General features: G+C 70.2%; 50 protein-coding genes (2 of these 50 cut by a window edge). 30 read left to right on the plus strand and 20 right to left on the minus strand.

Annotated features, from left to right (window positions below; genetic code table 11):
* The 3 genes from nagA to J5V96_RS00555 all read left to right on the plus strand — a co-directional run.
* Nucleotides 1–188, plus strand: the final stretch of a protein-coding gene (nagA, locus tag J5V96_RS00545; RefSeq protein ID WP_208499357.1) for an N-acetylglucosamine-6-phosphate deacetylase. It extends 991 nt beyond the left edge of the window; only the last 188 of its 1,179 coding nucleotides appear in the window; its start codon lies off the left edge, out of view; its stop codon occupies nt 186–188.
* Nucleotides 185–1,075: an alpha/beta hydrolase gene (locus J5V96_RS00550; protein ID WP_208499359.1), complete on the plus strand. Its 891-nt coding sequence runs from the start codon at nt 185–187 to the stop codon at nt 1,073–1,075. Before nagA ends, J5V96_RS00550 begins: the two co-directional genes overlap by 4 nt.
* A gap of 312 nt (nt 1,076–1,387) precedes the next feature.
* Nucleotides 1,388–1,594: a cold-shock protein gene (locus J5V96_RS00555; RefSeq protein ID WP_208499361.1), complete on the plus strand. Its 207-nt coding sequence runs from the start codon at nt 1,388–1,390 to the stop codon at nt 1,592–1,594.
* A 109-nt stretch (nt 1,595–1,703) separates the two neighbouring features.
* Here J5V96_RS00555 and J5V96_RS00560 read toward each other — a convergent pair whose 3' ends face one another.
* The 5 genes from J5V96_RS00560 to J5V96_RS00580 form a co-directional block, all read right to left on the minus strand.
* Entirely contained in the window at nt 1,704–2,963 is a 1,260-nt protein-coding gene (locus J5V96_RS00560) for a coiled-coil domain-containing protein (protein ID WP_208499363.1), read from the minus strand.
* Nucleotides 2,964–2,968: 5 nt separating this feature from the next.
* Nucleotides 2,969–3,643, minus strand: a complete 675-nt coding sequence (locus J5V96_RS00565; protein WP_208499365.1) for an HAD hydrolase-like protein — start codon at nt 3,641–3,643, stop codon at nt 2,969–2,971.
* A gap of 80 nt (nt 3,644–3,723) precedes the next feature.
* Nucleotides 3,724–4,419 (minus strand): endonuclease NucS, encoded by a 696-nt coding sequence (gene nucS / locus J5V96_RS00570; protein ID WP_208499367.1) that lies wholly within the window; start codon nt 4,417–4,419, stop codon nt 3,724–3,726.
* A gap of 167 nt (nt 4,420–4,586) precedes the next feature.
* Nucleotides 4,587–5,813, minus strand: coding sequence for an MFS transporter (locus J5V96_RS00575; protein ID WP_208499369.1), 1,227 nt, complete (start codon nt 5,811–5,813; stop codon nt 4,587–4,589).
* Complete coding sequence (locus J5V96_RS00580) at nt 5,810–6,607, minus strand: HAD-IIA family hydrolase (RefSeq protein ID WP_208499371.1); 798 nt, start codon at nt 6,605–6,607, stop codon at nt 5,810–5,812. The genes J5V96_RS00575 and J5V96_RS00580 overlap by 4 nt, the downstream gene beginning before the upstream one ends.
* A gap of 94 nt (nt 6,608–6,701) precedes the next feature.
* Here J5V96_RS00580 and J5V96_RS00585 point away from each other — a divergent pair, with 94 nt between their 5' ends.
* Nucleotides 6,702–7,685: an SDR family NAD(P)-dependent oxidoreductase gene (locus tag J5V96_RS00585; protein WP_307793069.1), complete on the plus strand. Its 984-nt coding sequence runs from the start codon at nt 6,702–6,704 to the stop codon at nt 7,683–7,685.
* Nucleotides 7,686–7,796: 111 nt separating this feature from the next.
* Here the strand turns inward: J5V96_RS00585 and J5V96_RS00590 are convergent, their stop codons facing one another.
* A complete protein-coding gene (locus J5V96_RS00590) occupies nt 7,797–8,951 on the minus strand; it encodes an ROK family transcriptional regulator (RefSeq protein ID WP_208499373.1) in 1,155 nt (384 codons plus the stop codon).
* Between the two features lie 172 nt (nt 8,952–9,123).
* Between J5V96_RS00590 and J5V96_RS00595 the strand changes: the two genes are divergently transcribed.
* The 7 genes from J5V96_RS00595 to J5V96_RS00625 all read left to right on the plus strand — a co-directional run bounded on the left by J5V96_RS00595 (nt 9,124) and on the right by J5V96_RS00625 (nt 16,509).
* Nucleotides 9,124–9,885, plus strand: coding sequence for a sugar phosphate isomerase/epimerase family protein (locus J5V96_RS00595; RefSeq protein ID WP_236014347.1), 762 nt, complete (start codon nt 9,124–9,126; stop codon nt 9,883–9,885).
* Nucleotides 9,882–10,982: a Gfo/Idh/MocA family protein gene (locus J5V96_RS00600; RefSeq protein ID WP_208499375.1), complete on the plus strand. Its 1,101-nt coding sequence runs from the start codon at nt 9,882–9,884 to the stop codon at nt 10,980–10,982. Before J5V96_RS00595 ends, J5V96_RS00600 begins: the two co-directional genes overlap by 4 nt.
* Before the next feature lie 117 nt (nt 10,983–11,099).
* Nucleotides 11,100–12,464 carry an extracellular solute-binding protein gene (locus J5V96_RS00605; RefSeq protein ID WP_208499380.1) on the plus strand — a complete coding sequence of 455 codons (1,365 nt, stop codon included), beginning with the start codon at nt 11,100–11,102 and terminating at the stop codon, nt 12,462–12,464.
* 110 nt (nt 12,465–12,574) lie between these two features.
* Nucleotides 12,575–13,558 carry a carbohydrate ABC transporter permease gene (locus J5V96_RS00610; protein WP_208499382.1) on the plus strand — a complete coding sequence of 328 codons (984 nt, stop codon included), beginning with the start codon at nt 12,575–12,577 and terminating at the stop codon, nt 13,556–13,558.
* On the plus strand, nt 13,551–14,390 hold the full coding sequence (locus tag J5V96_RS00615; protein WP_208499383.1) for a carbohydrate ABC transporter permease: 840 nt from the start codon (nt 13,551–13,553) through the stop codon (nt 14,388–14,390). Before J5V96_RS00610 ends, J5V96_RS00615 begins: the two co-directional genes overlap by 8 nt.
* On the plus strand, nt 14,387–15,505 hold the full coding sequence (locus J5V96_RS00620) for a Gfo/Idh/MocA family protein (RefSeq protein WP_307793070.1): 1,119 nt from the start codon (nt 14,387–14,389) through the stop codon (nt 15,503–15,505). The genes J5V96_RS00615 and J5V96_RS00620 overlap by 4 nt, the downstream gene beginning before the upstream one ends.
* Entirely contained in the window at nt 15,502–16,509 is a 1,008-nt protein-coding gene (locus tag J5V96_RS00625) for a sugar phosphate isomerase/epimerase family protein (RefSeq protein WP_208499385.1), read from the plus strand. The genes J5V96_RS00620 and J5V96_RS00625 overlap by 4 nt, the downstream gene beginning before the upstream one ends.
* Nucleotides 16,510–16,663: 154 nt before the next feature.
* Here the strand turns inward: J5V96_RS00625 and J5V96_RS00630 are convergent, their stop codons facing one another.
* Nucleotides 16,664–17,269 carry a metal-dependent transcriptional regulator gene (locus J5V96_RS00630; protein WP_208499387.1) on the minus strand — a complete coding sequence of 202 codons (606 nt, stop codon included), beginning with the start codon at nt 17,267–17,269 and terminating at the stop codon, nt 16,664–16,666.
* 68 nt (nt 17,270–17,337) lie between these two features.
* Nucleotides 17,338–18,615, minus strand: a complete 1,278-nt coding sequence (locus J5V96_RS00635) for an Nramp family divalent metal transporter (RefSeq protein WP_208500464.1) — start codon at nt 18,613–18,615, stop codon at nt 17,338–17,340.
* A gap of 98 nt (nt 18,616–18,713) precedes the next feature.
* Here J5V96_RS00635 and J5V96_RS00640 point away from each other — a divergent pair, with 98 nt between their 5' ends.
* Nucleotides 18,714–19,322 (plus strand): TrmH family RNA methyltransferase, encoded by a 609-nt coding sequence (locus J5V96_RS00640; RefSeq protein ID WP_208499391.1) that lies wholly within the window; start codon nt 18,714–18,716, stop codon nt 19,320–19,322.
* Nucleotides 19,323–19,643: 321 nt separating this feature from the next.
* The gene (locus tag J5V96_RS00645) at nt 19,644–19,826 is read left to right on the plus strand and encodes a hypothetical protein (RefSeq protein WP_208499393.1); all 183 of its coding nucleotides are present in this window, start codon (nt 19,644–19,646) and stop codon (nt 19,824–19,826) included.
* A gap of 51 nt (nt 19,827–19,877) precedes the next feature.
* Here J5V96_RS00645 and J5V96_RS00650 read toward each other — a convergent pair whose 3' ends face one another.
* The gene (locus J5V96_RS00650) at nt 19,878–21,200 is read right to left on the minus strand and encodes a murein hydrolase activator EnvC family protein (protein ID WP_208499395.1); all 1,323 of its coding nucleotides are present in this window, start codon (nt 21,198–21,200) and stop codon (nt 19,878–19,880) included.
* A gap of 174 nt (nt 21,201–21,374) precedes the next feature.
* On the opposite strand from J5V96_RS00650, the gene J5V96_RS00655 reads away from it, so the two are divergent.
* Nucleotides 21,375–21,845, plus strand: coding sequence for a VOC family protein (locus J5V96_RS00655; RefSeq protein WP_236014349.1), 471 nt, complete (start codon nt 21,375–21,377; stop codon nt 21,843–21,845).
* Nucleotides 21,846–21,884: 39 nt separating this feature from the next.
* Here the strand turns inward: J5V96_RS00655 and J5V96_RS00660 are convergent, their stop codons facing one another.
* The 4 genes from J5V96_RS00660 to J5V96_RS00675 form a co-directional block, all read right to left on the minus strand.
* Complete coding sequence (locus J5V96_RS00660) at nt 21,885–22,901, minus strand: aldo/keto reductase (RefSeq protein WP_307793071.1); 1,017 nt, start codon at nt 22,899–22,901, stop codon at nt 21,885–21,887.
* A 65-nt stretch (nt 22,902–22,966) separates the two neighbouring features.
* On the minus strand, nt 22,967–24,289 hold the full coding sequence (locus J5V96_RS00665) for an MATE family efflux transporter (protein ID WP_208499397.1): 1,323 nt from the start codon (nt 24,287–24,289) through the stop codon (nt 22,967–22,969).
* A 535-nt stretch (nt 24,290–24,824) separates the two neighbouring features.
* Nucleotides 24,825–25,784 (minus strand): hypothetical protein, encoded by a 960-nt coding sequence (locus tag J5V96_RS00670; protein ID WP_208499399.1) that lies wholly within the window; start codon nt 25,782–25,784, stop codon nt 24,825–24,827.
* 387 nt (nt 25,785–26,171) lie between these two features.
* On the minus strand, nt 26,172–26,834 hold the full coding sequence (locus J5V96_RS00675) for a nucleoside/nucleotide kinase family protein (RefSeq protein ID WP_208499402.1): 663 nt from the start codon (nt 26,832–26,834) through the stop codon (nt 26,172–26,174).
* Between the two features lie 81 nt (nt 26,835–26,915).
* On the opposite strand from J5V96_RS00675, the gene J5V96_RS00680 reads away from it, so the two are divergent.
* A complete protein-coding gene (locus tag J5V96_RS00680) occupies nt 26,916–28,883 on the plus strand; it encodes a M13 family metallopeptidase (RefSeq protein WP_208499404.1) in 1,968 nt (655 codons plus the stop codon).
* A 229-nt stretch (nt 28,884–29,112) separates the two neighbouring features.
* On the opposite strand, the gene J5V96_RS00685 is transcribed toward J5V96_RS00680, so the two are convergent.
* On the minus strand, nt 29,113–29,706 hold the full coding sequence (locus tag J5V96_RS00685; protein WP_208499406.1) for a uridine kinase: 594 nt from the start codon (nt 29,704–29,706) through the stop codon (nt 29,113–29,115).
* 159 nt (nt 29,707–29,865) lie between these two features.
* Between J5V96_RS00685 and J5V96_RS00690 the strand changes: the two genes are divergently transcribed.
* The 6 genes from J5V96_RS00690 to J5V96_RS00715 all read left to right on the plus strand — a co-directional run bounded on the left by J5V96_RS00690 (nt 29,866) and on the right by J5V96_RS00715 (nt 39,973).
* Nucleotides 29,866–32,160, plus strand: a complete 2,295-nt coding sequence (locus tag J5V96_RS00690; RefSeq protein WP_208499409.1) for a glycosyl hydrolase family 95 catalytic domain-containing protein — start codon at nt 29,866–29,868, stop codon at nt 32,158–32,160.
* A 205-nt stretch (nt 32,161–32,365) separates the two neighbouring features.
* Nucleotides 32,366–33,370 (plus strand): ABC transporter permease, encoded by a 1,005-nt coding sequence (locus tag J5V96_RS00695; RefSeq protein ID WP_307793072.1) that lies wholly within the window; start codon nt 32,366–32,368, stop codon nt 33,368–33,370.
* A gap of 10 nt (nt 33,371–33,380) precedes the next feature.
* Nucleotides 33,381–34,337, plus strand: coding sequence for a carbohydrate ABC transporter permease (locus J5V96_RS00700; protein ID WP_208499411.1), 957 nt, complete (start codon nt 33,381–33,383; stop codon nt 34,335–34,337).
* Between the two features lie 51 nt (nt 34,338–34,388).
* A complete protein-coding gene (locus tag J5V96_RS00705; RefSeq protein ID WP_208499413.1) occupies nt 34,389–36,158 on the plus strand; it encodes a type 2 periplasmic-binding domain-containing protein in 1,770 nt (589 codons plus the stop codon).
* Between the two features lie 266 nt (nt 36,159–36,424).
* Nucleotides 36,425–37,720 carry a nucleotide sugar dehydrogenase gene (locus J5V96_RS00710; RefSeq protein WP_208499416.1) on the plus strand — a complete coding sequence of 432 codons (1,296 nt, stop codon included), beginning with the start codon at nt 36,425–36,427 and terminating at the stop codon, nt 37,718–37,720.
* Between the two features lie 174 nt (nt 37,721–37,894).
* Nucleotides 37,895–39,973 carry a cell wall-binding repeat-containing protein gene (locus J5V96_RS00715; RefSeq protein WP_208499418.1) on the plus strand — a complete coding sequence of 693 codons (2,079 nt, stop codon included), beginning with the start codon at nt 37,895–37,897 and terminating at the stop codon, nt 39,971–39,973.
* 15 nt (nt 39,974–39,988) lie between these two features.
* On the opposite strand, the gene J5V96_RS00720 is transcribed toward J5V96_RS00715, so the two are convergent.
* Entirely contained in the window at nt 39,989–41,290 is a 1,302-nt protein-coding gene (locus tag J5V96_RS00720) for a UDP-glucose dehydrogenase family protein (RefSeq protein ID WP_208499420.1), read from the minus strand.
* 85 nt (nt 41,291–41,375) lie between these two features.
* On the opposite strand from J5V96_RS00720, the gene glf reads away from it, so the two are divergent.
* A complete protein-coding gene (gene glf / locus J5V96_RS00725) occupies nt 41,376–42,518 on the plus strand; it encodes a UDP-galactopyranose mutase (RefSeq protein WP_208499422.1) in 1,143 nt (380 codons plus the stop codon).
* Nucleotides 42,519–42,580: 62 nt separating this feature from the next.
* Here glf and J5V96_RS00730 read toward each other — a convergent pair whose 3' ends face one another.
* A complete protein-coding gene (locus J5V96_RS00730; RefSeq protein WP_208499424.1) occupies nt 42,581–43,327 on the minus strand; it encodes an ABC transporter ATP-binding protein in 747 nt (248 codons plus the stop codon).
* Nucleotides 43,311–44,177, minus strand: coding sequence for an ABC transporter permease (locus tag J5V96_RS00735; protein WP_208499426.1), 867 nt, complete (start codon nt 44,175–44,177; stop codon nt 43,311–43,313). The genes J5V96_RS00730 and J5V96_RS00735 overlap by 17 nt, the downstream gene beginning before the upstream one ends.
* A 147-nt stretch (nt 44,178–44,324) precedes the next feature.
* On the opposite strand from J5V96_RS00735, the gene J5V96_RS17325 reads away from it, so the two are divergent.
* From J5V96_RS17325 to J5V96_RS00755, 4 genes are read left to right on the plus strand one after another with little or no spacing between them, the layout of a single operon-like run.
* The gene (locus J5V96_RS17325; protein ID WP_208499428.1) at nt 44,325–46,013 is read left to right on the plus strand and encodes a glycosyltransferase; all 1,689 of its coding nucleotides are present in this window, start codon (nt 44,325–44,327) and stop codon (nt 46,011–46,013) included.
* Nucleotides 46,010–46,909, plus strand: coding sequence for a glycosyltransferase family 2 protein (locus J5V96_RS00745; RefSeq protein WP_307793073.1), 900 nt, complete (start codon nt 46,010–46,012; stop codon nt 46,907–46,909). Before J5V96_RS17325 ends, J5V96_RS00745 begins: the two co-directional genes overlap by 4 nt.
* Nucleotides 46,910–46,967: 58 nt before the next feature.
* Nucleotides 46,968–47,753 (plus strand): ABC transporter permease, encoded by a 786-nt coding sequence (locus tag J5V96_RS00750; protein WP_208499432.1) that lies wholly within the window; start codon nt 46,968–46,970, stop codon nt 47,751–47,753.
* A 2-nt stretch (nt 47,754–47,755) separates the two neighbouring features.
* Nucleotides 47,756–48,505, plus strand: a complete 750-nt coding sequence (locus J5V96_RS00755; protein ID WP_208499434.1) for an ABC transporter ATP-binding protein — start codon at nt 47,756–47,758, stop codon at nt 48,503–48,505.
* 24 nt (nt 48,506–48,529) lie between these two features.
* Here the strand turns inward: J5V96_RS00755 and J5V96_RS00760 are convergent, their stop codons facing one another.
* The 3 genes from J5V96_RS00760 to J5V96_RS00770 are packed head-to-tail and all read right to left on the minus strand — an operon-like array spanning nt 48,530 to nt 52,269.
* Nucleotides 48,530–49,534: a glycosyltransferase gene (locus J5V96_RS00760; RefSeq protein WP_307793075.1), complete on the minus strand. Its 1,005-nt coding sequence runs from the start codon at nt 49,532–49,534 to the stop codon at nt 48,530–48,532.
* Between the two features lie 9 nt (nt 49,535–49,543).
* Nucleotides 49,544–50,878: an O-antigen ligase family protein gene (locus tag J5V96_RS00765; protein WP_208499436.1), complete on the minus strand. Its 1,335-nt coding sequence runs from the start codon at nt 50,876–50,878 to the stop codon at nt 49,544–49,546.
* Nucleotides 50,875–52,269 carry an O-antigen ligase family protein gene (locus J5V96_RS00770; RefSeq protein ID WP_208499439.1) on the minus strand — a complete coding sequence of 465 codons (1,395 nt, stop codon included), beginning with the start codon at nt 52,267–52,269 and terminating at the stop codon, nt 50,875–50,877. The genes J5V96_RS00765 and J5V96_RS00770 overlap by 4 nt, the downstream gene beginning before the upstream one ends.
* 40 nt (nt 52,270–52,309) lie before the next feature.
* Here J5V96_RS00770 and manA point away from each other — a divergent pair, with 40 nt between their 5' ends.
* The 4 genes from manA to J5V96_RS00790 all read left to right on the plus strand — a co-directional run.
* The gene (gene manA / locus J5V96_RS00775) at nt 52,310–53,467 is read left to right on the plus strand and encodes a mannose-6-phosphate isomerase, class I (protein ID WP_208499442.1); all 1,158 of its coding nucleotides are present in this window, start codon (nt 52,310–52,312) and stop codon (nt 53,465–53,467) included.
* 148 nt (nt 53,468–53,615) lie between these two features.
* A complete protein-coding gene (locus J5V96_RS00780; protein ID WP_208499445.1) occupies nt 53,616–53,939 on the plus strand; it encodes a WhiB family transcriptional regulator in 324 nt (107 codons plus the stop codon).
* Nucleotides 53,940–54,051: 112 nt separating this feature from the next.
* Complete coding sequence (locus J5V96_RS00785) at nt 54,052–56,877, plus strand: glycosyltransferase (RefSeq protein ID WP_208499448.1); 2,826 nt, start codon at nt 54,052–54,054, stop codon at nt 56,875–56,877.
* Nucleotides 56,874–57,671, plus strand: the 5' portion of a protein-coding gene (locus tag J5V96_RS00790) for a DUF5719 family protein (RefSeq protein WP_208499451.1). 786 nt of this gene lie beyond the right edge of the window; the window shows 798 of its 1,584 coding nt (coding positions 1–798); the start codon lies at nt 56,874–56,876; its stop codon lies beyond the right edge, outside the window. Before J5V96_RS00785 ends, J5V96_RS00790 begins: the two co-directional genes overlap by 4 nt.

Here is a 57,671-nt window from a genome sequence, read left to right on the forward strand (position 1 = left end):
GGATCCCGCTGCTCGATGTGATCTCGGCCGCGACCGTCGCCCCCGCGCGCGCCCTGGCGCGTGACGACCTCGGAAGGCTGGACGACGGACTCCCCGCCGATCTCGTGCTCTGGGACGGCGACCTGCGTCCGATCCGCGTCTGGCGGGAGGGCGAGATCCTCTCCACCGTCGACGGGGCGGAGCAGTGAGCGGCGGCGCGTCGGTCGCGCGCGGCCTGCGGCCCGCGCTGGAGCAGCTCACGCGCGAACTGCCGAACCGCCTCGCGGATGTCGACGACCTGCTGCGCTATCGCCGCGCCTCAGAGGAACGCGGCACCACGGCCGACGCGCTGAGCCGGGCGCACCGGCTCTCGACGCACGAGCTGATCGTCGAGGGGAACGCCGTGACGGTCTTCCGCCCGCAGACGGATCCGGTTGCCCGGGCGGTGTTCGTGCACGGCGGCGGTCTGATCGCCGGCAACCGGTTCGACGGCGTCGACATCCTGCTGCGTCACGCGAACGCCCTGGCTCTCGAGGTCTGGACGCTCGACTATCCGCTGGCCCCGGAGGGCAGGTTCGGTGAGATGGCCGCGGCGGCGCTGGCCGTGCTTCGCCGAGCGGGCGCCGACGGACGCAGGCTGCTGCTGGCGGGCCAGAGCGCGGGGGGCGCGGTCGGGGCGACGGCGGGCCTGCTCGCGCGCGACGCGGGTGTGCCCTGTGACGGACTGCTGCTCGTGTGCCCCATGCTCGCGCCCGGCGGCGCGGAGCGATCCGACGCGGATCCGTCCTGGGATGCGGTCACCGATTCGACCGCGTGGGCGGCGGCGCTCGGCGAGGGCGATGTGCCTCCGGGACGGCGCACCGACCTCGCGGGCCTGCCCCCGACCTACCTCGACGCGGGCTCGGTCGAGCTGTTCCGAAGTGCCATCGCCGATTTCGCCGAGGGCCTTCATCGCGCAGGAGTGGCGACGGAGCTGCACATCTGGTCCGGGGCGTTCCATGCGTCGGACTGCGTCGCCGAAGCGGCCCCCGCATCGGCCGAGTCGCATCGGGTGCGTGCGGGATGGCTGCGACGCTGGCTCCTCGACGAGCTCTGAGGCAGGGCGGGCGCGGCGGAGCGTAATGGGAGCCGTGTAGCCTGCGAGGTTGCTCCGAGTACCCCGGAACGACGTGCGTCAGCCAAACCGTGAGCTCGCTGAATCCTGTCCCCCGAAAGGGGGACAGGAGCCGGAATACTACGCTATTCTGTGGGAGACGTCCCCTGATGGCCGTCCGACCCTCACTGGATCCCCCCTCCGGTGAGGGTCGATTTCTTTTGTCGTTCTCTACCCCTTTGCGGGTTCCTCGGTTACCGTGAGGGAGGACGGCGCGATGTTCGCGTCGGCTTCACACAGATAGAACGGCAGTAAATGGCTACGCAGGGCACCGTCAAGTGGTTCAACTCGGAGAAGGGCTTCGGCTTCATCTCTCCCGACGAGGGCGGCTCTGACGTCTTCGCTCACTACACCGCGATCCAGTCTTCGGGCTACCGCGCTCTCGAGGAGAACCAGCGCGTCGAGTTCGAGATCGCCCAGGGCCCCAAGGGTCTGCAGGCGGAGAACATCCGCCCGCTCTGATCCCTGGCGATCACAGCACGTCGGCCGCCTCGGCGGTCTGACTGAAAGGCCCGGTGCTTCGGCACCGGGCCTTTTCCATGCCCGCGGCGATTCCCGCCGCCGGCGCGCCTCAGCCGAGGCGCGCGTAGTCGGCGAGGGCCTTCGCGTCCTCCGCGTGCCGGATGGCGCGGCGCGCGGCATCCAGAGCGGTGACAGGATCGGCCGCCTGCCGTGCGGCGGCGAGCTCATCGCGGGCGGCCTCGAGACGCACACGGCAGTCGAGGGCCCGTGCGTGCGTCGGCATGGCCGCCTCCGCGCGGCTCACCGCGCTGCGCGCGGCCGCCAGCGTGCCGGGAAGGGCTGTGCGCGCGCCATGCAGTCGCTGCTGCGCCGTGCGCGCGTCGGCCAAGGCGGCATCCAGGCGCTCGCGCACGCGGGCGATCTCGCGGTTTGCCGAGACAGGACGCCGCGCCGCGGTGGGGGAGATGCGCGCCAGCTCCTCGCTCGCCCAGGCGATCTCGGCGCCGAGCCGCTCGGCGTCGTCGGGTTCGAGTGCCGCTCGGATGCCCGTCGCCGAGCGCACGGCCTCGTGCGCGGCGTCGAGCTCGCCCGCCACGGCACGGCCGGCCTGCACAACGTGGGTGTGCGACTCCTCGAGCAGACGGGCGGCCGCGTCGGCGCGGCGCAGCGCGCGCTCGCCGAGCGCGAGATCCTCGTGAGCCGAGCGGGACGGATCCGCGGCCTTCTCGCGTGCGGTGTCCAGGTGATCCCGGGCTTCGGCCAGAGCGGATCGCACCGACTGCGCCGCCTGGGACGCATCGGTCCACTCCTCGCGGTCGACGAGCTGCTCGAGCTCGCGCAGCAGCGCCGCCGGGTCGCCGACGCGGGCGGTCAGCTCCGCGAGGTGACCTTCGGCGGCGGCGACCTGATCGGCGGCGCTGACGTGGGTGGCGATCCACGCCGCGTGCTCACCGCGCGCGGACTCGATCGCACGGGACGCCGTCTCGATGCGGCGCAGCACGTCGCGGGACACGCGCACCGCTTCGGCGGGCAGCGTGTCCGGATCCGTCATCGCGCGGTAGGCGGTGAAGGCGGCGTCGCGGGTGTGCTGGGCGGTCATCCGGGTGCGGCGCAGCGAGGCGGGAGCGCCGCCGCCGTACAGCGCGCCGGAGAGGCCCACCTCGAGCTCGAGCTCCTCGATCGCGTCGTCGAGGGCGACCAGCGCGGCACCCGCCTTCTCGGTCGCCTCGGTCGCGCGCCGTCGCGCCGCCGGGCCGCGCCGGATCGCGCGGATCGCGAACGCCGCAGCCACCAGCACCACGGCGGTCGTGCCGAAGACGACGAGAGCGGGCAGCACCCAGTCCCAGGGGCCGGCCTCGGGCTGACCCATCCGCGTCAGTCCTCTTCGGCGATCAGCAGCTCGCGCAGCTGATCCGGATCGTCGACGACCGCGATGGCGCCCTGCTCCTCGCCGGGGTTGCCGAAGCCCCACCGGTTGTAGATGACAGGCACACCCAGCTCGGCGCCGCCGTCGACGTCGTGGTGGCGGTCGCCGATCAGCACCGGGCGCGACGTGTCGACGCCGGCCGCGGCGAGCTGCTCGAGCGCGCGGGCGAGCACGGTCGCCTTGGTGTCGAGCACCTCGGGGGCGGGGCTCGCTCCGACGATCGCGGTGAACGCGTGGTCGAGCTCGTAGTGCGTGAGGATCGCCTCGACCTGGTTCTGCGGCTTCGTGCTGGCGGTCGCCTGCGGGATCCCCGCCTCGTGCACGGCGCGGATCAGCTCGGGCACCCCCTCGTACAGCGCCACCGACGACGCGTAGCCCTCACGCGAGGCGAGCTCGCGGTAGGCGACGACGGCCTCGGTCGCCTCTTCCGCGGTCAGCATGCCGCGCGCCTGGAACGATTCGAGCAGCGGCGGACCGATCCAGTGGCGCAGCTCCTCCGGGGCCGGAGGCGTGCGGCCGAAGTCGCTCAGCACCCGGGTGATGCGCGGCATGATGCCCGCCGACGCATCGGCCACCGTCCCATCCACGTCCCAGAGGATGCAGGACCAGGGCGACGAAGTCATGGATTCACCCTACCGACGCCGGTGGCCGTGCCCCGCCCGGGGCGTGGCGGCCCGCGCGAACGGACACGGACGGATCCGCGTCAGAAGAGGCGGGGAGCGCCCGACTCGATGCCCTTCATCTCGTCGTAGTCGAGGATGAGCACCCGGATGCCGCGGTCCTCGGCGAGCACGCGGGCCTGGGGCTTGATCTCCTGAGCGGCGAGCACACCGCGGATGCCCGAGAGCAGCGGGTCGCGGCCGAGCAGGTCGAGGTAGCGGGAGAGCTGCTCGACGCCGTCGATCTCGGCGCGGCGCTTCACCTCGACGGCGATCGGCATGCCCGAGGCCTCACGCACGAGCAGGTCGACGGGACCGATGGCGGTGGGGTACTCGCGGCGCACGAGCTTGGCGCCCTCCGAGATCAGGTCGACCTGCTCGGAGAGAAGGCGCTGCAGATCCGACTCGACGCCGTCCTTGATGAGACCCGGATCGATGCCCAGCTCATGCTTCGAGTCGTGCACGATCTCGTAGATGTGCACCGTGAGGGCGTCGCCGGTCTTGGCGTGCGAGACCTTCCACGTCTCGGTGACGCCGGCCTCGGCGAGCTCGGCGCTCACCTCCACCACGTCGAGGCGGCACGGCGGGCTCATCCAGTTGAGCGGCTTGTAGGAGCCGCCATCGGAGTGGATGAGCAGGCTGCCGTCGGCCTTGTGCATCAGCACGCGCGTCGCGAGCGGCAGATGCGCGTTGAGGCGGCCGGTGTAATCCACGCTGCAGCGGGCGATGACGAGACGCACCGGATGAGCCTAGCCCGGGTTGGCGCCGAGGGCGGGTTGGGGCGTCTCGACTCGCTGCGCTCGCTCGACGAGCGACGGGGGGTTGGCGCCGAGGGCGGGTTGGGGCGTCTCGACTCGCTGCGCTCGCTCGACGAGCGATGGGGGTGGCGCTCGACGAGCGACGGGGGTCAGCGCCGGAGGGGGCGGGCGGCCGAGGAGGCGATGCCCGAGGCGATCGTGAGCACCACGATGATCCAGAGGGTGTTCAGCAGGCCGATGTGGTCGCTGATCACGCCCAGGATCGGCGGGCCGGCGAGGAACGCGACGTAGCCGATCGTCGCGGCAGCCGAGACGCGGGCGGCGGCCTTGGCCGGATCGTCGGCGGCGGCCGACATGCCCAGGGGGAAGCCGAGCGAGGCGCCCACGCCCCACAGCGCCGCGCCCACCAGCGCGAGCGGAAGGTTCGGCGCGAGGATGAACAGCGTCAGGCCGGCCGCGGCCGTGAGGGCCAGCGCGCGCAGCACCCACACGCGTCCGAAGCGGTCGACGAGCGGGCCGCCGAACACGCGCACGGCCGTCATCGCGACCGAGAACACCGTGAGGGCGAAGGCGCCGAGCGCCTCGTCGCCTCCGTGCCCCTCGACCACGCCGAGGGCGAGCCAGTCGTTGGCGGATCCCTCGGCGAACGCCATGCCCAGCATGATCACGCCGATCGCGTAGGTACGGGGTTCGCGCCAGGCCGACAGGGCCAGCGTGAGGCGCTCGCGCCATCCAGCTCCGTGCTCGGCGGGGTCCGGATCGGTCTGCGCGCGCGAGGGCACGTTGGCGATCGCGGCGATCGCGATCAGCACGATCAGCACCGCGATGGAGGCCGCGTGCGCGAGCACGTTGACGCCGATGCCCGCCAGCGCCGCACCGACGCCGGCGCCGATGACGGTGCCGAAGGAGAAGAAGGCGTGGAACAGCGGCAGGATCGTCTTGCCGCCGAGCTGCTCGATCGCCGTCGCCTCGACGTTCATGATGACGTCGATGCAGCCGTTGCCGAAGCCGAACAGGATGAGGCCCGCCATCACCACGGGGTACGACACGAACAGGTCGGTGCCGAGACCCACCACCGCCACGCCGGCGGCGAACACCAGCATCAGCGTGAGCATGCCGCGGCGCGCGCCGAAGCGCGCCATCACGAGGCTCGAGGTGCTGAGGCCGACGATCGACGCGATGCCGGAGGCGAGCAGCAGCGCGCCGACCTGCGCGTTCTCGATGTCGAGAGACGCCTTGATGGCCGGCACCCGCGACGCCCAGGTGGCGATGCTCAGACCGCTGGTGAGGAAGATCGCGAAGATCGCGGCCTTCCACCGCAGCACCTGCGCGGGGGAGAGGGTCTGCTCCGGTGCGCCCGACGGATCCGTCGTCACGAGGGATCCGGAACCGGTGCCGGGGTCAGCAGGTCGGCCACCGAGTCGAGCACCTCGCTCGGGCGGTAGGGGTAGCGCGCGATCTCGGCGTCGTCGCTGATGCCGGTGCGCACGAGCACGGTGTGCAGGCCCGCCTCGATGCCGGCCACGACGTCGGTGTCCATGCGGTCGCCGATCATGCCCGTGTTCTCGGAGTGCGCGCCGATGCGGTTGAGCGCGGAGCGGAACATCATGGGGTTCGGCTTGCCGACCACGTAGGGCTCGCGGCCGGTGGCCTTGGTGATGAGCGCGGCGATCGCGCCGGTCGCGGGCAGCGGGCCCTCGGCGCTCGGGCCCGTGGCGTCGGGGTTGGTCACGATGAAGCGCGCGCCCTTGCCGATGAACCGGATCGCCTTGGTGATCGCCTCGAAGGAGTAGTTGCGGGTCTCGCCCACGACCACGTAGTCGGGGTCGGTCTCGGTCATGATGAACCCGGCCTCGTGCATCGCGGTGAGGATGCCCGCCTCGCCGATCACGAACGCGGATCCGCCGGGCGCCTGCGACTTGAGGAAGTCGGCGGTGGCGAGCGCGGACGTCCAGATGCGCTCCTCCGGAACCTCGATGCCCGACGCGCGCAGGCGCGCGCTCAGGTCGCGGGGCGTGAAGATCGAGTTGTTCGTGAGCACGAGGAACGGGGTGCCCTCATCGCGCCACTTGGCCAGCAGCTCGGAGGCACCGGGGATCGCCAGGTTCTCGTGCACGAGCACGCCGTCCATGTCGGTCAGCCAGCATTCGATCTCATCGCGTCGCGCCATGAGGTAAGCGTATGGGCGAGAGCGGTTCCGGGTGTGATCGGGACATCCGTCGCCCGGTCGGTGAGTCGCTTCGCGCAGGAGATACGGTGGTGCTGTGATCACCCGAGGCAGAGCCGTCCGGGATCCGGACGCGCTCCCGGATCTGTCGGACCGCATCTACCTGGTCACGGGCGCCAACGCCGGCCTCGGCTACTTCGCGAGCGAGCGTCTGGCCACCGCCGGGGCCCACGTGATCCTGAGCGGCCGTCACCCCAACCGCCTCGCCGCCGCGCACGATGCGATCGAGGCGCGCGTGCCGGGCGCCTCCGTCGAGACGCTGCTCCTGGATGTCGCGAACCCCGGATCGATCCGCGCGGCCGCCGCCTCGCTGCGCGGCGGGCTGTTCTCGCGGTCGCGCCTGGACGGCGTGTTGATGAACGCCGGGATGGTGCACACGCCGCGCACGCGCGAGCTGACCCGCGACGGGCGGGAGCTCGTGTTCTCGACAAACGCGCTCGGCCACTTCGTGCTCGCGTCCGAGCTGCTCACGCTGCTGTCGAGATCCGCGTCGCGCCGGCAGCACGCGCGCATGGTGTGGCTCGGGTCGATGTCGACGCACCTCGGCGTCGCCGAGCCGTTCGACTTCCAGCTGGAGCGCAAGTACGAGGCGTGGCACGCCTACGTGCAGTCGAAGCTCGCCGTGCACGCGCTCGGCATCGAGGCCGACGCCCGTCTGCGCGCGCATGACGTGCCGGTCGACAGCGTGGTGGCGCATCCGGGTTATTCGATCGGCGGTCGCACGGAGCGCGTCACCGGCGTGAACGAGCCGGGGCGCATGAAGAGGTTCCGCGACGGCCTGCAGCCCTTCGCCCAGGGCAAGCGCGCGGGCGCCGAGTCGCTGGTGCACGCGCTCGTCGACCCCGACGTGCGCGGGGGCGAGTACTGGGGCCCGAAGCTCTGGACCAAGGGGCGCCCCACCCGCCAGAACCCCTCGAAGTGGGCGCTGGATCAGGATGTGCGCACGCGCGTCTGGGAGGAGTGCGAGCGCCTCACCGGCATGGAGTGGCCGTTCGCGCGCGCCGCGCGCGCGGCGCGGTAGCTCGCCGGGGCTGGCTCGGCGGCGTGCCGGGGTGGCTGAGAACACGTGTTTTCAGCGAGAAACCGTCGGATCTGAGCCGAAAAGGCACGTCCTCGTGGAGAGCACGTGTGGTCAGAGCACCAGCGCGTGCTCGATCGCGAGCATGCCCGCGCCGATGAGGCCCGCCTTGTCGCCCGTGCGGGCGGTGGCGATCTGCAGGTTGCGGGTGGCCAGCGGCATGGCGCGCTGGTAGACGACCTCGCGCACGCCCGCGAGCAGGTGCTCGCCGGCCGCGGCCATCTGGCCGCCGATCGTGATGACCGAGGGGTTGAGGAAGCTGATGCTCGCCGCGAGCACCTCGCCGAGGTCGCGGCCTGCCTGGCGCACGGCCTGGATGGCCCGGAGGTCGCCCGCGCTCACCAGCTCGACCACGTCGCGCGCGCTCGCCGCGTCGACGCCGTGCTCGCCGAGCTCGGCGGCCACCGCGGGGCCCGAGGCGAGGGCCTCGAGGCAGCCCTCGTTGCCGCAGCGGCACAGCACCCCCGTGCCGCGCGAGACTCGCACGTGGCCGATGTCGCCCGCGATGCCCTGGGCGCCGCGCTGCAGGCGTCGGCCCGAGATGATGCCGGCGCCGATGCCCGTGGCCACCTTCACGAAGAGGAAGTGCGCCACCGGATGATCGAGGCGGCTGTGCTCGCCGAGGGCCATGATGTTCACGTCGTTGTCGACCAGCACCGGGGCGTCGATGTGGTCGGCGAACCACCCGGGCACATCGAACGCGTCCCATCCGGGCATCAGCGGCGGCTTCGACGGACGCCCCGTCTCGAAGTGCACGGGGCCGGGCAGGCCGATGCCGATCGCGATGATCGCCGCGCGGTTACGTCCCAGCTCGGCCAGCAGCGGATCCACCAGCTCGAGTGCGCGACCGAGCACCGGATCCGGACCCTCCGCCACGCTGATCGGCGCGCGCTGGTGCACGAGCACGTCGCCGATGAGGTTGGTGAGGCCGACGCGCACGTGGCTCGCGCCCACGTCGATGGCGAGCGCGAGGCGCGCCTGGGGCTGCAGCGCGATGCGACGGGGCGGGCGCCCGCCCGTGGAGACGCCGGGATCGGCCGCGCCCACCAGGCCGAGATCGCGCAGGGCATCGAGACGCAGATTCACGGTGGAGCGCGCGAGGCCGGTGACGGCCGCGAGGTCGGACACCGTGCGGGGAGCACCGTCGCGCAGCAGCTGGAACAGCTCGCTCGCGTCGACCCCGCCGAGTGCGGATCCCCCGTTGGACATGGCGTCAGTTAACCAGAACTGTCGGCGCGAACGTGAAATCCGTCGACGAACTGGCACACTTTCGTTGACAGACGACAGAAGCAGGGCATAGCTTGGGGCGCGTCAGGGCGGTTCGCGGTATTTCCTATCGGATCTACGCGTACTCGCCAGAAAGACTCGATGAGGAGCTCTCTTGGCCACCAGCCTCGTGCCTGCCGACGAACTGTCGGTTCAGCTGTACACGGTTCGCGAACATCTCGCGCAGGACCTGCCCGCCACCCTCGGCCGACTGGCCGAGATCGGCTACCGCAACGTGGAGCCCTTCGGGCTCACCGACCGAGCGGATCAGCTGGCGGAGCATCTGCCCGCCTTCGGCCTCTCGGCCCCGACGACGCACGTGCATCTCGTCGGTGAGGACGTCGATCTCGAGGGCGTCTTCGCCGCCGCGAAGAAGGTCGGTGTCTCGACGATCATCGACCCGCACGTGCCGGAGGCCAACTGGACGACCCGCGAGGGCATCGAGCGCACCGCCGCGGCCCTCGCGGCGATCGCCGACCGCGCGGCCGACCACGGCCTGCGCGTCGGGTACCACAACCACGCCTTCGAGCTCGAGCACCGCATCGACGGCGTCTCGGCGCTCGAGGTGTTCGCCGCGGCCGCTCCCGAGCAGGTGGTGCTGCAGGTCGACACCTACTGGGCCGAGGTGGGCGGCGAGCCCGCTCCCGAGCTGCTGCGTCGTCTGGGCGACCGCGTCGTCGCGCTGCACGTCAAGGACGGCCCGCGCACCAAGGCCGACAAGGACCAGGTCGGCGTCGGCGACGGCATCCTGCCCATCGCCGACATCCTCGCCGCGGCACCCGGGGCGCTTCGCGTCGTCGAGCTCGACGACCACTCCGGTGACGTGTTCGAGGCCGTCGCGCGTTCGTTCGCGTTCCTGACGGGAGGCCGCGCGTGACCGGCACCGGCAAGGTCGGTGTCGGCGTCGTCGGCGCGGGCACCATCAGCGACCAGTACCTCGAGAACCTCACCGCCTTCCCCGACCTCGATGTGCGCTTCGTCGCCGACATCGACACCGCGCGCGCCGCGGCACAGGCCGAGAAGTGGGGCGTCGCCGGATCCGGCACCTACGACGAGCTGCTCGCGGATGACGCGATCGAGATCGTCGTGAACCTCACCATCCCGGCCGTGCACGTCGAGGTCGCGCTCAAGGCCGTCGAGGCCGGCAAGCACGTCTGGGGCGAGAAGCCCTACGCGCTCGACGTGCCGAGCGGGCGGGTGCTGCTCGAGGCCGCGCAGGCCGCGGGCGTGCGCGTCGCCGTCGCACCCGACACCATCCTCGGCGCGGGTCTCCAGACCGCGTTCCGGGCGGTGCGCGGCGGCGAGATCGGCGCCCCGCTCACGGGCCTGGCGCTGTTCCAGTCGCCCGGCCCCGAGTCGTGGCACCCGAGCCCGGAGTTCCTGTTCGCCAAGGGCGGCGGCCCGCTGTTCGACATCGGCCCGTACTACCTGACGACCCTCGTGCAGATCTTCGGATCCGTCTCGAAGGTCTACGCGCACGGATCCACCTCGCGCACCACGCGCGTGATCGGCAGCGGCCCGAAGGCCGGCACGGAGTTCCCGGTCGAGGTGCCCACGCACGTCTCGGCGCTGCTGGAGTTCGCGAACGGCGGCAGCGCCCAGATCGTGTTCTCGTTCGACTCGAAGCTGCGTCGTACGGGCTTCGTCGAGATCGCCGGCACCGAGGGCACCGTGGTGTTCCCCGATCCGAACAACTTCGACGGCGACACCGTGATCCACGGCGAGGACGGCGAGCGCGTGCTCCCGGCCGAGGGCTCCACCTACTCGCGCGGCACCGGCGTGGCCGAGCTCGCGCAGGCGATCCGCGAGGATCGCGCCGAGCGCGTGCCCGGCGAGCTGGCGTTCCATGTGCTCGAGGTCATGGTCGCGATCGCCGAGTCCGCCGAGACCAAGACGCCGGTCGAGCTCACCTCGACCGTCACCCCGGCCGAGTCCCTGGATCCTGCGTGGGATCCGTCGGTCGCGACCCTCTGACATCCGTCAGTCCTCTCTGACCCGACCCGTCGGCGCCTGCCGGCGGGTCGGGGAGGGAACCCATCACCACACCACGCGAAGTCCCCACCTCAACGAAGAGTTATCAGGAGTGAAGCGATGAAGAAGAACACCCGCTGGGCGGCGCTCGCCGCCACCGCGACGATCGCGGCGATGGCACTGGCCGGCTGCAGCCCCGCATCCACCAACGGCGGCGGAGGCGAGGGCGGCGAGGGCGGCGAGGCCGGCTCGCTCGAGGGCCAGAAGATCACCTACTGGGCCTCCAACCAGGGCTCCTCGATCGAGATGGACGAGGAGGTGCTCGGCGAGTCGATCGACCGCTTCACCGAGGAGACCGGCGTAGAGGTCGAGCTCGAGGTCATCCCGTGGCCCGACCTGTACAACCGCATCCTCGCGGCCGTCTCCTCCGGCGAGGGCCCCGACGTGCTCAACATCGGCAACACCTGGGCTGTGACGCTGCAGGCGACCGGCGCCTTCGAGAAGTTCGAGGGCGCGGCCCTGGACGCCGTCGGCGGCAAGGATCGCTTCGTCGAGACGTCGTGGGCGACCGGCGGTGCCGAGGGCCAGCCCGTCACGTCGGTGCCGCTGTACGGTCTCGCGTACTCGCTGTACTACAACACCGCGCTGTTCGAGGAGGCCGGCATCACCGAGGCCCCCAAGACGTGGGACGAGTTCATCGAGACGGCCCAGAAGCTCACGAAGGACACCGACGGCGACGGCAAGACCGACCAGTGGGGCTTCGCGCTCGCCGGTCAGCGCGTGTCGAACAACGTGCACCAGGCGTTCGTCCGCGGCCTCCAGCACGGCGGCGCCCTGTACACCGAAGACGGCAAGCCCGACTTCGCGAACGACGGCGTCGTCGCGGGTGTCGCCGACTGGCTGAACCTCATGGGCGAGGACGGCGTCGTCGACCCGTCCAATGCGGAGTTCACCGAGGGATCCGTGCTGCCGGGCGAGCTCATGGACGGTCGCGCCGCCATGATCTTCGACCAGGCGTCGGGCAAGACCTTCGCGAGCGAGGGCTTCACCGACTTCGGCGTCGCGCCGATCCCGATGCTCACCGAGGACGCCACCGGCCTCGAGGGCACGCAGAGCCACGTCGCGGGCATCAACGTGTCGGTGTTCGCGAACTCCGACGCCAAGGAGGCCGCGCTCGCCTTCGTCGGCCACCTCACCTCGGACGAGGAGCAGGTGCTGCTGAACGAGGCGTACACGTCGCTGCCCGTCGTCACCGCGGTCATGGACGACGAGGCCTTCTCGACGCCCGAGGCCACGGCGAAGAAGGAGACCTACGCCAACCACTCGCAGCCGATGCCGCTCTACCCCTCCGAGGGCCAGGCGGAGACGCTGATCGGCGAGGCCATCGCCGGCCTGTTCTCGAAGATCGCGCAGGGCGAGACGGTCGACGAGGCCGCCATCAAGAAGGCACTGGAGGACGCCCAGGCCCAGATGCCCGCCAGCTGAGGCTGACGCACTGAATCCGGTCGCCCTCCGTCGTTCGCTCGAGCGTCTCGACTCGCTTCGCTCGCTCGACGAACGGGGGAGGGCGGCCCCTTCTCACTCTGGAGTCAAAGATGACCACCAACGCCACCGTCACGGAGACGATCACCACGGATCGTCGCCGTCGCGGCCCTGAGCCCGCCGGCAGACGCCGCCGGTTCGACTTCTTCCCCTACGCGCTCATCGCCCCCGCGGGGGTCATGGAGCTGCTGATCCACATCGTGCCGATGATCCTCGGCGTCTGGATCGCGTTCCTCTCGCTCACCCAGCTGACCATCGCGAACTGGGTGCAGGCGCCGTTCGTCGGCCTGCAGAACTTCCTGCTCGCGCTCGACCCGAATGGCCCGATCGGCGAGCAGTTCTACGCCGCGCTGCTGCGCACCATCTTCTTCACGATCATCGTCGTGGTGCTCGCGTGGAGCCTCGGCATCTTCGCCGCGGTGCTGCTGAACTCCAAGTTCCGGGGCAACGGCGCCCTGCGCACGCTGTTCCTCGTGCCCTACGCCCTGCCGGGCTTCGTCACCACGATCGCCTGGGCGTTCATCTTCAACCAGCGCGACGGCATGCTCAATCGCCTGCTCGTCGACGATCTCGGTCTCCTGCAGGATCGGCCGTTCTGGCTGCTCGGCGGCAACTCCCTGATCGTGGTGATCGTCGTCACGGTCTGGCAGTTCTGGCCCTTCGCCTTCCTGATGCTGCTGGCCGCGCTGCAGTCGATCCCGGATGAGGTCTATGAGGCCGCATCTCTCGACGGCGCGAGCCTCTGGAAGCAGTTCACCGGCATCACGCTGCCGATGATCAAGCACGCCAACGTCGTGCTGCTGCTCATGATCAGCCTCTGGGTCTTCAACCAGTTCGACGTGCCGTACCTGCTGTTCGGACCGGCCTCGCCGGAGGAGGCGACGCTGATCTCGCCGCTCATCTACCAGCAGTCGTTCAACAACTGGAACTTCGGCGTCGGCGGCGCACTCAGCGTGCTGCTGCTGGTCGTCCTGCTGGTCGCCAGCGCGTTCTACATCCGCCTCGTGATGCCGAAGGGTCAGACGATCGATGATTGAGACACGCGGATTCAAGATCCTCCGGGCGTTCGGCCTCACCTTCCTGTCGCTGATCGTCATCGTGCCGCTGTATGTGATCCTGACCACCTCGGTGAAGCCGCTGAAGGACGTGCGCGGCCTGTTCCAGTGGTGGCCGAGCGAGTTCACGATCGCGCCGTACTTCGACATCTGGCGCACCGTACCCCTCGGGCAGTACTTCATGAACAGCCTGATCGTCACCGTCTGCGCGACGACCGCGTCGGTGATCCTGGCGATCCTGGCGGCGTACGCGCTGTCGCGGTTCCGGTTCCCGGGGGCGCGCACGTTCAGCCTGATCGTGCTGTCGACGCAGATGTTCCCGGGCATCCTGTTCCTGCTGCCGCTGTACCTGATCTTCACGCAGATCCAGCGCACGATCGGGATCCAGCTGACGGGCTCCTATCTCGGCCTGATCATCACGTACCTGACCTTCTCGCTGCCCTTCTCGATCTGGATGCTCTCGGGCTTCTTCGCGGCCATGCCGCGGGCGCTCGAGGAGGCGGCGATGATCGACGGCCTCGGCCGGTTCGGCGCGCTGGTGCGCGTGGTGCTGCCGGTCGCCCGCCCCGGCATCATCGCGGTGGCCGTGTACTGCTTCATCACGAGCTGGTCCGAGGTGCTGTTCGCCTCGGTGCTGACCCGCGAGTCGACGCGCACGCTGTCGATCGGTCTGCGCGCCTACGCCTCGCAGACCGACGTGTACTGGAACCAGATGATGGCGGCCTCGGTCGTCGTCTCCCTGCCGGTGCTGATCGGGTTCCTGTTCGTGCAGCGACAGCTGATCTCGGGCCTGGCGGCCGGAGCCGTCAAGTGACGGGCGGCCTGCCCGGCGCGGGTCTGCGGGTCGGCATCGTCGGCGGCGGGTTCATGGCCCGCACCCACGCTCATGCGGCACGTGCGGCGGGGGCCCAGGTCGTCTCGATCCTGTCGTCGTCGCCCGAGCGCACGACGGCGGCGGCCCGCGAGCTCGGCGTCGAGGGCGAGGCCGGATCACTCGATCAGCTGATCGAGGCCGTCGACGTGGTGCACGTGACCACCCCCAACCGCTGGCACTTCGAGCAGTCGCTCGCGGTGGTCGAGGCCGGCACCCACGTGGTGTGCGAGAAGCCGCTGGCGACCACGGCCGCCGACGCGGAGCGCCTTGTCGAGGCCGCCTCGGGTGTGGTGGCCACCGTGCCGTTCGTCTATCGCTTCCACCCCATGGCGCGCGAGGCGCGCGCCCGGGTGGCGGCGGGCGGCATCGGCCGGCTGCTCACCGTGCGCGGCGCGTACCTGCAGGACTGGCTGCTCGCCGCATCCGACGAGAACTGGCGCGTCTCTGCCGCCGAGGGCGGGGCATCCCGGGCCTTCGGCGACATCGGATCGCACCTGGTCGATCTCGTCGAGTTCGTCACCGGAGACCGGATCACCCGGATCGCCGCGCGCACGCAGACCGCCCACGCCTCCCGCGGGGGGCAGCGAGTGGACACCGAGGACGGCGTGGCGCTGGTCGCCGAGCTCGCCTCGGGCGCGCTGGCGTCGCTGCTGGTGTCGCAGGTCGCGGCGGGACGCAAGAACGCCCTGACCATCGAGGTGTCCGGATCCGACGCCGCCCTGCAGTTCGAGCAGGAGCGTCCCGACGAGCTCTGGGTCGGCGGACGGGAGGCGTCGTCGCTGATTTTGCGGGACGCCGCGATCCTGTCTCCGGATGCCGCGAGACTGTCCCTGGTGCCGTCGGGGCACCCCATGGGGTACCTCGACGCGTTCACCGCCTTCGCGCGCGACACCTACGCGGCCGTGCGCGGAGAGGAGCCCTCCGGGCTCCCGCGCTTCGCCGACGGCCACCGCGCCGCCGTGATCACCGAGGCCGTGCTCGCCGCGGCCGCATCCGACAGCTGGACCGCCGTCCCCTCGGTCGGCGTCCCCTCGCACGAAGGAGTGCTCCGATGAGCTCGCATCCCGTCACCCTGTTCACCGGACAGTGGGCCGACCTGCCGTTCGAGGAGGTCGCGCGCCTCGCCTCGGAGTGGGGATACGACGGCCTCGAGATCGCCACCTCGGGCGATCACCTCGACCTGCAGCGCGCCGACGAGGACGACGCGTACCTGCGGTCGCGCCTCGAGGTGCTCGACAGGTACGGCCTGAAGGTCTGGGCGATCTCGAACCACCTCGGCGGGCAGGCGATCTGCGACGATCCGATCGACTTCCGCCACCAGGCGATCCTGCGCCCGTACATCTGGGGCGACGGCGAGGCCGAGGGTGTGCGCCAGCGCGCCGCCGAGGAGATGAAGCGCGCCGCCCGCGTGGCCCGCAAGCTCGGCATCGACACGGTCGTCGGCTTCACCGGATCGAGCATCTGGCAGTACGTCGCGATGTTCCCGCCCGTGCCGGCCGAGCGCATCGACGACGGCTACCAGGACTTCGCCGACCGCTGGAACCCGATCCTCGACGTCTTCGACGCGGAGGGCGTGCGCTTCGCCCACGAGGTGCATCCGTCTGAGATCGCCTACGACTACTGGACGACGGTGCGCACCCTCGAGGCGATCGACCACCGCGAGGCGTTCGGCATCAACTGGGATCCGAGTCACATGTTCTGGCAGGGCGTCGACCCGATCGGCTTCATCACCGACTTCGCGGATCGGATCTACCACGTCGACTGCAAGGACACGCGTCTGCGTCCGGCCTCGGGCCGCTCGGGCATCCTCGGCTCGCACCTGCCGTGGGGCGACCCGCGCCGCGGCTGGGACTTCGTCTCGACGGGGCACGGCGACATCCACTGGGAGGACGCCTTCCGCGCCCTCGGCTCCATCGGCTACGAGGGCCCCATCTCGATCGAGTGGGAGGACGCCGGCATGGATCGCCTGCACGGCGCGAAGGAGGCGCTGGGCTACATCCGCTCGCTGCTGTGGAAGCGCCCCGAGGCCTCGTTCGACGCGGCGTTCTCGAACCAGTAGGTCGCTGCGGCGCGCGGGGTGGGGCCTCGGTGGTGGCGCGCGTTTCGACTCGCTTCGCTCGCTCAACGAGCGGGGGGGTGGGAGACCCTTCCTCGCTCGTTGAGCGACGGAGCGAGCTCTGCGAGCGCAGGAGTCGAAACGCGCCGAGCCTCCGTCAGGCGCTGAGCCAGATGACCTCTTCGGCGCCCGCGGGGAGTCCCGCGACGGGCACCTGCAGCTGCGACCCCACGGTGATGCCGGCGGCCTCGATGAGGCGGAGCAGGCCGGGGTCGCGATCGCTCACGCGCAGCACCCGGCCGATGTGGCCCGCCGGAGCCTCGGCGAGCAGCACAAAGCCCTCCCGCTCTACAGCACCGGAGGGATCCGGGATCGGATCGCCGTGCGGATCGAAGCGGGGCCGGCCGAGGCGGGCGTCGATCGCCTCGAGCAGCCGGTCGCTGATGGCGTGCTCGAGCACCTCGGCCTCCTCGTGCACCTCGTCCCAGGCGTAGCCGTACTCGGCGACGAGCCACGTCTCGATGAGGCGGTGGCGACGCACCATCTCGAGCGCGCGCTGCTCGCCCTCGGGCGTGAGGCGCACGGCGCGGTAGGGCTCATGGGCGACGAGGCCGAGGGCGGCCATCTTCTTCACCATCTCGGTGACGCTCGACGGGGCGATCCCGAGCTTCGCGGCGAGCACCGACGGCGTGATGGGGGCGTCCTGCCATTCGGTGTGCGCGTAGACGGTCTTGAGGTAGTCGTCGATCGCCGGAGAGACCATGCGTTCCAGGGTAGAGCGGCGCCAGCGCGAGACTCACCTCGCGTGGGCGACCGGCCCTTGCGCCGCGCTCAGGCCCCCGTGGCCACGAGCCAGAGCAGCAGCGCGTTCAGCGTGATGATGAACGCCGATGCGAGCACGCCGAGCACCGTTGTCCACACGCGGTTGCGGTACTCGCCCAGCGTGCGCTTCTGCGCCGTCAGCACGATCAGCGGCACCAGTGCGAAGGGGATGCCGAACGACAGCACGACCTGGCTCACCACGAGCGCGAGGGTCGGCTCGATCTGCGTGGCCAGGATCAGCAGGGCCGGGATCAGCGTGAACAGGCGGCGCAGCAGCAGCGGGATCCGCACCTTCAGCAGACCCTTCATGATCTCGGCCCCGGCATAGGCCCCGACCGAGGTCGACGCGAGGCCCGAGGCGAGCAGGCCGATCGCGAACGCCGTGGCCACCCACGAACCCAGCCCGTCGCGTATCGCGGCGTACGCGCCCTCCAGGCTGTCGGTGCCTGCGATGCCCGGCAGGTTCGCTGCGGCGAGCAGCAGGATCGCGAGGTTGACGGATCCGGCGATCACGAGCGCGATCGTGACGTCCCAGCGGGTCGCGCGCAGGATGCGCTGCACGCCGTGTCCGCCCTCGTGCAGCACCCGGTGCTCGCGAGCATCGCGTGCGGCGATGCGGCCGTGCTCGGTCCAGCCGAAGTGGTCGCGCGACAGGGCTGAGTGGGCGTAGATGGCGTGCGGCATGATCGTCGCGCCGAGGATCGAGGCCGCCAGCAGCACGGATCCGGCGTCGGTGAAGCGCGGGACGAGACCGCCGAGCACTTCGGATCCGTCGGGCGGGCCCACGAAGACGCCCACGGCGAAGCCGATCGCGATGATCACGAGCAGGCCCGTGATCACGAACTCGAACGGCCGCGCGCCGCGCAGCGAGTGGATCATCAGGAGGGCGAGCGAGACGCATCCGGTGATCACGCCGCCCCAGAGCAGGTCGATGCCGAACAGCAGCGTGAGCGCGACCGCCCCGCCGATCACCTCGGCCACGTCGGTGGCCATCGCCACCAGCTCGGCCTGCAGCCAGTACGCGCGGCGGGCCCACTTGTTGGTGATCCGTCGGCCGAGGATCTCGGGAAGGCTCTGCCCGGTGACGACACCGAGCTTGGCGGAGAGGTACTGGATGAGCCACGCCATCGTGTTGCCCAGCACCACGACCCACACGAGCAGGTAGCCGTAGCGGGCGCCGGCGGTCATGTTGCTCGCCACGTTGCCCGGATCGAGATAGGCCACGCCCGCGACGAGGGCCGGTCCGAGAAGCCACACCGCGCGGGGCGGACGCACCGGGCGCGGCATCGGCTGGGGCGGCTTCTTCGCCGTCGTGATGTCTCCCACGGACACAGTGTGACAGATTTTTAGGCGCACCGAAATCTCTTGGAGGATAGCCTTCTGAGATGGAGGAGATGCGCACGCACGGCGTGGGCCCCTGGCCGGGCGAATGGCCGAGCGAGCCGTGGTTCGACCCCGAGCTGCTCGAGCACGGCGACAGCCGCAACGTGATCGACCGCTACCGCTACTGGCGCATGGAGGCGATCGTCGCCGACCTCGACCTGCAGCGGCATCCGTTCCACGTCGCCATCGAGAACTGGCAGCACGACATGAACATCGGATCGATCGTGCGCAGCGCCAACGCGTTCCTCGCCGACACCGTGCACATCATCGGGCGGCGCCGGTGGAACAAGCGCGGCGCGATGGTCACCGACCGCTACCAGCACGTTGTGCACCACGAGGACGTCGCCGGCTTCGCCGCGTGGGCCGCCGCGGAGGGCCTTCCGATCGTCGCCGTCGACAACGTGGGCGACGCCGTGCCGGTCGACAAGGCAGCCCTCCCCGAGCGCTGCGTGCTGCTGTTCGGCCAGGAAGGCCCCGGGCTCTCGGCGGAGGCGCTCGCCGCAGCTGCCTCGCACATCGAGATCACCCAGTACGGATCGACCCGCTCGATCAACGCATCGGCCGCCGCGGCCGTCGTGATGTACGAGTGGTGCCGCCGCTACGCCGGCTGATCCGGACGCGGGCGCCCGGCGTGGGCGCCCGGCGGGGGCGGGCGGCGCGGGCGCCCGGCGGGGGCGGGTGGCGCCGCGCGATGTAGCGGGTGAGGCGCGTCGCGATTGTGGCGACGGGCTGCATGCAGGCGCGCGGACACGGCAACGGTACAAGTGCCGGACGGCACGAGTCCACGTTGTCCACGGAACTCGGAAGTGCCTGTAGCCCCGGGACGATCCCCTGCATTTTCGTTCTCTGTACATCGGATCCGTCGTTGCAGGTGGACCGAACGTCTGGTCCGTTGCCGGGGTCGCAACGTCTGTCTGGGGGTGTTCGACGATATGAAGCAGCGATACACAGCCACCAGCGCGTTTGTGTTCGCGGGACTCTGGGTGCTCGTGGCGCTCATCGGGATGTCGGCACAGAGCCTGCCGTTCATGGTGGGGGGCGGCGTCCTCGCCGTCGCGTTCGCCGTGCTCGCCGTGGTGCTTCTGGCACGGCGGTCGAAGCCCGATACGCGCTGATCGGGGCGCTCTCGTCTCGGCTCTGCCGGGATCGCCCGCCGACGGATCCGCTCAATCGCCGAGCAGGGTGTCCACCACGCCACCGAGCAGTGTGGTCGGCGTGGAGGTCGGCGCCGGGGCGGGAGTAGCGGGCGCGGGTGCGGGTGCTGACGGGGCCGGAGTCGACGGCGCGGGCGTGGTCGACGGGGCCGGGGTCGCCGGGGGAGGAGGCGTCGTCGGCGGGGGTGTGGGTGTCGGTGTGGGCGTCGCGGTCGGTGAGGGCGTCGGCGTGCCCGTCGGCGTTGGGGTCGGCGTGGGTGTCGGTGTCGGCGTCGGGGTCGGCGTTCCCGTCGGAGTGGGAGTGGGCGTTCCCGTCGGGGCGGGAGTGGGCGTGGCGGTGGGCGGAGGAGTCGTGGGCTTCGCGGGCTGGGCGGGCTTCGCGGGTGCGGAGGGCGCCGGCTTGCTCGGCAGCGACGCGGGCTGCGGCTGCCCGGTGCCCGACGAGGGCTTCCACGGCGTGATGGCCGGGCGCGTGCTGGTGCCGCCGAGATAGGGCTCGGGATCGACGGCCTTGCCGCCGAAGCGCACCTCGAAGTGCAGGTGATTGCCGAAACTGTGGCCCGTGTTGCCGACGAGGCCGATGGCATCGCCCATCTCCACCCAGTCGCCCTCCTCGACCACGCGGCTGCCGTGGGTCAGGTGGCCGTAGAGGGTGACCATCCCGTCGGCATGCAGGATCATCACCGCGACGCCGTATCCGAAGTGGCTCTCGCTCGAGAGGATGACGATGCCCGGAGCCGCGGCGCCGACCGGGGTGCCACCGGCCGCGGCGATGTCGAGGCCCTGGTGCCGTCCGCCACGGGCGGCGAAGCGATCCGTGATGAAGCCGCCCGAGGCCACCGGCCAGGCGAGCAGCCCCGCCTTCGTGAGGTCGAGGTGCTCATCGAAGCGGCTGAGGTCGACCGCGACCCCTGCCTTCCGAGCCGCCTCGATCAGGGCGAGGCGCTCCTCGCGCTTCGCCTGCGCCAACTCCTCGGGGGAGGTGGCGCTGTACGAGCTGGTCGGCAGCGCGGCCGCGGCCGCGAGCTCCTCGGCGAGGGCGACCGTCTCATCCGGGAGCCCGAAGCCCTCGAACGTCGGCAGATCCTGCTCGGGGGCGCCGTGGCCGTGCTCGTGGCCGTCGCCGTGGCCTTCGTCTTCGTGCACGGTGCCGGTCTGGTGCACGGCGAGCGCGGGTGAGGCGGTGACCGAGGTGCGCGGCGCCGACCAGAGGGCGTGCGGCGAGGCCTCCGACGGCAGGGCCGCACCCGTGGCGGCGACGGTGAGACCCAGCAGCACGAGCGCGGTCGTCACGTGCGTCGCACGCACAACAGCCAGCCGGTGCGGACGCGGCACCGGTGGACACTGGACCTGATTCGCGCTCGGTACGTGCATATGGTGTCCCCCCGCGGCCCATGGTGCGCCTCTTCGCGCCGTCGCGAAACCCCCTTCTCGAACTTTGTCCCGCCGCCCACCGGTCTGGAGCCCGGCTGCCGAGCGGCGTACCGTCGTCCTGACGAGGAGGTCGCCATGATCCGCACACCCCAGATCCGCCCGTTCCTATGGTTCGACGGCAGCGCGCGAGAGGCCATGCAGTACTACTGCGAGGTGTTTCCCGACAGCCGGATCGACCGCATCGACGAGTACCCCGCCGCTGAGCTGGACGAGCACTTCGAGGGCATGTCGGGCAAGATCATCAACGGCGAGTTCACGCTGGCGGGCCAGCCATTCGGCTGCCTCGACGGCGGGCCGTACTTCACCTTCAACGAGTCGATCTCGTTTGTGGTGGCCTGCGCGGATCAGGCGGAGATCGACTACTACTGGGAGCGCCTGTCGGCCGTTCCCGAGTCGGAGCAGTGCGGTTGGTGCAAGGACCGCTTCGGCGTCAGCTGGCAGATCGTGCCCGCGCACATGGAGCGGCTGATGAAGACGCCCGCGCAGGTGCAGGCGATGATGAAGCAGAAGAAGATCGTGATCGCGGAGCTCGAAGCCCTGGCCTGATCCGGGCGATCGACCTGCGGGTGGTCAGCGGCGGGGCGGTCAGCCCTGTTCGCGGCCCTGCGACACCCAGGCGAGATCGAACGAGCGCTCGCCCTGCACGCGCGCCGCGAGGGCGTCGAGGCGGGTGACATGCTCGTCGCTCAGCTCGATGTCGGCCGCCGCGAGGTTCTCGTCCACACGGTCGGGGAAGCGCGTGCCCGGGATCGGCACCACCGGGATGCCGAGCGTCCTGCCCTTCTCGTACAGCCAGGCGAGCGCGAGCTGGGCGGCGGTGATCTGCGCCTCGGCCGCGATGGCGAGCACCTCGTCGAGCACGGGCTGGTTGGCCGCGAGCTTGTCCGGCGCGAAGCGCGGGAACTTCGGGCGTCCATCGGCCTCGGTGATGGTCGCCGGGTCGTAGGCCCCGGTGAGCCACTGCCGGCTGAGCGGCGAGTACGGCACGAAGCCGATCCCCAGATCCTTCACCGCCGGCAGCACGTGCGCCTCGACATCGCGGCTGACGATGCTCCACTCGGTCTGCACGGCGGCAATGGGATGCACGGCGTGCGCTCGCCGGATCTCGGCGCCCGTCGCCTCCGACAGACCGATGTGCAGGATCTTGCCCTCCTGCACGAGCTCGGCCAGCGCCCCCACGGTCTCCTCGATCGGCACGTTCGGGTCGACGCGGTGCTGGTAGTAGAGGTCGAGGTGGTCGGTGCCGAGGCGGGTGAGGCTGAGCTCGATCTGCTCGCGCAGGTAGGCGCGATCGCCGCGCACCGTCCTCTTGCCGATGCCCCCGCCGGGCACGATGCCGAACTTCGACGCGAGCTGCACCTCTTCGCGACGGGTCGAGATGAGCTTCGAGATGATGGTCTCGCTGCGGCCGAGGCCGTAGAGGTTCGCGGTGTCGACGAAGGTTACGCCGCTGTCGACCGCGTGGGTCAGCGTGCGCAGCGCGTCCTCGTCGGTGACGGGGCCGTAGACGTCGCTGAGCGACATGGCACCGTAGCCCTGCCGACTGACGCGCAGCCCGTCGCCCAGTTCGATGAGGCCGGTTGTGGTGCGGGTCTCGGTCACCCGAGCCACCCTAGATCCGGTGGGCGAGCATCCGGGTCGTGTGTGTCATCCGATGACGCCCGGTGTCAGCCGGCGACGCTCATCCAGCGGGTGCCGCGCACGCGCAGCCCGAGACCGAGCATCCGCGCCGCCATGTAGATGAGGAAGAACGCGATGGTCAGCCACGACAGACCGGCGGATCCCTCGGGGCGCGCCGTGGAGATGATCCACAGCGCGGGCAGGAAAGGCACGAGGTTGAGCACGCCGACAACGGCGAGGTAGCGGCCGTCGCCGGCGCCCATGAGCACGCCGTCGAGCACGTAGACGACCCCCGCCAGGGGCTGGGCGATCGCCATGAGGAGCAGAGGCAGGGCGATGAGCGCCGCAAGCTGCGGATCGCCCGTGAAGGCCAGGCCGATCACGCCGCTCAGCGCGCCGATCACCACGCCGATCGCCAGCCCGAACCACCCGCCCCAGGCGATCGTGCGGCGCAGCACGTGGCGCACCGCGTCGGGGTCGCCCGCGCCGAGATGCTTGCCGATCAGCGCCTGAGCCGCGATCGCGAGGGCGTCGAGCGCGAACGCGGCCGTGGTGGCGATCGTGAACACCACCTGCCAGCCGGCGAGCTCGTCGGTGCCGAGCGCGGTGGCCGCGCCCACCGTGAGCAGCAGGGCGACGCGCAGGCTGACGGTGCGCAGGAACAGCCAGCCTCCGGCTCGGGCGGATCCGCGGATCCCGTCGCGGTGCGGCCGGAGAGACGCGTGATGACGACGCGCGAGGCGGTGCACGATCAGCGCATAGGCGACGACCATGCCCCACTGCGCGACCACGGTGCCGATCGCCGACCCGGCGATCCCCCAGCCGAAGCCGTAGATGAAGAGGAGGTTGAGCGCGGCGTTCGCCACGAAGCCGACGCCGGCGATCCACAGCGGCAGCACCGTGTTCTGCAGGCCGCGCAGCAGGCCCGTCGCCGCCATCACGATGAGCATCGCGGGAAGGCCCCACATCGAGATGCCGAGGTACACCTCCGCCTGCTCGGCGACCGCGCCGGCGGGCCCGAACGCCGCCACGAGCAGCGGGGTGGCCAGCGCGCCCGCGGTGGCCAGCACCGCGCCGAGGCCGAGAGCGAGCCACATGCCGTCGATGCCCACCGACACCGCGCCGCGCTCGTCGCCCGCACCGAACCGGCGCGCGACCCCCGGCGTGGTGGCGTAGGCCAGGAACACCATCAGCCCGGCGATCGTGTTGAGCACGGCGCTCGCGATGCCGAGACCCGCGAGCGGCTCGACCCCCAGGTGCCCGACCATCGCGGCATCCGCCATCAGGAACAGCGGCTCGACCACCAGCGCGCCCAGCGCCGGCACCGCCAGTCGCAGGATCTCGCGATTCAGGTGAGCGGTGCGGGTCACCTCTCGAGGCTAGTCCGGGGCTCCGACACGGGCGGCGTGGGTGGGGGTGGGTGGCGCGTGGGGTGGGTGGCGCGTGGGGTGGGTGGCGCGTGGGGCGGTGGCGCGTGGGGCGGTGGCACACGCTGCGCTCCGACAACACATGCTTCTCGCGACGGGCCATCATTCGGCATGTGTTCTCGCGAGTGCGATGTGCTCTCGCACCCGGTAACGCGGACGCACCCCCACATGCCCCGCTCCGGTGACACATGGTGCTCTTCGGAGCCCATCGGGTGTTCCGTGAGAACACATGCAACGCGCGAGGGCACATCGTTCGAGACGTGTTGTCGCGCGCGTGATGTGCTCTCGCGCGCCGGGGCGCATCCGGCGCTCTGGGTGCACATCCTGCGGCCGGGACACATGCTTCTCGTCGGGGCCCATCGGGTGGTCTGTGAGAACACATGCAACTCGCGAGGGCACACCGTTCAGGATGTGGCCTCGCGAGCGTGATGTGCTCGCGCGGCCAGCCGGGCCCGGCCCGGGGCGTCCTCGTGGATCGCTACGGTCGGATGCCGAACTGCTCGAGGCGCGCGCGCAGAGTCTCCGGGGTCTTGATGTGGGCGTCCATCCATCGCACGAACGGTGCGCCAGAGTGTCCGCGGATCCAGTCGCCGCGCTCCTTCTCATCCAGCAGCGCCTCGTGAGACGTGCGTCCGTCGAGGAATGCCGGATCGGTGTACTTGACCGCTCCGTCGAACTCGCCGAGGTTGCCGTCGAACCCCAGGTCGACGAACCACCTCTGCCCGTCGGGTCCGGTGAACGGCACCTGCAGCTCGAACGATCGGAAGCCGATGACACGCAGCAACCAGCGGCTGGCGCTTTCCCCGGGCGATCCTGACCGCTCGTCCGCGAAGGCGATCACAACGCGCGCCTTCCGCACCCCTCGACCACCGGAGGCACGGGCGAGGCGCTCTGCGACGAGCCCCCGCAACTCCTCTGCGCCCCCGCGTCGAGTGCGCTCGGCCGCACCCAGCGCAGCGTCGGCGAGCGCGACTCCCGCTTCGAAGGGCAGCTTGCGGATCATGTCGGACACCGTGCGCGACAGTGAACTGACGCGGATTCCGTCGATGACGACGATGTCCGATTCTGGCAGGAGGGTCCGATGGCGAAGGACGTTTCTCGTGGACGAGGCGGCGCGGCCGGTGCACACCGTGTGCAGTCGCTCCTCCTTCACTCGGAACAGCGGCAGCGCGTGGTGGGATGCGGCCGTCTCGAACGCGAACACCGTCGACGGCGACATCGCCGCGTAGGCGCGCGACCGCGCCCGCTGTCTGCCTTCGACGAACTGCGCGTCCCATTCGGCGGACGCCGCGAAGTGCCCTCGCCGCACGCGAACCAGCCGCCGGGCGCCGATCTCCCTGCGCACGGCGTCGGGTGAGCTTCCCCGTAGCTCGAGCTCGCGGAGCGTCAGAAGGCGCACGTCTCGATCGCTCGCTCGGATGTCCCGCGTCTGTCCCATGAAGGGAAGTGTGGCGATCCGCACGTTGTCTGCCCCTCCGATCCGGCAATCGGGGACGGATCTGCATCACGCACCACCCTGTGAGCGACTCTCCCGGAGCCGCTCGCACGCGGGCCGCGACCAGCTCCCGATCCCGGCGCCCCCTCAGAACCGCGGGGGCACATGATCCGCGTGGAGGGACATCCTGTGGGGTGTGGCGTCGCGCGCAGGAGGTGTCGCCGGCGCCGCCACCGGGGCGCGGCGTTGCTACCCGGGGCAGGTTCTTCGGGCCGGGGCGCATGCGGATGGGCGGGGGCACATGTTCCGCGTGGAGGGACATCCTGCGGGGTGTGCTGTCCCGGGCGGGATGTGTCGTCGGCCCCCGCCCGCGGCGCTCCCGGCACCGGCTCAGCGGAGGAGGAGCGGGAGGGACGGATCCGCGTGGTCGATGAGGATGCTGGCGCGCGTGCGCGGATCCTGCTCCTCCAGGTAGATGTCGCACGCGGCGAGATAGCGCGCGTCGTAGAGCTCGCGCGAGGCGTCGGCGTCGGCGCCGCGGGCGACGTCGCGCTGCACACCCCGCTCGAGCGCGTGCTCGCGCGGCGCGTCGAGATAGATGACCTCGTCCCAGTGGTCGCGCAGCTCGTCGCGCTGGATGAAGGTGGCGTCGAAGACGAGGATCGCGTCGTCGGCCGCGTCCGCGAAGCGCGGGGCCACGCGGTCGGTCTCGAGGTCGTGCAGGTGCTCGGCATAGCGTCGTGTGCCGTCCGGGCCGAGCGGCTCGAGGGTGAGCAAGCGCAGGGAATCGAGCGCGTAGGCGTCCTCGTAGTAGCCGCGCGCCGAATCGCGGCCCTGGCGGTAGCGCACCGCGCGCTCGTTGTGGAAGCCGTCGGAGTCGAGGCGGATGACCGGGCGCGGCCCCTCCGCGAGCAGGGCGGCGAGCTCGTCGCCGAACGTCGTCTTGCCGGATCCGCAGACGCCGTCGATGCCGATGCGCAGCGGATGTCCCGGATCCTGCGCTCGGAGGCGGGCGGCCACGGCGTCGAGCAGTTCACGTCGCTGGAGGGTCATCGCGCCACCCTACGGGGCGTTCGCCCGAGGCGCACGGGCAGTTCTGCCGCGATGTCGGCGCCCGAGCCTAGGGTGGGATCCATGACTGACGCACGTGCGCGATCCGGTATCGCGATCGAGGAACTGAGCGACACGATCCGTCCGCAGGACGACCTCTTCCGTCACGTGAACGGATCCTGGATCGATCGCACCGAGATCCCCGGAGACAAGGCCCGCTGGGGCTCGTTCCACCTGCTGGCCGAGCAGGCCGAGAAGCACGTGCACGAGATCATCGAGGATTCGCAGCAGGCCGAGGCGGGCACCGACGCCCGCAAGGTCGGCGACGTCTACGCATCGTTTATGGACGAGGAGCGCATCGCCGAGCTCGGCGCGGCGCCGCTGGCCGAGCCGCTCGCGGCCGCCGACGCGGTGGTCGACATCGCGTCCTTCCTCAGTACGGTCGGCGCACTCGACCGTCAGGGGGTCTCGAACGTCATCGGCGTGTTCGTCGAGCCCGATCCGGGCGACCCCACCCGCTACGTGCCGTTCCTCGTGCAGGCCGGCCTGTCGCTGCCCGACGAGAGCTACTACCGTCTCGACAACTTCGAGGGCACACGGGCGAAGTTCCGCGAGCACGTCGAGAAGATGCTCTCGCTCGCGGGCATCGCGGATGCCGCGGCTCAGGCCGACCGGATCGTCGCGCTCGAGACCGAGATCGCCTCGCACCACTGGGACAACGTCCGCAGCCGCGATGCCGTCGCCACCTACAACCTCAAGACGTGGAACGAGATCGAGCAGCTCACCGGGCTCGACCTCACGCCGTGGCTGGAGGGCACGGCGCCGGGCAACCCGCAGGCGTTCGCCGAGGTCGTGGCCTATCAGCCGTCGTTCCTCGAGGGCCTCGGCACGCTGCTCACCGACGAGCGCATCGACGACTGGAAGGCGTGGCTGCGCTTCAAGATCGTGCGCGCGGCGGCCCCGTACCTCACCGACGAGTTCGTGAACGAGAACTTCGCGTTCAACGGCACCGAGCTCACGGGCGTGCCCGAGATCCGCGAGCGCTGGAAGCGCGGCGTCTCGCTCACCGAGGGCGCGCTGGGCGAGGCCGTCGGCAAGGTCTACGTCGAGCGCCACTTCCCGCCGGCCGCCAAGGCCGCCATGGACGAGCTCGTCGCCAACCTCATCGAGGCCTACCGCCAGAGCATCACGCAGCTCGAGTGGATGGGCGCCGAGACCCGCGAACGCGCGCTGAAGAAGCTCGACTCCTTCGTGCCGAAGATCGGCTACCCGGCGAAGTGGAAGGACTACTCGGCGCTCGAGATCGATCCGGCCGACCTGCTCGGCAACGTGCGCCGCGCAAGCGCCTTTGAGCACGACCGTCAGATCGGCAAGGTGGGCAAGCCCATCGACCGCGACGAGTGGTTCATGACCCCGCAGACGGTCAACGCGTACTACAACCCGCTGATGAACGAGATCGTGTTCCCCGCGGCGATCCTGCAGTACCCGTTCTTCGACGCCGACCGCGACGACGCCGCGAACTACGGCGGGATCGGCGCCGTGATCGGTCACGAGATCGGCCACGGCTTCGACGACCAGGGCTCGCGCTACGACGACAAGGGCGCGCTCAACGACTGGTGGACCGAAGACGACCGCGCCGCCTTCGAGCAGCGCACCAAGGCGCTGATCGCGCAGTACGACGCGCTCACCCCCGTCGGGCTCGACGAGTCGCACAAGGTCAACGGCGCCCTCACCATCGGCGAGAACATCGGCGACCTGGGCGGTCTCGGCATCGCGATCAAGGCCTACGAGCTGTCGCTCGGCGGCGCGGATGCCCCGGTCATCGACGACTTCACCGGCATCCAGCGCGTGTTCCTGTCGTGGGCGCAGGCATGGCAGCAGAAGGGCCGCGAGGCCGAGACCATCCGCCTCCTCACGATCGACCCGCACTCGCCCAACGAGTTCCGCTGCAACCAGATCGTGCGCAACATCGACGCGTTCTACGACGCGTTCGGCGTCACCGAGGCGGACGCCCTCTGGCTGCCGCAGGAGGAGCGCGTCACCATCTGGTGAGGCTCATCGCGCGGTGAGACGCCCCGGACCTCTGACGGAGGTTCGGGGCGTTTCCACTCCTCGCTGGCGCTCGTCGGTCAACGAGCAGCCGGGCTGGCGGGATCGGCGCGGGTCAACGAGCGGGCAGGCGGGGCGCAGGCGGGGCGGGCGCGGGGGCGCGCGTCGGTCAACGACCGCGGGGCGCGCGGGCGGGGGAAGCGCGGGGAGCGCGGGCCGGGATCGGCGCGGGTCAGGCCGCGAGCAGGCGCCGGATCCCGCGCACCGATACGGCACGGAAGCCGGCGTCGCGGAGGTGCGCCAGGATCTCGCCCTCCCGACGCGCGAGCAAGAAGCCGCGCCGGATGAGGAACGGCACGGGCTTGCGCTTCTCGCGCACGTCACGCACGAACCGCAGCACGGCGGTCAGCAGGCGCGGTCGCCTGACGCACACGGCGTCTTCGAGGATCCCGGCCGTGCGCGCGGCCTCGGCCACTTCCGCCACGAACACGCCCTCCGCGACGAAGCGCGTCGCCCCGCGCAGCTCGAGCATGCGCGTTCCGTCGGGTCCGTTCGCCGAGATCGAGTAGTTCGGCACCTCGGTGCGGCCCGTGCGCGCCAGCTGCTCGAGCGCGGCGCACGCCTGGTCGAGGTGCCACGAGCCGGGGTGATCCCAGTCGACCTCGCCGTGCGGCAGGCGGGGGAGCGCCGGATCATCGCCCGAGCGGTAGAAGTCGTCGAGCCGCAGCAGCGGCAGCCCGGAGTGCTCCGCCAGCCGCGACTTCCCGGATCCGCTCGCCCCTCCGATGAGGATCACGCGGGCGAGGGGCGCGGGTTCGTGCGGCATCCCTCGATTCTGCCGTGGTCATCCTGCGTTCTCGCCGTTGACTAGTCCTGCGCGGCCTTACTGGTCCAGGCGGGACCAGTAGTCCCGCGAAGGACTAGTCAACGCCGCACGCCGGGCCGCGGAAGCGCTTCGCCTCCGATCGCACTACGGTGGTGCACCGTGAGCAACGACGCCCAGACCATCCGGCTCGACCGACCCGCCGAGCACTTCCAGGAGACCCTGCTGCTGGGCAACGGATCCCTCGGGGCCGCCCTGCACGGACGACCCGGAGTCGATTGGGTCGACCTCAACCTCGACACCCTGTGGTCGGGCGGCCCGCGCGGCCCGCGCGCGCCGAAGGCGCGGCCGATCGCCGAGCTGCGCGCCGCGATCGCCGCGGGCGACCACGCCGCGGCCGACCGTCTCGCGCGCGAGCTGCAGGAGGAGGAGTGGACCCAGTCGTACCAGCCCCTCGGCCGCCTGGCGTTCCGCTGGGGCGCCGACGACGACGCGCTCGCACACCGCGCGCTCGACCTGTCGCGTGCCCGCGTCGAGACCCGCGCGAGCGATGGATCCGGCTTCGACGCGTTCGTCTCGCATCCGGATCGGGTGCTCGTCATCGAGATGGACCACCGCCCCGAGGCGCCCGCGTTCACCTCCCCGCACCCGGCGACCGTGGAGGTGTCGACCGACGGCGAGACGCGGTGGCTCGTCGCCACCGGCCGCGTGCCCGCCTTCGTGGCGCCCGAGTACGTGGGCGACCATCCGGATCCGGTCGTGTACGCCGACGACGCCCCCGACGCCGACGGCACGGTCGCTGCGGGCATGGGCTTCGCGCTCGTCGCGGTGGTCGAGCCGACCGACCGCGGCTCGCGGCTGATCGCCGCCGCCGTCGACGGCTTCCGCGGCTGGGATCAGCGTCCCAGCGCCGAGCTGACGCACCTCGCCGACCGCGCCCGCACGATCGTCGAGGCCGCACGCGTGCAGTCCGGCCTCGCGGCCCGCCACGAGGCCGATCACCGCGCACTGTTCGACCGCGTGCGCCTGCATCTGCCGCAGGGCGAGGACGCGCAGCGCTACTTCGACTTCGGCCGCTACCTGCTGATCGCCTCGTCGCGGCCGGGCACGCAGGCCGCGAACCTGCAGGGCATCTGGAACGACGAGGTGCGCCCCGGCTGGTCGTCGAACTACACCACGAACATCAACGCGACCATGAACTACTGGGGCGCGGAGGTGGCCGCCCTCAGCGAGCTGCACGACCCGCTCTTCGCGCTCGTCCACGACCTCGTCGAGGCCGGACGCACCACCGCGCGCGACCTGTACGGCGCCGGCGGCGCGGTGACGCATCACAACACCGATCTGTGGCGTTTCACCGACGTCGTCAACGGCGATCCGCAGTGGAGCACCTGGTCGAGCGGCCTCACGTGGCTCGCCGCACACCTCGACCTGCGCCTCGACACCGCGCCCGACGACGGCTTCGCCCGCGAGGTCGCGCTGCCGATCTCGCGGGAGGTCGCCGCCTTCGCCCTGGATCAGCTGCACAACGGCCGCATCTCCCCGTCGTCCTCGCCGGAGCACCGCTTCCACGCCCCGACCGAACAGGATCCGGACGCCACGGGTGCCGTCACCGACGGATCCACCCTCGACCAGGAGCTCGCGTACGAGGCGCTGGCGCGGCTGATCCGGCTCTCGGATCAGCTCGATGCGCACGATGAGGTCACGGCGCGCTCCCGCGCGGAGATCGGCCGGATCCGTCTGCCGCACGTCACCGACGACGGCCTGCTCGCCGAGTGGGCACGCGACCTGACCGGCACCGAGCCCGGTCACCGGCACCTCTCCCACCTGTATGGCGTGTTCCCGGGGGCGCGCATCACCGAGACGCGCGCACCGCGGGAGTATGCCGCGGCACGGGCGGCGCTGCGCTCGCGGCTCGAGAACGGCAGCGGCTACACGGGCTGGAGCCAGGCGTGGGTGCTGTGCCTGGCCGCCCGGTTCCGCGACGCCGCGCTCGCGGCGGAGGCACTCGACAAGCTCGTGCACTCGCTGAGCTCCGTTTCGCTGCTCGACCTGCACCCGGCCGGATGGCGGCCCAGCGGGTCGCTCTTCCAGATCGACGGCAACCTCGGCGCGGTCGCCGGCGTGGCCGAGCTGCTCGTGCAGAGCCACGACGACGCCATCGCCCTGCTCCCGGCGCTGCCCGGGACATGGACGGAGGGCGAGGTCGCGGGTCTCCGCGCGCGCGGGGGGCACGTCGTCGACGTCGCGTGGTCGGATGGCCGTCTCGGCTGGGCGCAGCTGCGCTCGCCCGCGGGTGCGCGGGTGGTGCTCGAGGTCGACGCCGCGACGCCGGTGACGGTGTGGGACCCCGAGGGGGGAGAAATGCCCACCACCTCGGTTGCGGCGGCGATCGAGGGACGGCTGCGGATCGCGTGGGCTGCGCCCGCCGGAGGGGTCTCTCGCATCACCGCGATGTGAGTCGCACGCGAAATAACGGATTCGTCTCGCGCTCGGGCGCGTGTTGACGAATCATCCGATCTTCGCTTACATTCGTCGAAGCGGTTCGACGCTTCGACGGGCTACCCGGTCCCGACAGCGACGCAACCGGTCAGTCACGAGGGAGTGAGATGATCCGGCATTCCGATGCCCGCGGGGCACACGGTCACACGAAGGCGGCTGTCGCGTGACGAATCAGGCGGTTCTCCAGGCCGTCTCCGTGTCGGAGGCCGCCCCCGAGCAGACGCACCAGCCGAAGCAGCGCCAGCGCCGCGCGCAGGGCCGCCGCCCCGGCCGCAAGTCGTTCGGACTCTTCCTCTGCATCGCGCCGTTTATGGTGCTGATCTTCCTGTTCTCGTACTTCCCGCTATACGGCTGGATCTACGCGCTCTACGACTACAAGCCGGCGCTGGGCCTCGCGGGCTCGGAGTTCGTGGGCCTGCAGTGGTTCCAGCTCATGGTCAACTCGCCGACGCAGGTCGCCGTGCTCGGCCAGGTGCTGACCAACACCCTGGCGATGAGCTTCCTCGGCATCGCGACGTCGATCCTCCCCGTCGCCTTCGCGATCTTCCTCAACGAGATCAAGACGCCCTGGTTCCGCAGCACCGTGCAGACGCTCACGACGATGCCCAACTTCATCTCGTGGGTGCTCGTCTACATGATCGCCTTCTCGCTCTTCTCGAGCACGGGGCTCGTGAACGACGTGCTCATCGACTCCGGGCTCATCACCGCGCCGATGAAGATGCTCGACTCCGGCGGCGAGCAGGTCTGGATCACCATGACCCTCTGGAGCCTGTGGAAGGGCCTCGGATGGGGCGCCATCATCTACCTCGCCGCGATCGCCGGCATCGATCCGTCGCTGTACGAATCGGCCAAGCTCGACGGCGCCAACCGCTTCCAGACCATGTGGCACATCACCGTGCCGCAGCTCATGCCGACCTACATCGTGCTGCTGATGCTCTCGATCGCGAACCTGCTCAACAACGGCATGGAGCAGTACTACGTGTTCCAGAACGCCTTCAACAAGGAGCACATCGAGGTGCTCGACCTGTACGTCTACAACATCGGCCTCACCGGCAACAGCCTGTCGATGGCGACCGCGGTCGGCATGCTCAAGAGCCTGATCTCCGTGATCCTGCTGTTCACCGTCAACCTGATCGCCAAGCGCACGCGCGGCGCCTCGATCATCTGAGGGCCGGATCATGACCGTCACCGAGACCCGCACGCTCGTCTCCCCGAAGGCGCCGCAGCGCCCGCGCCGCGAGAAGCAGAGCGCCGCCGACTGGGCGTTCCACATCTTCAACTGGACCGTCTTCGCCGTGCTCGCGCTGCTGTGCGCGTACCCCTTCTATTACCTGATCATCAACTCGGTCAGCGCGAACGACGTCTCCGCCCTCGGCGACGTGCGCCTGTTCCCCGTGGGCTTCCACCTCGAGAACTACAGCGAGGTGTTCCAGCTCAAGGGCCTCACGAACGCCACGCTCGTGACGATCGCCCGCACCGTGCTCGGCACCGCCGGCACCGTGCTCGCATCCGCGTTCCTGGGCTTTATGTTCACCCAGGAGCGGATGTGGGGGCGCTCCTTCTGGTACCGCGCGACGGTCGTCACGATGTACTTCAGCGCGGGCCTCATCCCGGTGTTCATCATCATGAAGGCGCTGGGTCTGACCAACAACTTCTGGGTCTACGTGCTGCCGTTCATCGTGCAGCCGTTCAACATCATCCTGGTCAAGACGTACGTCGAGTCGATGCCGCGCTCGCTGCAGGAGGCCGCCGAGATGGACGGCGCGAACATCCTGCAGATCTTCTTCCGCGTGTACCTCGCGAACATGACGCCGATCCTCGCGACCATCGCCATCTTCTCGGCCGTGGCGCAGTGGAACATGTTCCAGGACACCCTGATCTACATCACGGATCAGAGCCTGTACACGCTGCAGTACCAGCTGTACATGTTCATCAATCAAGCGTCATCCCTGGCGCAAGCCGCGCAGAACGCCGGCGGCAATCTCGGCCAGATCGCGGCCGAGGCGACCAAACAGACGGCGACATCCATCCGGATGACGATCTCGGTCATCGTCGTGCTGCCGATCATCTTCATCTACCCGCTGTTCCAGCGGTTCTTCGTCAAGGGCATCATGCTCGGCGCCGTCAAGGGCTGAGCCGTCCCGGATCCCGCAGTCCCCCCACACCCGAAAGGCAAGAACGCAGCAATGAAGCTCACAAGACTGGCCGCCGGAGCCCTGGTCGGCTCCCTGGCCGCGATGTCCCTCGCGGGATGCTCGCTGATCACCGGCGATGCCAAGCCCGAAGGCTCCGGCGAGAGCGCCGACGCCAAGCCCTTCCCGAAGGAGTGGGAGGAGCCGATCACCATCGACGTCTTCGACGGCCTCGCGAACTACATGGGCATCCAGTCCGGATGGTTCGGCAAGATCGTCAAGGACAAGTTCAACATGGAGCTGAACATCATCGCTCCGAACGTCGCCGGAGGCGGTGACACCCTCTACAACACGCGCGTCGCCGCGGGTGAGCTGGGTGACCTCATCATCACCGACAAGGGCGAGAAGCTCGACGAGCTGATCGAGGGCGGTCTCGTGCAGGACGCCTCGAAGTACTACCCGGTCATGGAGTCGGCCTCCGAGTTCGACGCGGCGGTCGAGAAGCTCAACGAGGGCAAGGACGGCGTCTACGCCTTCCCGACTTCGGTCTCGGGCATCAAGCCGACCGAGCCGTCCGAGGGCCTCGAGCCCACCTTCGGCCCCTATGTGCGGTGGGACTACTACGCCGAGCTCGGCTACCCCGAGGTCGGCACGCTCGAAGACCTCCTGCCGATCCTGAAGCAGATGCAGGACGCCCACCCCACGGGCGACAACGGCCAGCCCGCCTACGCCCTGTCTCTGTTCAAGGACTGGGACGGCAACTTCATGAACAACGCGAAGCAGCCGGCGACCTACTACGGCTACGACGAGATGGGCTTTGTGCTCGCGCAGGCCGACGGATCCGACTTCCAGAGCATCCTCGACGACGACTCGGCCTACGTGCGCTCGCTGCGGTTCTTCCAGCAGGCCAGCGAGATGGGCCTCGTCGACCCCGAGTCGACCACACAGAACTACGACACCATGTTCACCAAGTACCAGAACGGCCAGGTGCTCTACTCGTTCTGGCCGTGGCTGGGTGCCGCTGCGTACAACACCCCGGAGCACGTCGCCGAGGGCAAGGGCTTCGGCATGGTCAACATGAAGGACCAGAAGATCTTCTCGTACGGCGCCGAGGTCTACGGCGGCAAGCAGATCCTCGCCATCGGCTCTAAGGCCGAAGACCCGGAGCGCGTCGCCGCGTTCATCGACTGGCTGTACTCGCCCGAGGGCGCCTACGCGAACGGCGCCCAGACGGGTGCGTCGGCCGGCCCCGAGGGCCTCAACTGGGAGATCAACGCCGACGGCGAGCCCGAGCTGACCGAGTTCGGCTACGAGGCGCTGCTGTCGGGCGAGAACGAGGTTCCGGCCGAGTGGGGCGGCGGCACCTACCGCGACGGCGTCTCGGCGCTGAACGTCCCTGTCGTGCTGCCCGCCGACATCGACCCCAACACGGGCTTCCCGTACAACTACACCTTCTGGCCGTCGTTCCAGGAGTCGCAGCAGACCGCCTTCTCGAAGGACTGGTCGGAGCACATGGGCGGCGCGACCTCGACCATGGACTTCCTCAAGAAAAACAACCAGATCACCGTGGGCGCCGGTGGTGGCTACACCTCGCCGCCCGACTCCTCGGAGATCGAGACGCTGCGCAACCAGGTCAAGGCGAAGATCGTCGAGTTCTCGTGGAAGATGTCCTTCGCCAAGGACGAGGCCGAGTTCGACAAGCTGCTGAAGCAGCTGCAGGACACCGCCGCGGGCCTCGGCTACGACAAGGTCTACGAGTTCGACCTCGGCAAGGCCAAGGATCAGGACGAGGCCCGCAAGGCGGTCGCAAAGGAGTTCGGCTGATCCTCCCAGCCGCTCTTCGTTGAGTGCAGGCGGGGTCGGGGCGCAAGCCCCGGCCCCGCCTTTCGCGTGCCCCCCGCCGTTCGTCGAGCGAGCGCCAAGCCCTGCGGGGGGGGGGGGGGGGGGGGGGGGGCCGGGGGGGGGGGGGGGGGGGGGGGCGGGGGGGGGGGCCCCCCCCCCCCGCGCGCGCCCCCCCCCGCCCCCCCCCCCCCCGCCCCCCCCCCCCCCCCCCGGGGGGCCCCCCCCCCCCCGCCCGTAGACTCGATCCCATGCGTATCGCTGTCGTGGCCCTTGGAAAGATCGGCCTTCCCCTCGCCGTCCAGTTCGCCTCTTCCGGTCACGATGTGATCGGTGTCGACGTCAATCAGAAGGCGGTCGACACGATCAACGCCGGCATCGAGCCGTTCCCGGGTGAGGCGCACCTGCAGGAGAAGCTGGCGGAGCTGATCCCGGCGGGCAAGCTGAAGGCCACCACCGACTATGCCGAGGCGATCCCCGGTGCCGATGCGGTGGTGCTGGTGGCCCCGGTGTTCGTGAACGACGAGACCTGGGAGCCGGACTTCCGGTACATGGACGCCGCGACGAAGTCGCTGGCGGCGAACCTGACCCCGGGCACGCTGGTGTCGTACGAGACGACGCTGCCGGTGGGGACGACCCGTACGCGGTGGAAGCCGATGCTGGAGGAGGGGTCGGGCCTTGTCGAGGGCGTCGACTTCCACGTCGTGTACTCGCCTGAGCGGGTGCTGACGGGTCGGGTGTTCGAGGATCTGCGCAAGTACCCCAAGCTGATCGGCGGTCTGTCGGAGGAGGGCAACCGTCGTGCGCGAGAGTTCTACGAGGCGGTGCTGCAGTTCGATGAGCGCACCGACCTGCCCCGCGCGAACGGCGTGTGGGATCTGGGGTCGACGGAGGCGTCGGAGATGGCCAAGCTCGCCGAGACCACGTACCGCGATGTGAACATCGGCCTGGCGAACCAGTTCGGTCTGTTCGCCGCTTCGCACGGCATCGATGTGTACAAGGTCATCGAGGCGTGCAACTCGCAGCCCTACAGTCACATCCACCGTCCCGGCATCGCCGTCGGCGGTCACTGCATCCCCGTCTATCCGCGCCTGTACCTGTCGACCGACCCGGATGCCGACATCGTGCGGGTGGCGCGTCAGCTGAACGCCTCCATGCCGGAGCGTCTGGTGGCCCAGGCCGAGGGCATCCTGGGCGACCTGACCGGCCAGAAGGCCGTCGTGCTGGGCGCTGCGTACCGCGGCGGCGTGAAGGAGACCGCCTTCAGCGGCGTGTTCCCCACCGTCGACGCCCTCAAGGCCCGCGGCGCCGAGGTGCACGTGCACGACACCATCTACTCCGATGAGGAGCTGCGCGGTCTCGGGTTCGAGCCGTACACGCTGGGTGAGCCGGTGGATGTGGCGATCGTGCAGACCGACCACGCCGACTACAAGACCATCACCGCCGCGGACCTGCCGGGCATCAAGCTGCTCGTCGACGGCCGCAACGCCACCGACGCGGCCGTGTGGGCCGGCACGCCCCGCATCGTCGTCGGCACCGCCTCCTGACCGGAACGGCATGAGGAAGGGCCCCGAGCAGAAGCTCGGGGCCCTTCTTCATGCGCACGGTGCGAGGACTGTATCGAAGCGCGGACATCTGCACCGACGGCGGGGATGCGCTTTCGGGTGCCGTGGGCTGGGAGCGGGGGTTTACACACCAATCACATCTGTCACACTGGTGACATGCGTCTTTCCCCCCTCGGACGCCGCTCTTCGCGCGGCCTTCTGGTTGCCGTGGCATCGGTCGCGCTCCTGACCGGCCTGCTGCCGGCCCCCGCACTTGCCGCCGCGACCGAGCCGACGCCGGCGCCGACCGCGACGACAGACGCCGTTCCGACCCCGTCCGCGGAGCCGACGACCGGTCCGGCGTCGCCGGCGCCCGCGTCGCCGGCGCCCGAGAAGCCGGCCCCCGAAGCGGAGGTTCCCCAGCCGCAGCCCACCGCCGCGAGCACGGACGCCCCGCTCCCGGTCGCCAAGGTGCCGATGCAGCGCGACGGTCACGAGGCGGGAGAGCACACCCTCGCCGAGAAGGACCGCGCGGGCGACGAGACGCTCGACCTGGCCGACCCGGGCAACACCCCCGTCCCCGCCGGCGGTGCATCGGGATCCACTGACGGCGCCTCCGGGGCTCGCCTTTCACTCGTGCGCCCCGAGGCCTCCATCGTCCAGGCCGCCCCTGTCGTCGGCTTCTCGGCTGGCGACATCGTGAGCGATCACGTGTTCACCAACAAGGCATCGATGAGCGAAGCGGCGATCCGCTCCTTCATCGACGGCAAGGTCGCGAAGTGCCAAGCGGGCTACACCTGCCTCGAGATGTACCGCCAGAACACGCCCACGCGCGCTGCCGACGCCTACTGCAGCCAGTACACGGGTGGCACGAACGAGGATGCGGCCCGCATCATCTACAAGGTCGCGCAGGCCTGCAACACCAACCCGCAGGTGCTGCTCGTGATGCTCCAGAAGGAGCAGGGGCTGGTCACGCACGTGTGGCCCAGCGACTTCCGCTTCACCATCGCGATGGGCATGGGCTGTCCCGACACCGCCGCGTGCGACAAGCTCTACTACGGCTTCTTCAACCAGGTCTACGGCGCCGCGCGTCAGATGAAGATCTACGGCAAGAGCTCGTACTTCACCTGGTACGCGCCCGGCGGCACCCGCTCGATCGGCTACCACCCGAACGCCTCGTGCGGGTCGTCCGGTGTGTACGTCAAGAACACCGCCACGGCGGGCCTGTACTACTACACGCCCTACCAGCCGAACGCCGCGGCACTGGCCGCGGGATTCGGCACCGGCGACAAGTGCTCGTCGTACGGCAATCGCAACTTCTACAACTACTTCTCGACCTGGTTCGGGTCGACCCACCAGTTCTCGACGGGCCGGATCTACGGCGCCGACCGCTACGCGACCTCTGTGCAGGTGAGCAGGCAGTATGCGGCCGGACCCTCTGTCGCCTACATCGCCAGCGGCAGCGACTACGCAGATGCGCTGAGCGCGGCTCCGGCAGCGGCGAAGCTGGGCGGACCGCTGCTCCTGACCCAGCCGACACAGCTGCCGAAGGTGGTCAGCGACGAGCTCCTCCGGTTGAAGCCCAAGGCGATCGTGGTGGTGGGCGGCACCGGAGCGGTGTCCGCGTCGGTCTACAGCGCGCTCGCGAAGATCCAGCCGAACATCCGCCGAGACGCCGGATCGGATCGCTACGCGACTTCGCGGGTGGTCAATCAGAAGGCGTTCCCGGGCGGATCGTCGATCGCCTATGTGGCGACCGGCACCGACTTCCCCGACGCGCTCAGCGCCTCGGCCGTGGCCGGCTCGGTGGGGGCGCCGGTGATTCTCGTGAACGGGAAGCAGACCACCGTGGACGCCGCCACGGTCAGCCTCGTCTCCTCCCTGAAGGTGCGCCAGGTGCGCATCGCCGGAGGCACGGCGTCGGTCTCCTCCGGGATCCAGACGCAGATCGCGAAGCAGGCGACCGTCACGCGTCTCGCCGGGGCGGACCGCTACGAGACCTCTGCGGCCATCAACGGGGCGGCGTACTCGACGGCGCCGTGGGTGTTCTTCGCCACGGGAGCCGATTTCGCCGACGCACTGTCGGGGGCGGCGCTGGCCGGCAAGCTCAAGCGGCCCCTCCTCGTGGTGCGCTCGAACTGCATCGCGTCGAAGGCGTCCGATCAGCTCGCACGCTGGGGCTCCTCCCTGCAGACCCTCATCGGCGGGCCGACCCTGCTCGGCACCGGTGTGATCAACCACACCGTCTGCCGCTGACCGCCGGGGTGCGGGTCAGCGACCCATGCCCGTGTAGTTCCAGCCGGCCGCGCGCCACGCGACGGGATCGAGCACGTTCCGGCCATCGAGGATGACGGGGCGTGCCACCCGCGCGGCTGTCTCGACGGGGTCCAGCTCACGGTAGGCGTTCCATTCCGTGACCAGCACAACCACCTCGGCGCCCTCGAGCGCGTCCTCCGCGGACGTGGCGTACGCGAGCTGAGGATGCAGCAGCCTGGAGTTGGGGATCGCCTCGGGGTCGTGGGAGACCACCACCGCGCCGAGCCCGTGCAGGCGCACGGCGATGTCGAGTGCCGGGGAGTCGCGCACATCGTCGCTGTACGGCTTGAAGGCGAGGCCCAGCACGGCGACGCGGCGGCCGTGCGGCCGCCCGCCGAGTGAATCGACGACCAGGTCGACCATCCGCTGGCGTCGACGCAGGTTGATCTCATCGACCTGCTTGAGGAAGGCGACGGATTCGCCTCGTCCGAGCTCCTCCGCGCGCGCTGCGAACGCCCGGATGTCCTTCGGAAGGCACCCGCCGCCGAAGCCCACACCGGCGTTGAGGAACCGGCGCCCGATGCGGGAATCGTGACCGAGGGCGTCGGCGAGCTGGGTGACGTCGGCCCCGACGACCTCCGCGATCTCGGCCATCGCATTGATGAAGCTGATCTTGGTCGCGAGGAAGGAGTTCGCCGCCACCTTGACGAGCTCGGCCGTGGCGTAATCGGTCGCGATGCGCGGGGTGCGCGCGGCGATCGCCGAGGCGTAGACCTCATCGAGGATCGCCGCGTCCTGCTCGCGCGACGCGTCCGCGACCCCGTAGACGAGGCGATCCGGTTCGATCGTGTCCTTCACTGCGTATCCCTCGCGAAGGAACTCGGGGTTCCACGCGAGACGGCCGCCGGCCCGTGCAATGGGCTCGGCCAGGCGCGCGGCGGTGCCGACGGGCACCGTCGACTTGCCGACCACGAGCGCGCCGGGCTTCAGGTGGGGCAGGAGGTCGGCGACGGCCTGGTCGACGTAGGTCAGGTCGGCGCCCGCGCCATCCCGACGCTGGGGCGTGCCGACGCCGATGAAATGCACGTCGGCGTCCGCCGCCTCCGCCGGATCGGTCGAGAAGCGCAGCCGGCCCGTCGCCAGGCTCGCCGTCAGGATCTCCGGCAGGCCCGGCTCGAAGAACGGCGTGCGGCCTGCCGACAGCATGGCGATCTTGTCGGCCACCGGGTCGATGCCCACGACGTCGTGGCCCAGCGAGGCCATCGCGGCCGCATGCACCGCTCCGAGGTAACCGCAGCCGAAGACGCTGAGCTTCACGTGCGCATCGTGACAAGCCCGTGTGAACCGAGGGCAACGGGGAGGTGTCCGAGGAGGGGGCGGGGGCCGCGGATAGGATCGAGGCATGGATCTACTTGTCGTCGGCTCGGGTTTCTTCGGCCTCACCATCGCCGAGCGGGCCGCGAACGCGGGTCGCAAGGTCACTGTCATCGACCGCCGTCATCACATCGGCGGCAACGCGTACAGCGAGAACGAGGCCGAGACCGGCATCGAGGTGCATCGCTACGGGGCGCACCTGTTCCACACCTCGAACGCCACGGTGTGGGAGTACGTCAACCGCTTCACCACGTTCACGAACTACGTGCACCGCGTGTACTCCACCCACAACGACCAGGTGTTCGCGCTGCCGGTCAACCTGCACACGATCAACCAGTTCTTCGGCAAGGCGCTGACCCCGGATGCCGCGCGTGCGCTCATCAAGGAGCAGGCGGGGGAGTACGACGTCGCCACGGCCCGGAACTTCGTCGAGAAGGGCGTCGCCCTCGTGGGTCGCCCGCTGTTCGATGCGTTCTTCGCGCACTACACCGCGAAGCAGTGGCAGACCGAGCCGGAGAAGCTCTCGGCCGACATCATCAGCCGTCTGCCCGTGCGCTACAACTACGACAACCGCTACTTCAACGACACGTGGGAGGGGCTGCCGACCGACGGCTACACCGCCTGGATCGAGCGGATGGCGGATCATCCCAACATCGATGTCCAGCTGAACGTCGACTTCTTCGACGAGTCGCAGCCGCTGAACAAGAAGGCGCTCGTCGGTCAGGTTCCGATCGTCTACACGGGGCCCGTCGACCGCTACTTCGACTACGCCGAGGGCGAGCTGTCGTGGCGCACGCTGGACTTCGAGGAGGAGGTGCTCGAGGTCGGAGACTTCCAGGGCACCTCGGTGATGAACTACCCGGATGCCGACGTGCCGTACACGCGCATCCACGAGTTCAAGCACTTCCACCCCGAGCGCAAGGACACGTACCCGACCGACAAGACGGTCATCATGCGCGAGTACTCGCGATTCGCCACGCGCGACGACGAGCCGTACTACCCGGTCAACTCGACGGACGACCGCTCCGGACTGCTCGCGTACCGCGAGCTGCAGAAGGGCGAGAAGGACGTGCACTTCGGCGGACGCCTCGGCACCTACCAGTACCTCGACATGCACATGGCGATCGGATCCGCTCTGTCGATGTGGCGTAACGAGCTCGGCGGGGAGTGACGCTCCGCTGACACGCGGACGGCCCGGCACACTGTGCCGGGCCTTCCGCGTGTCAGGAGGCGTCAGACGCGCATACGCGCGACCGCTTCCTTGCTGTCGCCGTCGAACGCCACCTTGCCGCCCTGGAGCAGGATGCCGCGTTCGCAGAGCCCCGAGACCATGTCGAGGTCGTGGCTGACGACGACGAGGGTCTTTCCCGCCTTGTGCAGCTCGCGGATCCGGGCGAGGCACTTGGCCTGGAACGGCTCATCGCCGACCGAGAGGATCTCGTCGATCAGCAGGATGTCCACCTCGGTGTGGATCGCCACCGAGAACGCGAGGCGCAGGAACATGCCCGACGAGTAGTGCTTGACCTCGGTGTCGATGAACTGCTCGATCTCGCTGAACGCGACGATCTCGTCGAAACGCGCCTCGGTCTCCTTGCGGCTCATGCCGAGGATCGCGGCGTTCAGAAAGATGTTCTCGCGGCCCGACAGATCCGGATGGAAACCGGCGCCCACTTCGATGAGGCCGGCGATGCGGCCGCGCGTGAGCACCTTTCCCGAATCGGGACGCAGCACGCCCGAGATCATCTTCAGGGTCGTCGACTTTCCCGAGCCGTTGAAACCGAGCAGCGCGACGGCCTCCCCGGGGTTCACCGTGAACGAGATCCCGTCCAGCGCGTGGAAGTCGGTGGTCAGCGGCTTGCGGCGCACGGCTGCGACGACGGTCTCCTTGATGGAGTGCGTGTGCCGCAGCTTGAAGTCCTTGTGGAGGTCGCGTACGACGATGCTCGCGGTGGCGTATGCGGGGTCAGAGGTCTTGTGCAAAACGACCCTCCAGTCGACGGAAGACGAACTGCCCGAGCACAAGCGCCACGATCGCGATGCCCAGGGCGATGAGCGAGTACATCCACAGGTGGGGCAGGGCCTCCGCGCCAGGGGCGTCGAGGGGATGCCAGATGCCGTAGTGGAACAGCTCGACGGCGGTGGTCAGCGGGTTCGCACAGTAGAGCGCGAAGAGCCAGTCCGGAACCGACTGCGCGACCATCTGCCACTGGTACATGACCGGCGAGGCCCAGACCGCGAACATCACGATGATCTCGACGAAGCTCTGGGCGTCGCGGAAGGAGACGTTCACGGCGCTGAACAGCAGCCCGAGCCCCGTCGCCAGCGTCGCGATGATGATCACGCCCAGCACGATCCCGCCGATCTGCATGGCCGTCGGATCCCAGCCGAAGAACAGCGAGATGACGACGACCACGATGATCTGCGGCACCGAGTTGACGGCCGCGACGAGCATGGTCGAGACCGGGAACACCTCTCGCGGCAGGAAGATCTTCTTGATCAGCGGGGTGTTGTCCACGAGCGATCGGGTGGCATTCGAGAAGGCTTCGTTGAAGAACGTCACGATCGTGATGCCCGACAGCAGATAGATCGGGAAGTACTCGACCCGGTCGTTCATGCCGAGGAAGACGCCGATGGCGAAGAAGAACACCGCGAACTGCACAAGCGGCTTCGCGTAGGACCAGGCCCATCCGAGCACCGAGCCGCGGTAGCGGATCTGCACCTCCTTGCGCACGATCAGCGACAGCAGGTGGCGGCGGCGGAAGACGTCCACCAGACCGGCGCTTCTTCCGGGTTCGACGAGCGGCGTGAGCTCGGACGACACGCGTGACATTGCCCTCCTCGGGGGCTGATTCGGGTGACCCCCGACGGGGCTGATCCATCTTAGGCGCAACCCTCCCCGGGGAAGCCTGCAAGGACGCGCTGGTAGGCTCGCCGGGTTCCGCGACCATTCGACGACCGCCGACGAGAGGCCCGACAAGTGACGACAGGATCCGTGCTCGGACAGCCTGCCCTTTTCCGTCTCACCGACGAGGAAGAGCTGCCGACGGATCTGAGTGTCCGCGAGTCGCGCCTCCTCGTCGGAGCGCTGAACTTCCATGCGCTGATGGCCCCGTCCCGCGAGCTCACCGTGCACGCGTACAGCGGCGACTGGTCGTCGCTGCCGCGCACGACCGATGACTCGACCTTCACCGGCGAGTCGACGGCCTACCACTCCCGCGCGTACTCGTTCCGCATGGCGAGCACGGTCGAGCCCGAGCAGCGCGCGCCGATCGAGGCCGAGGCCGCATCCCTCGCCCTGGCCGCGCGTGACACCCGGCACCTCCACGTCTCACGCGACACGGTGCTCGCCTACGACCCGCCGCGCGAGCTCGACGGCAGCGCACTGCGGCGAGCGGCCCGTGCCGTGCGCGCGCGCACGCCGCTCCTCTACGACGAGCTGCGCGACCTCGAGCTGCTGCGGCACCGCCGCCCGCTGCACTCGCCCGTGCGGCGTCACCGCTACGAGCGCGAGTTTCAGCCCGGCGGCGAATACGAGCATTCCCGGATCGTGCCGGCCGGTGCGGTCCAGGACGGCGCGCCCCGTGCCGTCCTCTTCGGCCTGCACTGGTTCGAGCTCGGAGGGGCCGAGCGCTGGGCGTTCGAGTCGGTCCGCATCGCGCGTGATGCGGGCTTCCTCCCGATCGTGCTGACCAACCGCGATTCGCATCAGCCGTGGATCGACCGTCCCGAGCTGGACGGCGCGCTGCTGATCCCGTTCTCGGAGGAGTCGGGTCTGGCGTCCGAGTCGCAGACTCCTGGCGTCGAGGAGCTCCTGCGTGCGCTCTTCCGTCTCTACGACATCCGCGGGGTCATGGTGCACCACAACCAGTGGCTGTACGACCGTCTGGGATGGATCGCCCGCTCGCGCCCCGGCATTCCGATCGTGGACTCCACGCACATCGTCGAGTACCGCGGCGGCGGGTACCCCGTCACCAGCGCGATCCAGGCCGAGGCCATCACCATCCATCACGTGATCTCCCCGACCCTGGCGCGCTGGATGACGCAGGTGCAGGGCATCGAGGCGGACAAGGTCGTGATGGCACCGCTCGGCGGCCTCACGGTCGACGTCAAGGAGGCGGAGTTCCGCGTCCGGGCCGACGGCGAGCGATTCACCGTCGCCTTCGTCGGGCGCATGGCGCGGCAGAAGGCCCCCGAGGTGTTCATCGCGATGGCCCAGAGGCTGCGCCGCGAAGGGCACGACCTGCGCCTGATCATGCACGGCGATGGCGAGATGGCCTCCTGGGTCGATGAGCTCATCGAGCGTGCCGGCCTCGTGGTGGAGCGCCGCCATTCCTCGGTCCCTGTCTCGCAGACCCTCGACGAGTCGCATCTGCTGGTGGTGCCCTCCCACAACGAGGGCCTCACGCTGACGACGCTGGAGGCGATCGCCCACGGTGTGCCGGTCGTGTCGACCGACGTCGGCGGCCAGTCCGACATCATCCCGCGCCGCGCTCTTTCGTCGCGTTACGCGCACCGGGCCGCGGCCCAGCTGGCGCGGGCGGTGGCGAGCGCGATCGACGAGGACGCACGCAGGCAGCTCTGGCGCGAGGAGCGCAAGGCGGAGAAGCGCCTGCTGAAGATGGAGTCCGCGAGCACGTGGTTCGAGAAGGAGGTCCGATCGTGGTGACGGTCGCAGCAGTCGTGGTGACGTTCAATCGTCTGGAGAAGCTCAAGACGGTGATCGCCTCGATCGAGGCGCAGACGCACCCGGTCGAGAAGCTCCTGATCATCGACAACGCATCGACGGACGGCACGGGCGAATACCTGGCCGGTCTCTCCTCCAGCGCGCCCGTCGAGGTCGTGTCGATGGAGAAGAACTCGGGAGGAGCCGGCGGCTTCGCGGAGGGCATGATCCGCGGCTACGCCTCGGGCGCCGATCACGTCTGGATCATGGACGACGACTGCTATCCGCAGCCGGAGGCGCTGGCGAACCTCGTGCGCGGCTTCGACGAGGCCGTCGCAGAACTCGGCGGTGAGGTGCCGTTCGCCTGCTCGGTGGTCGAGTTCACCGACGGCAGCATCTGCGAGATGAACAACCCGGTGCCCACCTGGGATTGGGGACGTCTGCTGGTCAAGGGGCAGCGCAACGTGATGGTCACGGCCTGCTCCTTCGTGTCCGTCCTGATCCCGCGCTGGGCGATCGCCAAGCACGGCGTGCCGTATCGCGACTACTTCATCTGGTTCGATGACCGCGAGTACACGCTGCGCCTGACGAGGGCGTGCCCCGGCGTCCAGGTGCTGGACTCCACGGTCATCCACGACATGGGTGACAACCGCGGCGTGAACTTCGCGATGGTCGATGCCAAGAGCCTCTGGAAGTTCTCGTACGGTGTCCGCAACGAGGCGTCGTACCAGCTGCACCACCGCGGGCCGCTGTACTTCCTCGAGTTCGGAGCGCGTCTGTTCGTGAGCCTGCACCGGGGACGCGTGCCGCTGAAGCTGCGCGCCGCCCTGCTGCGCAAGTGGATCGAGGGCATCGGCTTCAACCCGAAGGTGGAGTACCCGGGCGACGCCCGTCGGTGACGGGCCATCCCGGAATGACGGCTCTGCCGGGCAGGCTCCCAGTCAGTGCATCCCTAGGATGGGGGCTGTGAGCACAGCCCGGGGAGCCAGACGCTACCTGCACTCCCTGTGGCTGCTGTCGGCGCGAGACCTTCGTGTGCGATACGCGACGAGCTGGCTCGGATATCTGTGGTCGGTGCTCGATCCGCTCGTGATGAGCGCGATCTACTGGTTCGTCTTCACGCAGATCTTCGATCGCGGTGCGGGTGAGGAGCCGTACATCGTGTTCCTCATCACCGCGCTTCTGCCGTGGGTGTGGTTCAACGCCGCCGTCACCGACTTCACCAAGGCCTTCACGAAGGACGCGAAGCTCGTGCGATCGACCGCGATCCCGCGCTCCATCTGGATCGGTCGCATCGTGCTGTCCAAGGGCGTCGAGTTCCTGTGCGCCCTTCCCGTGATCGTCGCGTTCGCGATCTTCGGCGGTGCGACGGTCGGCGTCGAGCTGCTGTGGTTCCCCGTGGCGATCGTCGTGCAGGCGGTGCTGCTCGTGGGCCTCGGCCTGATCGTGGCGCCCCTGTGCATCCTGTTCAGCGATCTCGAGCGCACCACCCGGCTGATCCTGCGGGCGCTCTTCTACGCGTCGCCGATCATCTACAGCGTCAAGGATCTGCCGCAGGGCTTCGGCTGGCTCGAGGTCGCGAACCCTCTGGCCGGGGTGTTCACGATGTACCGCGTCGGCTTCTTCCCGGACCAGTGGGACGGCGCGGCCGTGCTGTCGAGCGTTCTCGTGAGCCTTGTGCTGCTGGCTGTCGGCCTGCTGGTGTTCCGTCGCCTCGAGCGTCCGCTGTTGAAGGAGCTGTGATGATGACCGAGCCCGAAGTGGCACCGGTGATCGAGGTGCACGACCTCGGCGTGCGCTTCCGGCGCAACCGCCGTGGCCGCCGCAGCATCAAGTCGATGTTCGCGGACTCGAGCCGGCGTATGCCCAAGGGCGAGTTCTGGGCGCTGCGGGACGTGTCGTTCACGGTGCAGCCCGGCGAGTCGATCGGCGTGGTGGGCCGCAACGGCCAGGGCAAGTCGACGCTGCTGAAGCTCGTGGCGGGTGTGCTGCTGCCGGATGAGGGCGGCGTGCGGGTCAATGCGGGTGTGGCCCCGCTCATCGAGCTCACGGGCGGCTTCGTGGGCGATCTCACCGTTCGCGAGAACGTGCATCTCACGGCGGGCCTGCACGGCATGAGCAAGGCCCGGGTCGCGGCTCGCTACGACGAGATCGTCGCCTTCGCCGAACTCGAGGAGTTCCAGGACACCGCCTACAAGCACCTCTCCAACGGCATGAAGGTGCGCCTGGCGTTCTCGGTCGTCTCGCAGCTGGACGAGCCGATCCTGCTCGTCGACGAGGTGCTCGCCGTCGGCGATCGGGCCTTCCGCGCGAAGTGCTACAAGCGCATCGACGAGCTGCTCGCGGAGGGGCGCACCCTCTTCTTCGTCAGCCACAGCGAGAAGGATCTGCTGCGCTTCTGCACGCGTGGGCTGTACATCCGAGAGCACAGGCTGGTGCTGGACGCGCCGATCGGCGAGGTCATCGAGCGCTACAACGCCGACAACCCGTCCTGACTCCCTGCATCGCCGGGGGCGAGGTCAGGCGTCGGCAGGGTGCTCGCTGAGCGGGGTCATGATGGCCCAGCTGCGGTCGGCGCCGATCTTCCACCCGTCGCGAAGGCCGCGCCACAGGTTGCTCGTGCCGCGCACCGTGTGCTCCACGGCGACCAGGCGGATCAGCTCCTTCACGAGGGTGAGCGCGGAGCCGGTCGCGAAGCGCACCGGGCGGTAGGCGCCATGCGCGCGGAGGTAGTGCTTGATGATGCCCCGGTTGCGCATGATGTAGTACCGGTACGCGTTGCTCGAGGCGTTGAGGTGACGCACGCCCATGTCCCACTGCTTCAGCTCGCGGGTGCGGCGCAGCACGAACTCGTTCACGATCACCGAGGTCGTCTGTCGGGAGGCCAGCCATCCATAGGTCTGGTCGTCCCAGTAGATGAAGAAGCGCGGATCCGGCAGACCGATCTTCGTGACGATGTCGCGGTGGATGAACATGCCCTCGAAGCAGCCCGAGTTCATCTCGCGGTATCCCGAGGCGTCGAAGCCGGCCGGGGCGAACGGGATCGGGATGGCGAGCGTCGGTGCGATGCGGTACTGCCAGTAGAACTCGCTGCCGTCGTAGTCGTAGCGGCGGCCCTGGATGCTCTTGAAGCGCGGTGTCCACACGCCCATGCGGGCGAGGCCGTCGGGCAGCACCTCGACGTCGTCGTCCATCAGCCAGATCCATTCGGATCCGATCTCGTGCGCGATGCGCATGCCCTCGCTGAAGCCGCCGGATCCGCCGGTGTTCTCGTCGAGGCGGCGGTAGACGAGCTCGGTGCCGAGGCGGGGCCGGAACGACTCGACGACCTCGGTCGTGTCGTCGGCGGAGGCGTTGTCGACGACGACCACGTGGCCCGGCTTCGGGTCCATGCGGATGATCGACTCGAGCAGCCCGGTCAGCAGGTGCGAGCGGTTGTAGGTGACCACGACGATCGTCGCGGATGCCGGATCGAACGAGTCGGGCAGCGGCGCGCCGGGCGCGGGGGCGAGGGGTTCGGTCACCCGAAGAGCCTACCCTGCAAGGCCAGACGGTCCCTGGGACGGGGCTTCCGCGAGGTCGCGGATGCGCTCGCGCCAGGAGCGCGACTGACCCGCGCGCACGGCGCAGACCACGAGCATCATCCAGCCGAGCCCGGTGAGTGTGAAGCTCTCGAACATCGAGTCGACGAGCAGCGCCACCAGCATCAGCGGCGTCCACGCGTGCACCAGCGAGCGGCGCTCGCCCGCGACCAGCCACGATCGCACGAGCGCGACCGCGCACATGCCGCCGAAGAGCAGCAGGCCCGCCCAGCCCAGCTGGATGAGTGCGTCGAAGAACGAGTTCAGGGCCGAGGCGTGGTGGTCGTCGAGCGTGAAGTTGATGACGTTCAGAGGGTAGGGGGCGGTGGCATCGTCGCCGCGCAGCCACTGGCCGTGCCAGCCCCAGCCCTGCACCGGACGGGGGCGCACCCAGTCGAGGATCTCGTTCCACAAGTCGGCGCGGATCGAGAAGTCGCTGGCGGCGTCGAGCAGGCGGATGATCTGGTGCCGCAGGATCCAGCACGCGACGAGCACCGCGACGACGACGGCCGCGACGAGGGTGTGGGTGGCGCGACGGCGCTCCGGCGCCGCGCGGCGCACGATTCCCAGAGCGAGGGTGGCCGCGGCCACGGCGACCGCGATGACCAGCACGGTGGGGGAGGCCGAGAACACCGCGAGCAGGCCGGCGAGCGTCAGGGAGGCGATCGACAGCCGCAGCGAGATCGACTGCGTGAGCCATTCGATGGCGAACGTGATGAGCGCCATGACGGCGACGAACCCGAGCATGTTGCGGGTGCCGAAGACACCCTGGATCGGGCCGCCCTGCGCGAGCTGTCCCGCCACCCCGAGGAAGGGGAAGGGGATGTCGAGCAGCACGCCGGAGAGGATCTCGACGGCGAGCGAGAGCGCGAGCATGACCCGCAGCACGTCACCGAGCGCGCGCACGGTCTGCAGCGTGTCGCGCACGTGTGCGATGACGATGGCGAGGAGTCCCCAGGCGAGCAGCTCGAACCAGCCGCGCAGACTGGATGCCTCGTCGAAAGACCAGAACACGCTCGCCAGCGCCCATGCGAAGAACGCGACGAGGGTGGTCGGCGCGAACCGCAGCAGCGTCAGCTCGTCGCGGCGCGCGATCAGGATCGCCACGCCCAGCGCGTCCAGCGCGAGCACGATGGTGAGCAGGGTGACGGATCCGGCGGTGCGCCCGATGAGGAACGACGCGAATCCCGTTCCGAGGGCCGCGAGGGTGAAGGCGCGCGCGAAGTCGGCGGACTGCAGGAGGCGGACGAGCCATCCGGCACGCGGATCGCCGAGGGCGTCGGTCATCGCCGGGGCGTCCTGAGCGCCGGCTGGTCGCCGTCGTGGCCGACGATCGGGGCGAGCTTGATCTTGAACGAGAAGAGCACCGCGAGCGTCCAGCCCCACAGCATGATCGGGCCCGATTCGGTCAGCCCCTGCAGGAGCAGCATCGCCGCGAGCAGAGGGGCAAGCAGCGAGAGGGGCGAGAACGGCCGGTCCGCCTGGAGATCCCACCGGGGCCGGTCGACGGCGAAGAACCAGGACCGCCAGGTCAGCGCGGCATAGGCGAGACCGAGGAGAAGCACCCCGACCCTGCCGAGCTGCAGGAAGGCATCGAGCCACATGTTGTGGGCGTGGAACACCGAGATGCCGTGATCGACGATCCAGCCGTCGAAGGCAGGATCCATCGGCACCCAGGGGCTCGAGAAGCCGTTGCCGTGCACGGGGTGGGTCACCGCGCGCTCCCACACGGCGGTCCAGATCCGGTCGCGGTCGGTGAGCGTGGCCTCGCGTCCGAGCAGCGGCAGCACACGATCCCACAGCACGAGGGCGAGCGCGAGCGCGATCGCGCCGACGCCGACGAACAGCAGGTAGAGGCGGCGGCGATCTCCGGCGGTGCGCGCGCGGCGCATGAGCAGCACGGTGACGAGCACCGCGGTCGCACCGGCAGCGCAGACGAGGGCGGTCGCCGATCCGGCGCGCACGAACAGGATGGCCGTCAGCACGATCCAGACGATCTGCACGGGCGCATAGGGCGGCCGCGAGGCATAGCGGACCGCGAAGACGGCGATGGCCAGCACGCAGAGGATGCCGAGGTAGTTGGCGTTGCCGACGATCCCCTGGATGCGCTCGCCGACGATCCCCTCGAAGAGGTTGCCCCGCACCCAGTACCACTGCGGATCGGGGTCGGCGGGCGGATCGACGAAGTTCGGCAGCAGGGGAGCACGGCGGATCAGCGCGACCCACAGCTCGATCGCGATCGACAGGCCCATCACCCACTTGAGCGCGACGTCGAGGGCGCGCACGATCTCAGCCCACGTGAGAGTGTGCGCGAAGAAGAGGGCCTGCAGCGTGCAGCCCGCCAGAAGAGGCCAGGTCAGCAGCGTCGCGCCCGGCCAGGCCGACCAGATCAGCGAGACGAGCCCCCATGCGACGTATGCGAGAGCCGTCCACGGCAGACGGCGCCACCGCAGTCCGTTGCGGCGGATCACCGGGATCCAGAACGCGATGGCCCCGAGCGTCGTCACGGCCAGCACAACCGCTCCGCCGGCGAGACCGAGCAGGTTCCACCAGAAGGCGTGGGCCATACCGGAGAACAGTGCGAACGCTGCCCAGACCCGCAGCAGCTGGTGCGACGTGGCCTCCCGCTCCGGCGCGGCCGGAGGGGTGTGAGCCGTGTATCGGGTGATCTGGGCCATCGTGCTCAGGGTACCCGGCCCGGGCGAATAGCCTGGTGGCGTGCTGCTGCCGCTGACGAACGCCCCCCGCGACTACGCCTGGGGATCGACGACCCTGATCGCCGCCCTCGAGGGACGTCCGGAGGCCGCCGGGCCCGAGGCCGAGGTCTGGTACGGCGACCATCCCTCCGATCCCTCGGAGATCGCGGACGGATCCGGTCTCACCCTCGACCGCTGGATCGCCCGATCGGGGGCAGAGCACGGCGTCACGCAGCCGCTGCCGTATCTTCTCAAGCTGCTCGCGGCGAACCAGGTGCTCTCGATCCAGGTGCACCCGTCGAAGTCCCAGGCCGAGGAGGCCTTCGCCCGCGAGGCGCAGCTGCCCGCGGACGCCCCGCGCAACTACGCCGACGACAACCACAAGCCGGAGATGATCGTGGCACTGTCCGAGCGCTTCGAGGCGCTCAGCGGGCTGCGCGAGCTCGGTGCCACGCGTCGCCTGCTCGAGTCGCTCGGAGACGCCGCGGCGCCGCTGCGCGCGCGTCTGTCGGACGAGGCGGGCCTCGCCAACGCGATCGGCTGGCTGCTCTCCGGCGAGGCGGCCGACGACGTGGTCGCCATCGAGGCGGCCCTCGCCGATGCCCAGTCGGTGGAGTTCGCGGCCGAGCTGGCCACCGCGCGCCGCCTCTCGCAGTGGTACCCGGGCGATCCGGGCGTTGCGGTCGCGCTTCTGATGAACTACGTCGTGCTGCACCGGGGCGAGAGCATCTTCCTGCGCGCCGGGATGCTGCACGCCTATGTCTCCGGTCTCGGCGTCGAGCTGATGGCGGCCAGCGACAACGTGCTGCGCGGCGGCCTGACCCCCAAGCGCATCGACGTCGACGAGCTGCTGCGCATCCTCGACCCGACGCCCGGCCCCGTGCCGCTGATCCTCCCCGTGGCGGCCGATCGGGGTGCTCGCGGTGTCGAGGCCTTCCCGGCGGACGTGCCCGACTTCGCCCTGCTGCGCGCACGCGTCGCACCGGGAGCGGACGCGGAGGTGCATCTGCGGGGCCCGCTCATCGTGCTCGCCACGGCCGGCGCCGTGACGGTGCAGGGATCGCACGGGGTGCTCGACCTGGTGCCGGGCGGTGCCGCGTTCGTGACCCCCGACGAGGGGAGCATCCGCCTCAGCGGCGAGGGCGAGGCCTTCCTCGCGCAGCCGGGGACCATCGGCTGATCGCGACACGCCGTTCCCGACACGCCGGTGCGGACCAATGAAGATTCATGCGTGCGTTGAGGGTTTACGATCTGCGGCTTGCGCAATCCGAATGACACGGGTGTAATTACTTGAACGTATTCGCGGGCCGAAGGAGTGGGAGAGCGAAATGACTTCATCGCAGTACCGTTCCGGTGTGCCGGACAACTGGTTCGTCGATCCGGTCAATCTGGGAGTCCCGGGCGTCCGCACGCCGCAGGTCGATGAGGACAGCGCCCTCGCCTGGCAGAGCGACGCGCTGTGCGCGCAGACCGATCCCGAGGCCTTCTTCCCCGAGAAGGGCGGCTCCACCCGCGACGCCAAGCGCATCTGCACCTCGTGCGACGTGCGCAGCCAGTGCCTCGAGTACGCGCTGCAGAACGACGAGCGCTTCGGCATCTGGGGCGGGCTCAGCGAGCGCGAGCGCCGCAAGCTCAAGCGCGCCGCGGGCTGACCGGCTCGCGCCGCCTCTGTGGCGGCCATCCGGGATTGAGTGAGCGCAGCGAGTCGAAACGCGCATCGCCTCCCGCCACTTCGGATGACAGCGCCTAGAGTCGAGGGCGATCATGCCCCCTGCCGTTCACGCCATCCTCGTCGCGCGCGCCACACCCGAGGCCGCCGCCCAGCTCGAGCGCACCCTGTCCGCCCTCCGCGCACAGGAGCGTCCTGTCGATCACCTCACCGTGGTGGTCTGCGGTTCGGCCTCCAAGCTGCGCGATCTGATCGACGGATCCGGCGCCGAGGGCGCCATCGAGGCCCCCGCCTCCACGTCCTTCGCTGCCGCTGTGCGTCTCGGCGCCGTGCGGGTGCCTGAGGGGCGCGCCCTCTGGCTGCTCGCGCACGACACCCAGCCCGAGCCGGGAACGCTCGCCGCGCTGTCTGCTGCGCTGGAGCGCGCCCCGTCCGCGGCGATCGCCGCGCCCAAGCTCGTCGACGCGCAGGATCCGTCGGTGATCGTCTCGCTCGGCGTCAGCATGACCCGGTTCGGACGCACCGTCGCGCTCGCGGGCGGCGAGGTCGACCAGGGGCAGCACGACGGCGACGACGATGTGCTCGGTGCCGACGTTCGCGGCCTTCTGCTGCGCAGCGACGCGCGGGCGCACCTTCTGCCCGATCCGGCTCTCGCGGGGGCGGACGAAGGCCTCGACATGGGCGTGCGCGCCCGACTCGGCGGACGGCGCGTCGCGCTCGCGCCGGGCGCCCGACTGCAGGCGCCCGTGGCGGGCATGGCGGGGGTGTCTGAGAATCGCATGGCGCACGCATACGCCGTGCGCACGGCGCAGCTGCACCGCCGCCTCGCCTACGCGCCCGCGTGGGCCGTTCCGCTGCACTGGCTCACCCTGCTGCCGCTGGCCGTGCTGCGGTCGTTTGTGCACCTCGTGGCGAAGGCCCCGGCGCGCGTCCCGGCCGAATGGGGAGCCGCTGTCACGGTGATGGTGCGTATGGCCGCCATCGCGCGCTCCCGGGGGGAGATCCGGCGGTTCCGCACCGGCCCGTGGTCGCAGATCGCGCCGCTGCGGGCCACGGCGGCGCAGCTCCGCGAGCACTCGGACCCTGATGGCGGCGAACCGGTCATCCGGCGCGAGCTCCGCTTCTTCTCGGGCGGCGGAGCCTGGGCGGTGCTCGCGGCGCTCGTCATCTCGGTCGCCGCGTTCCTGCCCCTGCTGGCGTGGCCGGTGCTCGGAGGCGGAGCGCTGCTGCCGATGCGGGAGACGGTTCTGGGGCTGTGGGCGGATGCCGCCTACGGCGCCCGCGCGACCGGCCTCGGTGCGGTGGGCCCGGCCGATCCGTTCGCGGCGGTGGTCGCCCTGCTCGGGTCGCTCTCCCCGGCGCGCCCGGCGTTGGCCCTCGTGATGCTGTGGCTGCTCGCGCTGCCGTTCGCGGTGCTGGGCGGATGGTTCGCCGCGACCCGCGTGTCCGATCGCTCGGGCGTGCGCGCGGCCGCGGCCGTGATCTGGGCCCTCGCTCCGACGTTCCTGACGGCGCTCGTCGAAGGGCGCGCGGCCGCGGTGCTGCTGCACCTGCTGCTGCCGTGGCTGTTCTTCACCGCCTCCGTGGCGCACCGCTCCTGGGGTGCGTCGGGCGCGGCGTCCATCCTGCTGCTCGGTGTGCTCGCATGCGCGCCCTCGCTGGCGCCCGCGATCGTTCTGCTCTGGGTGCTCGGCCTCCTGCTCGCCATCGGGTTCCGGATCCGGCGGGGGCTGGCGCGCGTGCTGTGGCTGATCGTGCCCAGCGCGGTGGTCGCCGTGCCGCTCGTGCAGGCCCAGCTCGAACGAGGCACCCCCTGGGCGCTGCTCGCCGACCCTGGTCGTGTGTGGGCAGGCCACGAGGCGGCAGGACCGCTGCTGCTGGCCTCCGGCTTCCCGACCGCGGATCCTGCGGGGTGGGGCGGCGCGCTGGCGTGGCTCGGCATCGCCGACGCTCCCACGGCGTGGGTGCCGTTCGTCCTCATTCCGCTCGCCCTGCTGGCGCTCGCGGCGCCGCTGACGCCCCGGTGGCGGGCGGGTGCCGCCGGCGTGGTGATCGCGGCGGCGGGGCTCGTCACTGCGCACCTCGCCGCCGGGGTGCAGGTCTCCACCAGCGAGTCGCAGGCCGTGGGCGTCTGGCCCGGCTCCGGGCTCAGCCTCGCCTGGGTCGGTGTGGTGGCCGCCGCGGCCGTGACGCTGGACACCGGCATTCGGCGCCGCGGTCTCGCACGCCTCGCCGCCTTCGCCGCCACGGCGTGCATCGTGCTCCTCTCGGTGCCCTCGCTCACCGCCCTGGCGCGTGACGAGGCCGATATCGCGAACGGTCCGGCCTCGACGCTCCCCGCGTACGTCACGGCCCGCGCGGCCGACGAGCGAGACCTCGGCACGCTCGTGCTGACGGCGCAGCCCGACGGCGGGGTCGCCGCACGCCTGGTGTGGGGTGCCAGCGAGACGCTCGGCGGACAGTCGACGCTGCAGGCGACGGATCCGGTCGCGAGCGACGGAGACCGACGCCTCGCCGAGATCGCGAGCGACCTCGTGAGCGCCAGCTCGGGCCAGGTGCAGGATCTGCTGAGCGAGGCGGGCGTGCGCTTTGTGCTGCTGACGGCCACCACAGACGGTCCCGCCGAGACCGATGCCGCCCGCACGCGCCGCCTCGACGCGATCACCGCCGTCGACCAGCGCCCCGGCTTCGTGCGCGTCGGCGAGACGGCGAAGGGCGTGCTGTGGCGACTGGATGCCGATCCGGCGCCCCGCCCCGCCCTCGATGACCGCCAGCAGGCCACGGCACGCTGGATCCTGACCACCCAGGCCGTCGCCCTGCTGGTGGCGCTGCTGCTCGCTGTGCCGACGTTCGCGTCGCGCCGCGACGCGCGTCGTATGCCCCGCGTCGTCGGTCGAGGCTATGAGGAGGCGGACGCATGAGCTCCGAGCGTCCGGAGGACGAGCGCATCGACGAGGACACCGTCGCGCCCGAGCCCATCGCGTCTGAGCCGGCAGCGTCCGAGCCGGCAGCGTCCGAGCCGACGGCCGCAGCGCAGGCTGAGGCACCGGCCGAGCCGGCGGCTGAGGCGCCGGCCGAGCCCGCGCCGCGGTCCGGCGCGATCCGCCGCCCGACGCGCGCCCAGGTCGGCGTCGGCGCGCGTGTGCTGCTGGGGGCGGCCACGGCCGTCGGAGCGGTGGTCGCCGTGACCGCCGCGGCCGCGGTGCCGTGGCCCGACGTGCAGACGCCGCCCGTCGCGCTGGAGGTGCAGCCGGCGCCGAGCGAGACCGTTCTCGCGTGCGACGGGCCCCTGCTCGCGCTCGGACGCGACCCGCAGAACGCGCAGCAGCTGACCGTCGCGAAGCAGAGCGACATCACCAGCGGCAACGACCGGGGCGACGAGCTCTCCTCCGATGCGCTCGCCCAGCCCACCGTCGAGGGCGAGGCCGCCGCCTCGCGCTTCCGCCAGCTGCCCGACGGCACGGAGGCGATCTCGGCGGCCGCGTCATCCTCCGTCTCGGCCTCCGACGACGACATCGCGGGATTCGCGGCATCCGCCTGCCGCCCTCCGCAGATGGAGTCGTGGATCGTCGGCGGCGACACCGAGACGGGCAGCACGGGCATCCTGCTCGTCGCCAACCCGGGAGACGTCGACGCCACGGTCCAGATCACCGTCTACGGCGTGAACGGCGCGACCACTCCTCCCGGTGCGGAGGCCGTGCCGATCCCGCCGCGC

It is taken from the genome of Microbacterium stercoris (genome assembly GCF_017592545.1).
GTDB classification, from domain to species: domain Bacteria; phylum Actinomycetota; class Actinomycetes; order Actinomycetales; family Microbacteriaceae; genus Microbacterium; species Microbacterium stercoris.

Bases quoted from the DNA above. Each gene is read 5' to 3' on its own strand.
- J5V96_RS00685 (WP_208499406.1), bottom strand. From the start codon at position 29,706: ATGCCGCACGAACCCGCGCCCCTCGCCCGCGTGATCCTCATCGGAGGG.
- J5V96_RS00675 (WP_208499402.1), bottom strand. From the start codon at position 26,834: ATGACCCTCCAGCGACGTGAACTGCTCGACGCCGTGGCCGCCCGCCTC.
- J5V96_RS00565 (WP_208499365.1), bottom strand. From the start codon at position 3,643: ATGACTTCGTCGCCCTGGTCCTGCATCCTCTGGGACGTGGATGGGACG.
- J5V96_RS00785 (WP_208499448.1), top strand. From the start codon at position 54,052: ATGCCCCCTGCCGTTCACGCCATCCTCGTCGCGCGCGCCACACCCGAG.
- J5V96_RS00670 (WP_208499399.1), bottom strand. From the start codon at position 25,784: ATGGGACAGACGCGGGACATCCGAGCGAGCGATCGAGACGTGCGCCTT.
- J5V96_RS00780 (WP_208499445.1), top strand. From the start codon at position 53,616: ATGACTTCATCGCAGTACCGTTCCGGTGTGCCGGACAACTGGTTCGTC.
- J5V96_RS00635 (WP_208500464.1), bottom strand. From the start codon at position 18,615: ATGCCGCGCCCGGTGCGTCCGCCCCGCGCGGTGTGGCTTCTCGGACCG.
- J5V96_RS00750 (WP_208499432.1), top strand. From the start codon at position 46,968: ATGGGGGCTGTGAGCACAGCCCGGGGAGCCAGACGCTACCTGCACTCC.
- J5V96_RS00555 (WP_208499361.1), top strand. From the start codon at position 1,388: ATGGCTACGCAGGGCACCGTCAAGTGGTTCAACTCGGAGAAGGGCTTC.
- J5V96_RS00655 (WP_236014349.1), top strand. From the start codon at position 21,375: ATGATCCGCACACCCCAGATCCGCCCGTTCCTATGGTTCGACGGCAGC.
- J5V96_RS00770 (WP_208499439.1), bottom strand. From the start codon at position 52,269: ATGGCCCAGATCACCCGATACACGGCTCACACCCCTCCGGCCGCGCCG.
- J5V96_RS00700 (WP_208499411.1), top strand. From the start codon at position 33,381: ATGACCGTCACCGAGACCCGCACGCTCGTCTCCCCGAAGGCGCCGCAG.
- J5V96_RS00605 (WP_208499380.1), top strand. From the start codon at position 11,100: ATGAAGAAGAACACCCGCTGGGCGGCGCTCGCCGCCACCGCGACGATC.
- J5V96_RS00615 (WP_208499383.1), top strand. From the start codon at position 13,551: ATGATTGAGACACGCGGATTCAAGATCCTCCGGGCGTTCGGCCTCACC.
- J5V96_RS00735 (WP_208499426.1), bottom strand. From the start codon at position 44,177: ATGTCACGCGTGTCGTCCGAGCTCACGCCGCTCGTCGAACCCGGAAGA.
- J5V96_RS00715 (WP_208499418.1), top strand. From the start codon at position 37,895: ATGCGTCTTTCCCCCCTCGGACGCCGCTCTTCGCGCGGCCTTCTGGTT.
- J5V96_RS00765 (WP_208499436.1), bottom strand. From the start codon at position 50,878: ATGACCGACGCCCTCGGCGATCCGCGTGCCGGATGGCTCGTCCGCCTC.
- J5V96_RS00560 (WP_208499363.1), bottom strand. From the start codon at position 2,963: ATGGGTCAGCCCGAGGCCGGCCCCTGGGACTGGGTGCTGCCCGCTCTC.
- J5V96_RS00680 (WP_208499404.1), top strand. From the start codon at position 26,916: ATGACTGACGCACGTGCGCGATCCGGTATCGCGATCGAGGAACTGAGC.
- J5V96_RS00710 (WP_208499416.1), top strand. From the start codon at position 36,425: ATGCGTATCGCTGTCGTGGCCCTTGGAAAGATCGGCCTTCCCCTCGCC.
- J5V96_RS00640 (WP_208499391.1), top strand. From the start codon at position 18,714: ATGGAGGAGATGCGCACGCACGGCGTGGGCCCCTGGCCGGGCGAATGG.
- J5V96_RS00755 (WP_208499434.1), top strand. From the start codon at position 47,756: ATGACCGAGCCCGAAGTGGCACCGGTGATCGAGGTGCACGACCTCGGC.
- J5V96_RS00610 (WP_208499382.1), top strand. From the start codon at position 12,575: ATGACCACCAACGCCACCGTCACGGAGACGATCACCACGGATCGTCGC.
- J5V96_RS00645 (WP_208499393.1), top strand. From the start codon at position 19,644: ATGAAGCAGCGATACACAGCCACCAGCGCGTTTGTGTTCGCGGGACTC.
- J5V96_RS00625 (WP_208499385.1), top strand. From the start codon at position 15,502: ATGAGCTCGCATCCCGTCACCCTGTTCACCGGACAGTGGGCCGACCTG.
- J5V96_RS00705 (WP_208499413.1), top strand. From the start codon at position 34,389: ATGAAGCTCACAAGACTGGCCGCCGGAGCCCTGGTCGGCTCCCTGGCC.
- J5V96_RS00630 (WP_208499387.1), bottom strand. From the start codon at position 17,269: ATGGTCTCTCCGGCGATCGACGACTACCTCAAGACCGTCTACGCGCAC.
- J5V96_RS00590 (WP_208499373.1), bottom strand. From the start codon at position 8,951: ATGTCCAACGGGGGATCCGCACTCGGCGGGGTCGACGCGAGCGAGCTG.
- J5V96_RS00580 (WP_208499371.1), bottom strand. From the start codon at position 6,607: ATGGCGCGACGCGATGAGATCGAATGCTGGCTGACCGACATGGACGGC.
- glf (WP_208499422.1), top strand. From the start codon at position 41,376: ATGGATCTACTTGTCGTCGGCTCGGGTTTCTTCGGCCTCACCATCGCC.